Origin of the sequence: Burkholderia sp. BKH01 (genome assembly GCF_025685725.1) — a bacterium.
GTDB classification, from domain to species: Bacteria; Pseudomonadota; Gammaproteobacteria; order Burkholderiales; family Burkholderiaceae; genus Burkholderia; species Burkholderia pyrrocinia_C.
The window spans coordinates 111,734-166,895 of record NZ_JAOTQT010000005.1 but is presented as its reverse complement, the minus strand read 5'-3'; the positions used below and the strand labels follow the sequence as shown (position 1 = coordinate 166,895).

The 55,162-nt window shown below is 66.7% G+C and carries 56 protein-coding genes, 1 tRNA gene and 1 pseudogene (2 of these 58 cut by a window edge); 30 read left to right on the top strand and 28 right to left on the bottom strand.

The genetic code is table 11. From position 1 onward, the window contains the following. The 4 genes from OEJ37_RS10680 to OEJ37_RS10665 all read left to right on the top strand — a co-directional run. Positions 1–59, top strand: partial view of an SDR family NAD(P)-dependent oxidoreductase gene (locus OEJ37_RS10680; RefSeq protein ID WP_263344237.1) — the final stretch only. 817 nt of this gene lie to the left of the window's left edge; only the last 59 of its 876 coding nucleotides appear in the window; its start codon lies off the left edge, out of view; it ends in the stop codon at positions 57–59. A gap of 18 nt (positions 60–77) precedes the next feature. Further along, a complete protein-coding gene (locus OEJ37_RS10675) occupies positions 78–959 on the top strand; it encodes a 3-keto-5-aminohexanoate cleavage protein (protein WP_175918437.1) in 882 nt (293 codons plus the stop codon). A 101-nt stretch (positions 960–1,060) separates the two neighbouring features. After that, positions 1,061–2,038, top strand: coding sequence for a zinc-binding alcohol dehydrogenase family protein (locus tag OEJ37_RS10670; RefSeq protein WP_174417517.1), 978 nt, complete (start codon positions 1,061–1,063; stop codon positions 2,036–2,038). Then, positions 2,035–2,385: a cupin domain-containing protein gene (locus OEJ37_RS10665; protein ID WP_174417516.1), complete on the top strand. Its 351-nt coding sequence runs from the start codon at positions 2,035–2,037 to the stop codon at positions 2,383–2,385. The genes OEJ37_RS10670 and OEJ37_RS10665 overlap by 4 nt, the downstream gene beginning before the upstream one ends. Positions 2,386–2,583: 198 nt before the next feature. Here OEJ37_RS10665 and OEJ37_RS10660 read toward each other — a convergent pair whose 3' ends face one another. After that, positions 2,584–3,648 (bottom strand): LacI family DNA-binding transcriptional regulator, encoded by a 1,065-nt coding sequence (locus OEJ37_RS10660; RefSeq protein ID WP_174417515.1) that lies wholly within the window; start codon positions 3,646–3,648, stop codon positions 2,584–2,586. Between the two features lie 380 nt (positions 3,649–4,028). Between OEJ37_RS10660 and OEJ37_RS10655 the strand changes: the two genes are divergently transcribed. The 10 genes from OEJ37_RS10655 (at position 4,029) to OEJ37_RS10610 (ending at position 15,587) form a co-directional block, all read left to right on the top strand. Beyond that, positions 4,029–5,039 (top strand): sugar ABC transporter substrate-binding protein, encoded by a 1,011-nt coding sequence (locus OEJ37_RS10655; RefSeq protein WP_263344236.1) that lies wholly within the window; start codon positions 4,029–4,031, stop codon positions 5,037–5,039. A gap of 90 nt (positions 5,040–5,129) precedes the next feature. Then, on the top strand, positions 5,130–6,635 hold the full coding sequence (locus tag OEJ37_RS10650) for a sugar ABC transporter ATP-binding protein (protein ID WP_208457646.1): 1,506 nt from the start codon (positions 5,130–5,132) through the stop codon (positions 6,633–6,635). A gap of 2 nt (positions 6,636–6,637) precedes the next feature. After that, a complete protein-coding gene (locus OEJ37_RS10645; RefSeq protein WP_263344234.1) occupies positions 6,638–7,618 on the top strand; it encodes an ABC transporter permease in 981 nt (326 codons plus the stop codon). Then, complete coding sequence (locus tag OEJ37_RS10640) at positions 7,615–8,622, top strand: ABC transporter permease (protein ID WP_263344233.1); 1,008 nt, start codon at positions 7,615–7,617, stop codon at positions 8,620–8,622. Before OEJ37_RS10645 ends, OEJ37_RS10640 begins: the two co-directional genes overlap by 4 nt. Positions 8,623–8,898: 276 nt before the next feature. Further along, positions 8,899–10,002 carry a porin gene (locus OEJ37_RS10635; RefSeq protein ID WP_175944168.1) on the top strand — a complete coding sequence of 368 codons (1,104 nt, stop codon included), beginning with the start codon at positions 8,899–8,901 and terminating at the stop codon, positions 10,000–10,002. Positions 10,003–10,104: 102 nt separating this feature from the next. Next, complete coding sequence (locus OEJ37_RS10630) at positions 10,105–11,235, top strand: YncE family protein (RefSeq protein WP_263344231.1); 1,131 nt, start codon at positions 10,105–10,107, stop codon at positions 11,233–11,235. Positions 11,236–11,421: 186 nt separating this feature from the next. Then, on the top strand, positions 11,422–11,973 hold the full coding sequence (locus OEJ37_RS10625; RefSeq protein ID WP_263344230.1) for a GlcG/HbpS family heme-binding protein: 552 nt from the start codon (positions 11,422–11,424) through the stop codon (positions 11,971–11,973). Between the two features lie 48 nt (positions 11,974–12,021). Then, entirely contained in the window at positions 12,022–13,209 is a 1,188-nt protein-coding gene (locus OEJ37_RS10620) for an acetamidase/formamidase family protein (protein ID WP_263344229.1), read from the top strand. Positions 13,210–13,343: 134 nt separating this feature from the next. Continuing rightward, the gene (locus OEJ37_RS10615) at positions 13,344–14,606 is read left to right on the top strand and encodes an MFS transporter (protein ID WP_317891531.1); all 1,263 of its coding nucleotides are present in this window, start codon (positions 13,344–13,346) and stop codon (positions 14,604–14,606) included. 48 nt (positions 14,607–14,654) lie between these two features. Continuing rightward, the gene (locus OEJ37_RS10610) at positions 14,655–15,587 is read left to right on the top strand and encodes a fumarylacetoacetate hydrolase family protein (protein WP_174417506.1); all 933 of its coding nucleotides are present in this window, start codon (positions 14,655–14,657) and stop codon (positions 15,585–15,587) included. A 51-nt stretch (positions 15,588–15,638) separates the two neighbouring features. Here the strand turns inward: OEJ37_RS10610 and OEJ37_RS10605 are convergent, their stop codons facing one another. Then, entirely contained in the window at positions 15,639–16,508 is an 870-nt protein-coding gene (locus OEJ37_RS10605) for a helix-turn-helix domain-containing protein (RefSeq protein WP_174417505.1), read from the bottom strand. 290 nt (positions 16,509–16,798) lie between these two features. On the opposite strand from OEJ37_RS10605, the gene OEJ37_RS10600 reads away from it, so the two are divergent. The 3 genes from OEJ37_RS10600 to OEJ37_RS10590 all read left to right on the top strand — a co-directional run bounded on the left by OEJ37_RS10600 (position 16,799) and on the right by OEJ37_RS10590 (position 19,252). Beyond that, entirely contained in the window at positions 16,799–17,590 is a 792-nt protein-coding gene (locus OEJ37_RS10600) for an alpha/beta fold hydrolase (protein ID WP_263344227.1), read from the top strand. Between the two features lie 79 nt (positions 17,591–17,669). After that, the gene (opgC, locus tag OEJ37_RS10595) at positions 17,670–18,800 is read left to right on the top strand and encodes an OpgC domain-containing protein (RefSeq protein WP_263344226.1); all 1,131 of its coding nucleotides are present in this window, start codon (positions 17,670–17,672) and stop codon (positions 18,798–18,800) included. Positions 18,801–18,970: 170 nt separating this feature from the next. Continuing rightward, entirely contained in the window at positions 18,971–19,252 is a 282-nt protein-coding gene (locus OEJ37_RS10590) for a YciI family protein (RefSeq protein WP_263344224.1), read from the top strand. Between the two features lie 207 nt (positions 19,253–19,459). On the opposite strand, the gene OEJ37_RS10585 is transcribed toward OEJ37_RS10590, so the two are convergent. After that, a tRNA-Leu gene (locus tag OEJ37_RS10585) sits at positions 19,460–19,544 on the bottom strand. Positions 19,545–19,690: 146 nt separating this feature from the next. Here OEJ37_RS10585 and OEJ37_RS10580 point away from each other — a divergent pair. Continuing rightward, positions 19,691–21,016: a protein kinase gene (locus tag OEJ37_RS10580; RefSeq protein WP_263344223.1), complete on the top strand. Its 1,326-nt coding sequence runs from the start codon at positions 19,691–19,693 to the stop codon at positions 21,014–21,016. 48 nt (positions 21,017–21,064) lie between these two features. Here the strand turns inward: OEJ37_RS10580 and OEJ37_RS10575 are convergent, their stop codons facing one another. The 8 genes from OEJ37_RS10575 to OEJ37_RS10540 all read right to left on the bottom strand — a co-directional run bounded on the left by OEJ37_RS10575 (position 21,065) and on the right by OEJ37_RS10540 (position 25,926). Further along, positions 21,065–21,550, bottom strand: coding sequence for a LysE family translocator (locus OEJ37_RS10575; protein ID WP_263344221.1), 486 nt, complete (start codon positions 21,548–21,550; stop codon positions 21,065–21,067). A 92-nt stretch (positions 21,551–21,642) separates the two neighbouring features. Continuing rightward, positions 21,643–21,816, bottom strand: coding sequence for a hypothetical protein (locus OEJ37_RS10570; RefSeq protein ID WP_175944190.1), 174 nt, complete (start codon positions 21,814–21,816; stop codon positions 21,643–21,645). Between the two features lie 39 nt (positions 21,817–21,855). Beyond that, positions 21,856–22,302, bottom strand: a complete 447-nt coding sequence (locus OEJ37_RS10565) for a copper chaperone PCu(A)C (RefSeq protein WP_174417498.1) — start codon at positions 22,300–22,302, stop codon at positions 21,856–21,858. Between the two features lie 83 nt (positions 22,303–22,385). After that, complete coding sequence (locus OEJ37_RS10560; RefSeq protein ID WP_174417497.1) at positions 22,386–22,751, bottom strand: copper resistance protein CopC; 366 nt, start codon at positions 22,749–22,751, stop codon at positions 22,386–22,388. Next, positions 22,748–22,963, bottom strand: coding sequence for a hypothetical protein (locus tag OEJ37_RS10555; RefSeq protein WP_263344220.1), 216 nt, complete (start codon positions 22,961–22,963; stop codon positions 22,748–22,750). Before OEJ37_RS10555 ends, OEJ37_RS10560 begins: the two co-directional genes overlap by 4 nt. A gap of 90 nt (positions 22,964–23,053) precedes the next feature. After that, the gene (locus OEJ37_RS10550) at positions 23,054–23,431 is read right to left on the bottom strand and encodes a DUF2946 domain-containing protein (protein WP_175918427.1); all 378 of its coding nucleotides are present in this window, start codon (positions 23,429–23,431) and stop codon (positions 23,054–23,056) included. Between the two features lie 205 nt (positions 23,432–23,636). Continuing rightward, positions 23,637–23,939 carry a 2Fe-2S iron-sulfur cluster-binding protein gene (locus tag OEJ37_RS10545; RefSeq protein ID WP_152856787.1) on the bottom strand — a complete coding sequence of 101 codons (303 nt, stop codon included), beginning with the start codon at positions 23,937–23,939 and terminating at the stop codon, positions 23,637–23,639. A gap of 82 nt (positions 23,940–24,021) precedes the next feature. Next, positions 24,022–25,926 (bottom strand): sigma-54-dependent Fis family transcriptional regulator, encoded by a 1,905-nt coding sequence (locus tag OEJ37_RS10540; protein WP_175944196.1) that lies wholly within the window; start codon positions 25,924–25,926, stop codon positions 24,022–24,024. A 347-nt stretch (positions 25,927–26,273) separates the two neighbouring features. On the opposite strand from OEJ37_RS10540, the gene OEJ37_RS10535 reads away from it, so the two are divergent. Beyond that, positions 26,274–26,549, top strand: a complete 276-nt coding sequence (locus OEJ37_RS10535; RefSeq protein ID WP_317891528.1) for a DUF2964 domain-containing protein — start codon at positions 26,274–26,276, stop codon at positions 26,547–26,549. A 239-nt stretch (positions 26,550–26,788) separates the two neighbouring features. After that, the gene (locus OEJ37_RS10530; protein ID WP_034180648.1) at positions 26,789–27,076 is read left to right on the top strand and encodes a DUF1488 domain-containing protein; all 288 of its coding nucleotides are present in this window, start codon (positions 26,789–26,791) and stop codon (positions 27,074–27,076) included. A gap of 152 nt (positions 27,077–27,228) precedes the next feature. On the opposite strand, the gene OEJ37_RS10525 is transcribed toward OEJ37_RS10530, so the two are convergent. Genes OEJ37_RS10525 through OEJ37_RS10515 form a run of 3 tightly spaced genes read right to left on the bottom strand, consistent with a single transcriptional unit; the run spans position 27,229 to position 28,975 of the window. Beyond that, the gene (locus OEJ37_RS10525) at positions 27,229–28,092 is read right to left on the bottom strand and encodes an MBL fold metallo-hydrolase (protein ID WP_174417494.1); all 864 of its coding nucleotides are present in this window, start codon (positions 28,090–28,092) and stop codon (positions 27,229–27,231) included. 3 nt (positions 28,093–28,095) lie between these two features. Then, positions 28,096–28,422, bottom strand: coding sequence for a hypothetical protein (locus tag OEJ37_RS10520; protein WP_175918424.1), 327 nt, complete (start codon positions 28,420–28,422; stop codon positions 28,096–28,098). Positions 28,423–28,435: 13 nt separating this feature from the next. Further along, on the bottom strand, positions 28,436–28,975 hold the full coding sequence (locus OEJ37_RS10515) for a sugar ABC transporter (RefSeq protein WP_174417492.1): 540 nt from the start codon (positions 28,973–28,975) through the stop codon (positions 28,436–28,438). 200 nt (positions 28,976–29,175) lie between these two features. Here OEJ37_RS10515 and OEJ37_RS10510 point away from each other — a divergent pair, with 200 nt between their 5' ends. Then, positions 29,176–30,027: a LysR substrate-binding domain-containing protein gene (locus OEJ37_RS10510; RefSeq protein ID WP_263344219.1), complete on the top strand. Its 852-nt coding sequence runs from the start codon at positions 29,176–29,178 to the stop codon at positions 30,025–30,027. 90 nt (positions 30,028–30,117) lie between these two features. Here the strand turns inward: OEJ37_RS10510 and OEJ37_RS10505 are convergent, their stop codons facing one another. After that, positions 30,118–31,419, bottom strand: a complete 1,302-nt coding sequence (locus OEJ37_RS10505) for an NCS2 family permease (RefSeq protein WP_105392207.1) — start codon at positions 31,417–31,419, stop codon at positions 30,118–30,120. A 764-nt stretch (positions 31,420–32,183) separates the two neighbouring features. Between OEJ37_RS10505 and OEJ37_RS10500 the strand changes: the two genes are divergently transcribed. After that, positions 32,184–32,462 carry a hypothetical protein gene (locus tag OEJ37_RS10500; RefSeq protein ID WP_072441829.1) on the top strand — a complete coding sequence of 93 codons (279 nt, stop codon included), beginning with the start codon at positions 32,184–32,186 and terminating at the stop codon, positions 32,460–32,462. A gap of 160 nt (positions 32,463–32,622) precedes the next feature. Here OEJ37_RS10500 and OEJ37_RS10495 read toward each other — a convergent pair whose 3' ends face one another. From OEJ37_RS10495 to OEJ37_RS10475, 5 genes are all read right to left on the bottom strand, one after another. Then, a complete protein-coding gene (locus OEJ37_RS10495) occupies positions 32,623–32,997 on the bottom strand; it encodes a DUF2917 domain-containing protein (RefSeq protein ID WP_263344218.1) in 375 nt (124 codons plus the stop codon). 250 nt (positions 32,998–33,247) lie between these two features. Further along, positions 33,248–33,535, bottom strand: coding sequence for a hypothetical protein (locus tag OEJ37_RS10490; RefSeq protein ID WP_174417490.1), 288 nt, complete (start codon positions 33,533–33,535; stop codon positions 33,248–33,250). A 78-nt stretch (positions 33,536–33,613) separates the two neighbouring features. Next, positions 33,614–34,519 carry a metal-dependent hydrolase gene (locus OEJ37_RS10485; RefSeq protein WP_174417489.1) on the bottom strand — a complete coding sequence of 302 codons (906 nt, stop codon included), beginning with the start codon at positions 34,517–34,519 and terminating at the stop codon, positions 33,614–33,616. Between the two features lie 30 nt (positions 34,520–34,549). Then, entirely contained in the window at positions 34,550–36,337 is a 1,788-nt protein-coding gene (locus OEJ37_RS10480) for an SDR family oxidoreductase (RefSeq protein ID WP_263344217.1), read from the bottom strand. Positions 36,338–36,382: 45 nt separating this feature from the next. After that, entirely contained in the window at positions 36,383–37,282 is a 900-nt protein-coding gene (locus OEJ37_RS10475) for a M24 family metallopeptidase (RefSeq protein ID WP_174417487.1), read from the bottom strand. Between the two features lie 613 nt (positions 37,283–37,895). On the opposite strand from OEJ37_RS10475, the gene OEJ37_RS10470 reads away from it, so the two are divergent. Continuing rightward, positions 37,896–39,173, top strand: a complete 1,278-nt coding sequence (locus OEJ37_RS10470) for an HAD family hydrolase (RefSeq protein WP_175944206.1) — start codon at positions 37,896–37,898, stop codon at positions 39,171–39,173. Between the two features lie 88 nt (positions 39,174–39,261). On the opposite strand, the gene OEJ37_RS10465 is transcribed toward OEJ37_RS10470, so the two are convergent. From OEJ37_RS10465 to OEJ37_RS10455, 3 genes are all read right to left on the bottom strand, one after another. Then, on the bottom strand, positions 39,262–40,035 hold the full coding sequence (locus OEJ37_RS10465) for a slipin family protein (RefSeq protein WP_175918417.1): 774 nt from the start codon (positions 40,033–40,035) through the stop codon (positions 39,262–39,264). Further along, positions 40,032–41,597 carry an NfeD family protein gene (locus OEJ37_RS10460; RefSeq protein ID WP_263344216.1) on the bottom strand — a complete coding sequence of 522 codons (1,566 nt, stop codon included), beginning with the start codon at positions 41,595–41,597 and terminating at the stop codon, positions 40,032–40,034. Before OEJ37_RS10460 ends, OEJ37_RS10465 begins: the two co-directional genes overlap by 4 nt. Before the next feature lie 121 nt (positions 41,598–41,718). Continuing rightward, positions 41,719–42,756 carry an AraC family transcriptional regulator gene (locus tag OEJ37_RS10455; protein WP_244136903.1) on the bottom strand — a complete coding sequence of 346 codons (1,038 nt, stop codon included), beginning with the start codon at positions 42,754–42,756 and terminating at the stop codon, positions 41,719–41,721. Positions 42,757–42,892: 136 nt separating this feature from the next. Here OEJ37_RS10455 and OEJ37_RS10450 point away from each other — a divergent pair, with 136 nt between their 5' ends. From OEJ37_RS10450 to OEJ37_RS10425, 6 genes are all read left to right on the top strand, one after another. Beyond that, positions 42,893–44,026 carry an acyl-CoA dehydrogenase family protein gene (locus tag OEJ37_RS10450; RefSeq protein ID WP_174417482.1) on the top strand — a complete coding sequence of 378 codons (1,134 nt, stop codon included), beginning with the start codon at positions 42,893–42,895 and terminating at the stop codon, positions 44,024–44,026. Positions 44,027–44,186: 160 nt separating this feature from the next. Beyond that, complete coding sequence (locus OEJ37_RS10445) at positions 44,187–45,893, top strand: AMP-binding protein (RefSeq protein ID WP_263344215.1); 1,707 nt, start codon at positions 44,187–44,189, stop codon at positions 45,891–45,893. A 114-nt stretch (positions 45,894–46,007) separates the two neighbouring features. Next, positions 46,008–47,537, top strand: coding sequence for a CoA-acylating methylmalonate-semialdehyde dehydrogenase (locus tag OEJ37_RS10440; RefSeq protein ID WP_263344214.1), 1,530 nt, complete (start codon positions 46,008–46,010; stop codon positions 47,535–47,537). A gap of 18 nt (positions 47,538–47,555) precedes the next feature. After that, positions 47,556–48,455 (top strand): 3-hydroxyisobutyrate dehydrogenase, encoded by a 900-nt coding sequence (mmsB, locus tag OEJ37_RS10435; protein ID WP_096473716.1) that lies wholly within the window; start codon positions 47,556–47,558, stop codon positions 48,453–48,455. Continuing rightward, the gene (locus tag OEJ37_RS10430) at positions 48,455–49,246 is read left to right on the top strand and encodes an enoyl-CoA hydratase (RefSeq protein WP_263344389.1); all 792 of its coding nucleotides are present in this window, start codon (positions 48,455–48,457) and stop codon (positions 49,244–49,246) included. Before mmsB ends, OEJ37_RS10430 begins: the two co-directional genes overlap by 1 nt. After that, entirely contained in the window at positions 49,243–50,382 is a 1,140-nt protein-coding gene (locus OEJ37_RS10425) for an enoyl-CoA hydratase/isomerase family protein (protein ID WP_174417479.1), read from the top strand. The genes OEJ37_RS10430 and OEJ37_RS10425 overlap by 4 nt, the downstream gene beginning before the upstream one ends. A gap of 30 nt (positions 50,383–50,412) precedes the next feature. On the opposite strand, the gene OEJ37_RS10420 is transcribed toward OEJ37_RS10425, so the two are convergent. Beyond that, entirely contained in the window at positions 50,413–51,342 is a 930-nt protein-coding gene (locus OEJ37_RS10420) for a LysR family transcriptional regulator (protein WP_263344213.1), read from the bottom strand. A gap of 178 nt (positions 51,343–51,520) precedes the next feature. Between OEJ37_RS10420 and OEJ37_RS10415 the strand changes: the two genes are divergently transcribed. Beyond that, on the top strand, positions 51,521–53,059 hold the full coding sequence (locus OEJ37_RS10415) for an MFS transporter (protein ID WP_263344212.1): 1,539 nt from the start codon (positions 51,521–51,523) through the stop codon (positions 53,057–53,059). 87 nt (positions 53,060–53,146) lie between these two features. Here the strand turns inward: OEJ37_RS10415 and OEJ37_RS34915 are convergent. The 4 genes and pseudogenes from OEJ37_RS34915 to OEJ37_RS10395 form a co-directional block, all read right to left on the bottom strand. Next, a pseudogene (locus OEJ37_RS34915) lies at positions 53,147–53,317 on the bottom strand (efflux transporter periplasmic adaptor subunit); the annotation flags it as partial. Further along, positions 53,296–53,991 (bottom strand): HD domain-containing protein, encoded by a 696-nt coding sequence (locus OEJ37_RS10405; protein ID WP_411859254.1) that lies wholly within the window; start codon positions 53,989–53,991, stop codon positions 53,296–53,298. The pseudogene OEJ37_RS34915 and the gene OEJ37_RS10405, both read right to left, overlap by 22 nt. A 79-nt stretch (positions 53,992–54,070) precedes the next feature. Beyond that, complete coding sequence (locus OEJ37_RS10400; protein ID WP_175918411.1) at positions 54,071–54,628, bottom strand: helix-turn-helix domain-containing protein; 558 nt, start codon at positions 54,626–54,628, stop codon at positions 54,071–54,073. A gap of 83 nt (positions 54,629–54,711) precedes the next feature. Beyond that, positions 54,712–55,162, bottom strand: partial view of a hypothetical protein gene (locus OEJ37_RS10395; RefSeq protein WP_175918410.1) — the 3' portion only. It continues 188 nt past the right edge of the window; 451 of the gene's 639 nt are visible here — the last part of the coding sequence; its start codon lies beyond the right edge, outside the window; its stop codon occupies positions 54,712–54,714.

Sequence of the window (55,162 nt, the reverse complement as noted above, 5' to 3'; positions counted from 1 at the left end):
CGCTGACGTTCAGTACCGGCGCAACGATCGTCGTCGATGGTGGCCGCCGGCTGAACTGATTGCCTGGAGACCTTTCGATGCATGCTCGCAAGACCATCATTACGTGCGCCGTCACGGGCAACATCACGCGACCCGACCAGCATCCGGGCCTGCCGGTCACGCCCGCGCAGATAGCGAATGCTTCGCTCGAAGCCGCGCAGGCCGGCGCCGCCGTCGTACACATCCACGTTCGCGACCCGGCCACGGGCAGACCCTCGATGGACGTCGATCTCTATCGCGACGTCATGGCCCGGATTCGCGCGGTCGATCGCGAGTTGATCATCAACCTGACGACTGGTCCGGGCGGACGTTTCATTCCGAGCGACGACGATCCCAGGGTGGCCGCGCCGGGCACCACGCTTCTGCCGCCCGAAAAGCGTGTGGAACACATACTCGCGCTTAAACCGGACATCTGCAGCCTCGACCTGAACACGATGAATTCGGGAGGCGAGGTCGTGATCAACACCCCGAAGAACGTCACGCGGATGGCCGAGGTGATACGCCGGGCCGGCGTCAAGCCGGAGCTCGAGATCTTCGACTCCGGCGATATCCATCTGGCGCGGGACCTCATCGCGAGCGGCGTGCTCGACGGCCCCGGGCTCTGGACGTTCGTCAGCGGCGTCAAGTATGGCTTCACGGCGTCGCCGGAAACGCTGCTGTATGCGCGCGGCCTGTTGCCGCCGGGGGCGATATGGTCTGCGTTCGGGATCGGGCGTTTCGAGTTTCCGATCGTCGCGCAGGCGTGGCTCGCGGGCGGGCACGTGCGTGTCGGCCTCGAAGACAACATCTACATCGAGAAAGGTGTGCTCGCCGAGAGCAATGCGGCGCTTGTCGCGCGGGCGCGCGAGATCGTCACGCTGCTCGGTGGCGAGATCGCGTCAAGCCGCGACGCACGCGAATGCCTCGGCCTTGCATCCTGAGCGGAACCCGACGAACGACATTCAGAGCGACGCATGGCGCGGTGGCCCGACGGTTGCCGCGCCATGCGTCCGAATCGACATTTTCCAGGAATCAATCGAGCATGAAATGCATTCGCGTCCAGCAGAAAAGCGCTGATATCAGCGCGCTCGCACTGAGCATCGACACGCAGCCTGTCCCGACAATCGATACGACCGACTGCCTGATCGAGATCGAGAGCGCGGGCGTCAACCCGAGCGACGTGAAGGCCGTGCTCGGCTTCATGCCGCACGCGGTGTGGCCGCGCACGCCGGGCCGGGATTACGCGGGGCGCGTGATCGACGGTCCGCCGAACCTGATCGGCAAGGAGGTGTGGGGCAGCAGCGGCGAGCTCGGCATCCGGCGCGACGGCACCCACGCCAGCCATCTCGTCGTGCCGGCGCACAGTGTGCGCGAGAAACCGGCAAACCTGACGATGGACGAGGCGGGCTCGATCGGCGTACCGTTCGTCACCGCTTTCGAGGGCTTGCATCGTGCCGGCGGCGTGCGGCGCGGCGACGTCGTGCTCGTTCTGGGCGCAAACGGCAAGGTCGGGCAAGCGACCGTCCAGCTGGCGACCATGGCGGGGGCGGAGGTGATCGGTGTCGTGCGCGACGATCCGTCATACGTCGGGCACGCCACCGGCGACGTGACGATGATCAACGCGTCCGCGGAGCCATTCGACGAGCTCGTGCTCGAGATGACGGCCGGCCGTGGCGCAAACATCGTCTACAACACGGTCGGGAGCCCGTACTTCGAGCGTGCGAATCGCGCGATGGCCGTGCGCGGCACGCAAATCCTCATCTCGACGATCGAGCGTGCGGTGCCGTTCGACATCTTCGCGTTCTATCGCGGGCAGCACACCTACGTCGGGATCGACACGCTCGCGCTCGACACGCGACACTGCGCCGACGTCCTCGACGCGTTGTTGCCGTCATTCGAGCAGGGTTCGTTGAAGCCGTTCCCGATCGATGCCGGCTTCGTGTTCGACCTTGCGGATGCGGCGCACGCGTATCGGACGGTATTCGGCGGTACCGCGAACCGGGTGCTGCTCAAGCCATGAACGTCACGCGCTTTCGCGATGCGCCCGAATATTTCCCGCCGAATCATTTCGGGATGCAATGCGTGCGCCTGCAAGGACGAGAGGCTGGCCCGGCCGAATCGCTCTGGCTCGGCGTGTCGACGATCGAGCCGGGCGGGCACACGACGATGGACGGATCGGGCGTCGAGAAGCATTACGTCGTGCTGGAAGGTCGGGTGTGCGTAGACGCGGACGGTGTCGAAGTCGAATTGCAGGTGTTCGATTCGTGCCGCCTCGCGCCGGGCGAACGGCGTTCGCTGCATAACCGATCGGACCGTCCTGTCAGGATCCTGCTCGCGATGCCGTTCGCGCGCCCTCCGCGCGACTAGAGGCGAACGCAGGCCGGGTGGCGCAACGCCGCCCGCGCCTGCTCGATGCTGCCGCGAAAATCGGATGATCCGGCAAGCCGCAAGCCGTTCCGGTCAGGTTTCCGCGGGCCCGCAACCTTATATTGGTCTCGCCCGATTCGCACGTATGCGCGCAGACGGCAACGACCGTTTCGGTGGCTGGTCGATCGGCGCGAGGCGTCAGTTCGCGCGTGCCCGGCCGCCTGCCGCCCGAGGCGCACCCGTCGATCCGCGCACGATCAGTTCGGGCGGCAGCGTGATGCGCATCGGTGCCTTGCCCGGCGTCGTGATCATGCCGAGCAACAGGCGTGCGGCCTGGCGGCCCATCTCGCGATGCTGGATTCGGAGTGTGGTCAGTGACGGATTCAGCATGTCGAGCAGCGGCATATCGTTGTGCCCGATCAGCGAGATGTCCTTCGGGCACACGATCCGCCGCTCGGCAAACACGTCATAGCAGCCGAGCGCGATCAAATCGTTCGCCGCGATGATGGCGGTCACGCTGCGATGCGTGTCGAGCAACTGCGCGCATGCGACGCGCCCGGCTTCGCGCGTGAACTCGGCTGCTTCGACGACGACGTTGGCCGCAAGATGGTGCTGCTGGGTGGCGATCTGGAAGCCCTGCAGTCGCGACAGGCCGGTCGCGAGCCGTTCCGGCCCGGACAGGTGCGCGATGCGCGTATGCCCGAGCCCGACCAGATGCTCGACCGCGAGCCGCATCGACAGGAAGTCGTCGTTGACGACTTCGGGCACGTGGCCGCCGTCCTCACCGCGATTGACGAGCACGACCGGCACGCCGTCGAGGATGCAGCGCCGCACGAGCGGGTCGTGCCGCGCGGCGGTCGCGAGAATCAGGCCGTCCACCTGGCGTTCGAGCATCTGCTCGAGCATCCGCTCCTGGTTCTTGGGCTTGCCGACGATGTTCGCGATCAGCACGCCATAGCCTTCGGCCGCGAGCTCCTCCTCGATCCCGCAGACCATCGGCGGGAACACCGGGTTCGAGATGTCGGGCAGGCACACGCCGATCACCTTCGATTGCCCGCCGCGCAGTGCAGAGGCAAGCCGGTTCTGTCGATAGCCGAGCGATTTGGCCACGGCGAGCACGCGGCGCACGACCTCATCGCCGATCAGGTGGCGTGTGGCCGGATTGAGCACGCGCGACACCGTCGACGCATTGACGGATGCCGCCGCGGCGACTTCGCGAATCGTGACGCGGCCGGTGCCGCGCGTTTCGGAGGATTGGCTCATGGAACCTGCTGGTGAATAGGGATCCGATTGTATCGATGCAATGGGTTGCGATCAATGTTGCAGGTGAAACCCTAATGTTTTCAGCACTAAACCTCATTGACAGGGTAATTCCCTTGGGTAGGATGTGCATACGTTTGCATAAAGTGAATCACGTGGACGATGCGACCGGTCAAAGCGTTTCCAGCGCCGAAGTTGCCACCGGCGGTCGGGCACGCAGAAACCCGGGAAAAGACGGGTCGATTCAAAGGTGCGACATGTAACGCCGATGCGTTACCTGGCCACCTTTTGCCTGAATTCGTGCAAACGGTTGCGCGCTGTTGCCCAGGATGCCATGCCGGAAGGCGGCGTGGCCAATGTGAACGACGTACAGGAGCCAGTGGATGGAGACGAACCCTAAACCCGAACGGCCGCCGGCACGCAGACGGGCCGCGATGTGCATCGTCGCCGCGTCTGCGGCGGCGATCGGCATCTTCCATGGCGCGAGCGCGCTTGCGGCAAGCGAGACGATCGCCGCTTTCTACAAGAACCAGGTCGATCCGCATTTCGCGCTCGTTCGCGCCGGCGTCAACGCCGAGGCGAAGCAGCTCGGCGTGTCGGTCACGCACTACGTGCCGACCCGCCCGAACGACCTCGGCGAGCAACTGAGCGAGCTGGAAGACGTTGGCGTGAAGAAGCCGAACGCCGTGCTGTTCATGGGCGTGAATCCGCACGGCGTCGTGCCCGCGATCCAGAAGATCAACACGATCGGCATTCCGGTCGTCAACTACAACGATCGCGTGGCGGGCGGCAAGTTTTCGTCGGTCGTCGTCGCGGACGACTACAACCTCGGTCTCGACGTTGCGCGGTATCTGTTCAAGAGCCTCGGCGGCAAGGGCAATGTCGTGATCCTCGAAGGCGTTAAAGGCTCGACGACGAGCGACGAGCGCGTGCGCGGGTTCAGGAAGGCCCTTCAGGAATTCCCGGACGTTCACCTGCTGGCGTCGCAGCCGGCGAATTATCAGCGGTTGCAGGCGCTTCAGGTGATGGAGAACCTGATCCAGTCGAATCCGAAGATCGACGGCGTGCTGGCGGCCGCCGACGTGATGGCGATGGGCGCGATCGAAGCCCTCGAGGCGGCGGGCCAGAAACAGGTGAAGGTCGTCGGCATCGGCGGCGTGCCGGAGTCGGTCAAGGCGATCAAGGAAGGGCGCTTGCTTGCGACCGCCGAATTCAACGGCTTCAAGATGGGCTGCATCGCGACGATGGCCGCGGTCCGCGCGCTGCGGAAAGAACCCGTGCCCGATACGGTGCTGATCAAGGGCATCGTGATCGACAAGACGAACTACGCACCGTTCGAGCTACCGGGCGATCAGCGTCAATGCCCGGCGTGGAGCGACGTGGCCAGCAAGTGACGTGCGCGGCCGGGCGGGCCGTAGCGCGGTACGGCGCCCGGCTGTCGCGTAACGCGCGGCTGTTTACCGAACAGCACCGTGGAGATGAGTATGGAAACTTCGACCGGGCGCGTTCCGCGTCTCGAATTGCGCAAGATCTGCAAGAATTTTCCTGGCGTGGCTGCGCTGACCGACGTCGACCTCACGTTGTATCCCGGCGAGGTACACATGTTGCTCGGCGAGAACGGTGCCGGGAAATCGTCGCTGATGAAGGTGTTGTTCGGCGCTTACCGTGCCGATAGCGGCGAGATCCGATACGACGGCATGCCGGTCGTGATCGAATCGCCGGCTGACGCGAAGCGCCTGGGCATCGCGGTGATATTCCAGGAATTCTCGCTCGTGCCGCATCTGTCGATCGCGCAGAATATCTATCTCGGCCGCGAGCCTCGCAACCGCTTCGGCCTCGTCGATCACCGGCGCATGCATTCGGACGCGGCCGCCGTGCTCGCGCAACTCGGGCTCGCGTACGACACGCGCGCCCATGCGGCGGACCTGGGCGTTGCGCAGCAGCAGATGGTCGAGATCGCGAAAGCGCTGTCGCACGACGCGCGCGTGCTCGTGATGGACGAGCCGACCGCGGCCATCTCGGACCGGGAAGCCGACGCGCTGTTCACGGTCGTGCATCGGTTGCGCGACGCAGGCGTTGCGATCGTCTACATCTCGCACCGGATGAAGGAAGTGTTCGATCTCGGCGATCGCGTGACCGTCCTGCGCGACGGCCGCCTCGTTACCTCGATGCCGGCAGGCGAAGCGACCCCCGATCAGTTGATCGCGCTGATGGTCGGGCGCAAGGTCGGCGTGGTCTATGAGCGCCGTTATTTCGGCGCATGCGGCGAGATCGCGCTCGACGTGCGCGATCTGACGACGTCGACCGGTGTGAACGGGGTCGACATGCAGGTGCGCTGCGGCGAGATCGTTGGGTTGTCGGGCCTGGTCGGCGCCGGGCGGACCGAGGTCGCACGCGCGGTGATCGGCGCGGACCCGATCCAGGGCGGCCGCATCGAGATTTTCGGCAAGACGGTGTCGGGCGGCCCGCACGAGGTGGTCAAACGCGGCGTCGGCCTGATTCCGGAAAACCGCAAGCAGGAAGGTCTCGCACTGCGCCGCTCGGTGCACGAGAACCTGCTCGTGTCGAGCCTGTGGCACCTGTTCCCGAAGGGCTGGTATCGCCCGGCCCGTGCAACGCGAGCGACGCGCGACTTGATCGACATGCTGCGGATCGCACCGGGCGACCCGGCGAAGCGGGCGCGCAACCTGAGCGGCGGCAACCAGCAGAAGATCGTGATCGGCAAGTGGCTCAGTGCCGAGTGTCGGCTGTACATCTTCGACGAGCCGACGCGCGGCATCGATATCGGTGCGAAGACCGAAATTTTCAACCTGATCGAGCGGCTGGTCGAGGAGGGCGCGGCCGTCCTGCTGATCAGCTCGGAGCTGTCTGAGATCGTGCATGTTTGCGACCGCGCATACGTGATGCGTGGCGGCGCGATTTCGGGCGAACTGCAGCGTGAACAGTTGAGCGAGCAAAGCATTCTGGGTCTGGCAATGCACGGAGGTTGACGATGTCGGTTGAAACGAAACGTAATGGCGGGGACCCGGCAGCGCGGCGCAAACGGCCGCTGCCTTCGATCGTGTGGGCCAGCGTCGCGTTGGTCGCGGCGGCGGCTTTCGGCGTACAGGGTTTCGCGTCGCGCGCGAATCTGGTCGACATCGGCCTTCAGGTCTCGATCCTCGTGATGATCGCGATGCCGATGACCCTGGTGATCCTGAGCGAGGGGCTCGACCTGTCGGTCGGTGCGCTGCTGAGCCTCTGCGGCGTCGTATTCGCGCAGTTGCTCGGCGCCGGCGCAGGAATCGGTGCCGCGCTCGGCGCGGCCGCGGCGGTCGGTATCGCGATCGGCTTGCTGAACGGTACGCTCGTCGCGCGACTGGGGCTGCCACCGTTCGTCGTGACCCTCGGCACGCTCGGCGTCGCGCACGGTGTCGCGCTCGTGATGACCGACGGCAACGCGGTTGTCGTCGCGAATCCTGTTGTCGGTGCGCTTTACGGGTCGTCGGTACTCGGTGTTCCGTTCCCGATTGCCTGCGCGCTCGCGGCATACGCCGTCACGCATCTGCTTCTCTACCACACCCGGTTCGGCGCATACGTGTTCGCGATCGGCGGCAACCGCGACGCGCTCACGTTAGCGGGGGTCCGCGCCAGCTTCTATCACGTCGCGATCTACGTGATGAGCGGTCTGTTCGCGGGCCTTGCTGCGCTCCTGCTCGTCGGACGGATGAACGCGGCGGAGCCGAATGCGGCGATCGGCATGGAATTCGACGCAATCGCCGCGGTCGTTCTCGGCGGTACGTCGTTCGAGCGCGGGGAAGGGTGGTTGCCCGGCACGGCGATCGGCGTGTTGACGATCGGCGTGCTTCGCAACGCACTCAACCTGGTCGGCATCGAATCGTCGCTGCAGGTCGTGACGATCGGCTTGCTGGTTCTCGCGGTCGTCGTCATCGATAGTGTCCGCAAATCCCGCGTCGCAGGAGCGCAAGCATGACTACCCGGAATCAATCTCCGTTTGCCGTGATGCGCGTCATGGGCCTCGAGCATCGTGGTCGCTTGTCCGAAGACGCGACCGCACTGATCTATCGAGCGGTGTTTGTCGGTGCACTTGCCATCGCGCTCGGGTTCGCATCGGACAGTTTCGCTACGTCAGGAAACCTGTTGAATGTGCTGCGGCAGGCCAGTCTGATGTTCCTGCTTGCGTCCGGCCTCACGATCGTGATCCTGTCGGGCGGGTTCGACCTGTCCATCGCTGCGAACCTCACCCTTTCCGCGTGTCTGGCCGCGGGCGCGATGAAAGCAGGTGTGTCCCCGTGGTTCGCCGTCGCGATTGCGTTGTCATGCGGTGCGTCGATCGGGCTTCTGAACGGATTGGCGGTCACGCTCTTGCGGCTACCGCCGTTCCTCGCGACCTACGGGATGCTCTGGGTCGTGCAGGGGCTCGCATTTCACTACATGGGCGGCAACGAGATCTTCGGCTTCCCGGCCGGCTTTCGTGCCCTCGGTACCGGCTTCTGGTGGGGCGTGCCGATTCCCGTCTACATGATGCTGCTCGTGCTCGTCGTCGGCTCGGTCGTCACCGCGCGCCTGAACATCGGCCGCGAGATCTATGCGATCGGCGCGAATCCGGAAGTTGCGAGGCTGTCCGGGATTCCGGTGCGCCGCCGCCGGATTGCGGTCTACACGATCAGCGGCCTGATGGCAGGGATCACCGCGGTCGTCTATCTCGCACGCGTGAATGCGGCCGATTCGGCGATGGGCGATCCGATCCTGCTGCCTGCGATCGCGGCGATCCTGATCGGCGGTGCTTCGCTTTTCGGCGGAACTGGCACCTTGCTCGGCACGCTGCTTGGCTGCCTGACACTGGCGCTCGTCATCGACGGGATGAACCTGCTGAATCTCAATGCGAACCTGCAGCCGCTGGTCGTCGGCGTCGTGCTCCTGATCGCGGTGCTCACCGACGCGCTCGGGCGCCGGCATGCCGAGCGGGTCGGCTGACGGCCCGCAAGCAAGGTCTGCCCGACGAAAACAAAGAGACGATTTGACAAGCGGCGGGACTCTTCGGCGACGGTCACCGACCGAAGTGTCCTTAACATGAACTCCAGGTGATCGGCATCGCGCGATCCGGTTCAGGCGGGAAATCAAATCGGCTCTCGCTACCTTTCACTTCCGAAATGGCCATTGGAATGATTAGTTATACAGATTGAATAAGACATTCCGTTCGAAGGCATCCGGTATCGAAACACTGAAATGGAGGGGAAGACAGTGGTGGAGATGAAAAAAACAGCGATCGCGGCAGTGATCGGCGTGGTGTTGAGCGGATCGGCTTTCGCACAGAGCAGCATCACGCTCTCCGGGAAGATCGACAACGGCCTGACTTACGTGACGAACGAAGGCGGGCATCACAACTTCAAGATGGACAGCGGCGTGTTGTTCCCGAACCTCTGGATCATGTCGGGTGCGGAGGAACTGGGCGGCGGTTACCGGGCGGTGTTCAAGCTGTCGTCGCTGTACAACCTGAACAACGGGCAGTTGAATCAGCCCAATACGTTGTTCGGGCAACAGGCGTATGTCGGCGTACAGACACCCTACGGCGTGATCACGCTGGGCAAGCAGTTCGACTTCACCGCCGAATTCCTCGCGCCGCTCAACGTCAGTTCTGCCGGCAGCGGCTATGCGATTCACCTCGGCGATTTCGACCGCACGAACAACGATCGGCTGACGAACTCGATCAAGTACATGAGCCCGACGTGGGGTGGATTCCAGTTCGGTGCGATGTACGGGTTCAGCAATACCCCCGGCAGCTTCCACGACGGCAGCGGCTGGAGCGCCGGTTTGCAGTACACGAACGGGCCGCTGACGCTCGCGACGATGTACACGTTCGTCGCAACGCCGACGATCGATCCATACGCGCAGATCGGTGTGCATTCGTTCTTCGGCCTTCCCGTTGCGACCGGGTCGGGCGACAGCGTCACCGACACGGCGCCGTCTTTCCAGATCCGCTCGCTCGGCACGCTCGGTGTCGGCGGTTCGTACGCGATCGGCAACGTCACGCTGTACGCGGACTACACCAATACGGTGTTGAAGTTCCAGGACGCGAAGTCGGTCATGAACGTCTACGAAGGCGGTGCGACGTGGCAGGTGACCCCCGCGTTCCAGCTCGTCGGCGGCTATCAGCACACGAGCTTCGAAGCGCACGCGTGGAATCAGGTCACCGCCGCGGCGTTGTATTCGCTGTCGAAGCGCACGACGGTCTACTTGTCGTCCGATTACCTGAAGGCATCCGCGGGCGTGGATGCGGTGATCGGCGCGAGCTTCGCGCCGGCGCCGACCGGCCATCAGGCGGACATCCGGGTCGGCCTCGCACACACGTTCTGACCATATCGAGCGGCGGTTCGCCGACAGGGTGCCGGCAAACCGCGAAAGCTTCGCGTCCCGGTTCGTACCGGGTCTATCGATGAGTACCAGGAGGAGTCAAAGATGAAACAAGCCTATGTCGCATTCGCAATGATGAGCCTGACGGCCGCCGCTGCCGTTGCGTGGGGAGCCGATGCCGCTGGTGGCGGCCCGAAGTTGATTACGACCATTCCGGTCACGAGCGAAAAGCCGTTCGGTTTCGATATCAGCGCAGCGTCGGACGGCAACTACTACCTCGCTGACGGTGCGAACGGGACACTCGACGTATTCGACGCGACCACGATGAAGCTCCGCGATCGGATCAAGGCCGATTTCGCGGGTATCGGTCCGACGCACGAAAAGTCGGGCCCGTCAGGCGTGCTGCCGATTCCCGGCACGTCGTTGGTGTATGTGGGCGACGTGAACGCCGTCAAGGTGATCGACGTCGCGTCGAAGCAACTCGTCAAGCGCATCGAGGTCAGCTCGTCGGGCATTCGTGCGGACGAGGGCTGCCTCGCCCCCAAGCATCATGTCGCGATGTTCTCGAGCGGTGCCGAGCAGCCCCCGTTCGTGACCTTCATCAATACCGACACGCATTCGGTGATCGCGAAGATGCCGCTCGCGGATTCGACCGGCCTCGAGGCGTGCGAGTTCGACCCGAAGAACGACAACTTCGTGCTGAACAACGACGGGACGAAGGCCAACCCCAAGGGCGAGGTCGACCTGATTCCGGTGAAGTCGGTGCTCGAGGGCAAGCCGACCGTTCAGGCCGCGTTCAAGCTCAAGGGCTGCGAAAGCCCGAGCGGTCTCGCGCTCGGGCCGGGCAACGATGCGCTGATCGGCTGCGATCCCGACGAAGGCGGCAAGCAGACGACGCTGATCATCGACCGGACGAACGGCACGCCGCTCGCGCAAATCCCGTTCGGCGGCGCCGACGAGGTGGCCTACGACATGGTTTCGAATCGCTACTTCCTGGCCGGCGGCCACCACTCGGCGGACAACGTATCGCGGGTTGGTGCGAAGGACGCGAAGTTCGACCCGTCCCTCGGGATCATCGACGCAAGCACCCGCAGCCTCGTCGCGATCGTTCCGACCGGCAAGTTCTCGCATTCGGTCGCAGTCGACAGTGCGTCGCATCACGTTTTCGTTCCGTACGGTGCCGGCTCGTCCGCGCAGTTCCCGGGAACCGGTGTCGCGGTGTTCGCGACGGAGTAAGGGCTCCAGTGCGGTGATTTTCCGCGGGAGATGGGCTCCCGCGGATTTTTTGAGCATCGCTCCCTACCGCTGCGTGACACCGAATATCGGACGCGAAGGTAGATCGCGAGGCCGGATGGCCGAGCCATACAGCTTGGCCGGACAGATGCCGGGACTCGGGCGTACGCGGTGAAGTGGAGTCAGGAGATGGAAGTGACATTCAGGTTACGGGTTCGGTGGTTGCTGAAGCTGGTGGGCGTTTGGGCCGGATTCGCCGGCGCGATGCACGCTTCGTTCGCCGAAGACACACACGGCAACGTCGCGATGCCGGCCTATGTTCTGAGCTATGCACAAACGCAGGCACTGCTCTCGCTCGCAATCGCCGAGGCCAACGCACGGCACCTTGCGATGGGCTTCGCCGTCGTCGATCCCGGCGGTCATCTGCTCGCCGCGGTGCGGATGGACGGTGCGTCGTTTTCGAGTATCGACTTCGCACGCGGCAAGGCATTCGCGTCCGTCGCGCTCGGCGGCCAATCCGGCGTCACGCTCGAACATCGCTACCGCGACGATCCGTCCGAGTACAGCAACATGTCCGGCGCCGGTTATTACGCGCCGTTCCTGCCCGGCCGCGGCACGTTCCCCGTGTTCATGAACGGTCATCTGCTCGGCGCGATCGGCGCCGCCGGCGCGCCGTCCGAGACCGACGATCAGGTGGTGCTGAAGGCGATCGCCGGGCTCGGCGCTCAATCCGCGCGTTGAACGCGCATTGTCCTTAAAACCAGGTCTGGAAGACGTATGAGACACAACATGAAAATGGAACACTCGGGCGACACCCCGGCAAGTGACATGGAGACGAGCGGTGCGGTAACGATGGACGGAACCGCGCAATGCCGCCGCACCATGCTGAAGCTCGGCTTCGGCGCGATCGCCGCAGGTTTCGTCGGCGTCGCACGCGCGCAAACGGCGGCCCCGAAGGCGCACGCAGCCACGATGCGTGTGTTGCCGGGCGGTAAAACGGTGAAGCTCGTGCCGTCGTGGAAAACAGTGCAGGTCGGTCAAATGACACCGGATGCCGAGGCGGCGGCGTCGATCCGGTCCGGTGACACGGTCTGGTACGACGGCACGTGGACCAACTGGGGCAATGAAGCGAAGTACGGGATGGGATTCAAGGAGCGCGAGCCTATCCGCAAGAAATATCCGAACGGCGCCTTCTCGTTGATCGGACCCGTGGAGATCGAGGGCGCTGAACCCGGTGACGTTGTCGAATGCCGCATGCTGAAGATGCGACCGATCGACTGGGGCTGGAACTCCGCGCCTCCGGGCGTCGGCGCACTGCCCGGCGATTTCGGTCCGTATCTTCGTTACCTGAAGTTCGACGACGCGCGCACTTACGCGTCGTACGTACCGGGCGTGCAGATTCCGCTGAAGCCGTTTCAGGCGTATCTCGGCACCCAGCCGCCCGGTGACCGCGTGACAAGCGCGAACTTCGCCGGTAGCTACGGCGGCAATCTCGACTGCGCCGTGCTCGGCGTCGGGACGTCGGTATTCCTGCCCGTGCAGGTCGCCGGCGCACGCGTGTGGACGGGCGGTTCGATGGGCGCATCGGGCGAGGGCAATGTCGATCAGACGTCGATCGAATCCGCATTCGAGGAGATGCGGATCCAGTTCCTGCTCCACAAGCGATCGTCGCTCAACGGCCCGATGGCCGAGACCCCGGAGCACTGGATCGGCTTCGGTTTCGCCAATAGCCTCGACGACGCACTCGTTTCGTGCATTCGTCAAACGATCGGCTGGATGTCGTCGGCCACCGGGATTGCGGCGGTCGATTGCTACGGCATCCTGAGTGTAGCCGGGAGCTTCCGGATCACGCAGTATGCGCGCCAGACCGGCACCGTCTACAAGACGGAACCGCCGAAAGGCGTGCACTGCATGGTGCCGAAGAAAATTTTCTCCGCCGAGATGCTGCGGCGCCTGTCGGATTCCGTGCGCGCGTAGGCGCACGTTTTTTTCGGCTTTGGAACGGGCGGCCGCACGGGCCGGGTTCGCGCTTCGCGGCGAACCGGACCGCGTGCGCCGCAGGAGGTTGCGTAGTGAAACTGAATGATCAAAATACCGCAGTCGACGCCGGCATGCCGACGGTCGGCGGAATGAGCCGGGCAGTCGCGCTGCTCGTTTGCTTTCTCGTCGTCGTGCTCGACGGCTTCAACACGACGTCGATATCGTTCGTCGTTCCGACGCTGGCTCGGGACTGGCATCTCGCACCGGCTGCATTCACGCCGGTTTTCGTCGCAACGAATGTCGGCGCGGCGATCGGCTTCATCGTCACGGGCTCGCTCGCCAATCGCTTCGGACATCGTGCGGTCGGGCTGGCCAGCGTCGCGCTGTTCGGCGGCTGTACGCTGCTGACGACGTCGGCAAGCAGCGTGGCGCTGCTGTCGGCGCTGCGTGTCCTGGCGGCGATCGGCCTGGGTGCGGCGCTGCCGATCGCGATCACCGCGTCGGCGACGATCATCGGCGCGAAGCACAAGGTGGCCGCGTCGGTGCTGGTGACGACCGGGATGTCGGTCGGCGCCGTGACCGGGGGGCTGATCGGCGGCCCGCTGATGCACCGCTTCGGCTGGCAGTCGGTGTTCCTGATCGGCGGCGTATTGCCGTTCGCGGTCGCGCCGGCGTTTTTCCGGATCCTGCCCGCGCCCGCATCCACGGCAACGGATACACAGCATCCGGAGCAGCCGGTGGCGAGCCCGGTGCGTGCGCTGTTCGCTGACGGACGCGCGGGCTATACCGGCGTGCTGTGGCTGTTTTCGTTCCTGATCTTCATGGACGTCTATGCACTGTTGTTCTGGCTTCCGACCATGCTCCTCTCGTTCGGCTTTTCGCTCGATCGAGCACCGGCCGGCATGGCCGCGTTCAGTGTCGGCGGATTGAGCGGCAACCTGCTGATGACGGCTGTGGTGACGGCGATGACGGTTTCGGGGAGGTTGCGCGTTAAGTCGGCGCTGGCGGTGGGGATCGTCGGCGTGATCGCCGGCATTGCGGCGCTGAGTCAGGCCGCGTTGTCGCCGTCGACCGTGCTGCTGTCGATCGGCGTGATCGGCGCGGGGCTTGTGAACGGAATCATGGGGCAGACGGCGCTTGCGGTCGCGTTTTATCCGCCGGGTATCCGCGCGACCGGAGTCGGCTGGGGGCATGCAATCGGGCGGATCGGTTCGTTCGTCGGCCCTGCGATCGGCGGGGCGCTGCTCGCGACAGGCTGGAATTCGCGCGACATCGTGCTCGTCGCCGTGGTGCCGGCAATCGCCGCGATCGCTGCGCTCGGCGTGCTGGCGATCGTCGGCCGCCGTGCGGCCAGTCGCGAACCGGCCGCCGGCGGCGCGCCGGCCGCGCACTGAATCGTTATCGACACGTCTTCCTGGAAACTTGCGGAATCACGCTCAATCATGAAAATCATTGCTTACTCGGACGCGGGCCATCAAGCGCTCGGCGTCGTCACCAGCGATACGCATTTCGTCCCCGTCGCGGAAATCGCACCGGATCTGCCGACGAATCTGATCGAGATTCTCGAGATGAACGGCGGGCTCGAACGCCTGCGCGAATCGGCCACCGGCAAGACCGGCAATCGACTGCTCGCGTCCGTGACGCTGAAGCCGTTCCTCGGCAGGCCGAACGCGATGTGGGCGCTCGCGCTGAACTTCAAGAGCCATATCGCCGAGACGGGCCTGCAAACGAATCCCGACTATCCGCATCTGTTCCTGCGCACGGCCGCGTCGTACGTCGGCGCGGGTGAGCCGATCGTCGCGCCGCCCGAAGCGGTCGCACGCGCATTCGACTACGAGGGCGAGCTTGGCGTGATCATCGGCAAGCCGGGGCGCTACATCCCCGTCGAGCGCGCGCTCGAATACGTCGCCGGCTACACGTGCCTCAATGAGGGCTCGGTGCGCGAGTACCAGGTGCACAACCGGCAATTCGGCCTCGGGAAATGTTTCGAAGCGTCGGGGTCTTACGGCCCATGGCTGATGACGTCGGACGAGTTCGGCGACCCGGCGAAGCACACGGTGCTCACGCGTATCAATGGCGTCGTCCGGCAGCGCGCGCCCCTCGACGACATGCTGATCGACGTCGCGCGCACGGTCAGCTACCTGAGCCGCGGCTATCGGTTGCGACCCGGCGACCTGATCGCGATGGGGACGCCGGGCGCGCTGAAGCCGGAGCCGGACGACGTGGAAGGGAATGACCTGTCGCGACAGTACGGGCCGTTTCCGACGCCGGGTCTCGTGCACATGCGCCCGGGCGACTGGGTCGAAATCGAGATCGACGGGCTGGGCGTGCTGGCAAATCCGGTGATTGCCGATCCGTCCGACCTGTTGGCCTGACCTGCGCCGCATGTGCGCATCCGCGCGCTTGCGGCAGACCGACCGCGCCGGTCAGTCGAGACGCTCGAGATCGAGCTTGACCGAATGCCGGCGAAAATCGCTCGGCGGCACGCCCATGTGCTGCGCGAAGAAGCGAGTGAAGTGGCTATGCTCTTCGAAGCCGAGCTCGTCCGCGATGTCGGCGAGCGGCCGGTCACTCTCCGCGAGCAGCCGGATGGCGTGCGACATTCGAACCCAGTCGATGAAGTGTTGCGGCGAGATGCCCATGCAGCGCCGGAATTGCTCGAAGAAACGCGACCTCGACAGCCCGACTTCGGAGGCGACCTGCGTGACCGTCATGTTCTCGGACGGCGTGCGCTTGATGAAGTCGAGCGCCTTCCGGATTCTGAAGTCGACCGGCCGTGTCGACGGTGCGATGCGTGTCGTCAGCTCCGGATCGGCAAAATCGCGCCCGAGCGCCGTGACGAGATCCTCGAGGATCGGCAGGCAGCCGGCATCCTGCGCAACGAGATGATTCGTGATGGCGGCCGCCAAACGGTCGACGTGATGCTGCACGTCGGGCGTCACGACAACCATCCTGCGCGGGAAGATGTCGGCCGGGCCGCCGTCCGCCAGGCCGAGCCGTTTGCGCAACCAGGGCGTTTCGATCACGAGCGACAGGATCAGCGAGGGCGTGTCCTTGTTCGCGCACTTTGCGTGTTCGACCCACGGATTCAGGCAGATGGCGGAGTCCGCACTGAGCGTGCATTCCTCGGCACCCATCCGGAAATCGCAGTCGCTCCCGCCGAGCTTGAACAGGAACTGGTACTGCGAGTGCGCATGCGCGACAAGCGGCCGGCTGATGAAGTTCACCGTGGCACGGCCGAATTCGCCTTGCAGTATCCATACCGGCTTTTCCGATTCCATTGCTGCTAGCACCATTTCAACCTTCTCCGGTATCGCCGCGGCTGGAGCGCTATCGCGATAATGAGGCGTCGCTTGAACGTCCGCATAAGCCGTCTACTTAATCAAATGCCCGGCGGCACGTCAATCCGGGGAAGATCGCAGATGTTGCTTGCGCAACGCTCGACACGCATCGCCACAAAAAACCGGACGATCGGGTAAGTGGCCGCTTCAACCGACCATCGCCGATGCAACGCGCACGATAGAGTGTGACGCGAGCGGGCTGCATGGCGCAGCCCCGATTGGTCTGAGCTGACGAGAGGCTGAGGATGAAGGCATGGTTTGAACGCGAAGCTATCCGTTTCGCCTATGAGGAATCGGGTCCGCAAGAAGCACCGGTGGTCGTTTTCAGTCATGGCTTTCTGATGGATAGCGAAATGTTTCGCCCCAACGTCGATGCGCTGAACGACACATTTCGTTGTGTCGTCTGGGATCAACGCGGCTTCGGCTCGACGGGGCCGATCGACCGGGCGTTCAGCTACTGGGATTCGGCACGCGACCTGATCGCGCTGCTCGATCACCTTGAAATTGCATCGGCTTCGCTGGTAGGGATGTCGCAGGGCGGTTTCGTGTCGATGCGCGCGGCGATGCTCGAACCCGCCAGGTTCCGCGCGCTCGCGCTTATCGCGACGCGGAGCGATCTCGACGACGCATCGGTGACCGGCTCGTTCGAGGAACTCAAGACGGAGTGGGCGCGTAACGGGGCAGCGAATGTCGCCGCGCACCTCGCCGGGTTCTTGCTCGGTGCCGACTATCCCGCGTCGGCGTGGATCGAGAAGTGGCTGAGAATGCCGCGCGAAAACTTCGAATACCCGGTCGATGCGCTGACGGCGCGCGACGATGTTACGCCGCGGCTCGGCGAGATCACTCATGCGTCGATCGTATTCCATGGCGATGCCGATGCAGCCATCCCGCTCCGTTGCGGCGAGGCACTTGCCGAAAGGCTGCCGAACTCAAAAGGACTGGTCAGTGTGGCCGGTGCCGGACACACGCCGAACCTGACCCACGCTCACGATGTCAATCCGAAGCTGAGGGATTTCCTGTTGCGCTACGGGCGCTGATCGCATCGATTCCTTCCCGCTGACGACGCGGCTCTACTCGCGTATTCGTCAGATGTCAGGCTTAAACAGAGGAATCCGAATGAGATCAGGCGTTTGTCGATCCATCGAGGTCGATTTTATTCGCGGGGTCGTGCTGATCGTGATCGCCATCGATCACGTGTCGGGCAGTGCATTGGCGAAGTTCACGTTGCATGGTTATGCCTTCTGCGATGCGGCGGAAGTATTCGTGTTCCTGGCAGGTTACGCGTCCGCCGCCGGCTACGGCGCCATTGAGGCGAAGCATGGCCACGATGCGGCGCGGGTCAGGTTTGTCAGGCGCAGCGAACAGATCTACCGGGCCTATCTCGTCACGGCCGGTCTGATGCTCGGATGTGGAGCGCTGATGACGACACTCCATCTTCACACGCCGATGATCGCGCAAACCGAATGGCCGCTCTTTGCGAGGCAGCCGTTGGCGATGGCCGGCGAAATCGCGATCTTCCGGCATCAGCCGTATCTCGCCGCGGTATTGCCGATGTATGCATTGTTTGCGTTATGCGTGAGTATCGTCGCGCCTTACGCGCGGGGCATGCCTGTCGTCACATCGCTTGTCAGTCTCGCAACATGGCTCCTCGCGCCGCTGCTTGGCCCGATGCTGCCCAGTGCGAGTGGAAACGGCTGGGGATTCAATCCGTTTGCATGGCAGTTGATGTTCGTATCCGGGATGCTCGTGCGATTGCATCCGGTGCCTGCGGCTTTCCATGCGTCCCGGACGGGAGCGTGGCTGACACGTATCTCGATCTGTATTGCCTTGGCTTTTGCGGTGACGAAGCTCGCGCTTCAGCCGCAGCCGATGCCTGGCGTCATGAAACAGAATCTCGCGTCGATACGTGTCATCGGTTTTGCCGTGATCGCGTGGCCGGTTGCGGTCATGATGCATCGTGGCTGGTTGCGTGGTGTTGCGCATCGCTCGCGTTTCATCGTGAACGTCGGCCAGCAGGGAGTCGCCTGCTTTGTCGTGGGTGCGGTCGCCTCGCTCCTGATCGACACCGCGTTGAGAGCGAGCGAACCCCATCGCGTTCCGTTCTTCATGGGACTGGCAGGCGACGTGCTCGTATTCGCGGTACTGGTCGGCACTGCCGCGGTGGCGCGCAGGTGCAGGCGTCGCGCCGCGGTTTCCCGCACTGCCGGGACGATGGGCGCGGACGACGAAATGCGGACGATCTGGTAAGCGGGCGCATCCTTCGGTCAACGCCCCCTGAGATGCGAGCCGTATAGTCCTGTGAACGAGAATCTGGACACGTCATCCGATGTGCGCCATTCGACGGAGGCGGGTGGAGCGGGCCTCCCTGATTTCCGGGGGCACTGCCGTCGGTGGCTCGCGTCCCTTAAGGAAGGAACATGCTCTTCATCGTATATTGCGTCGATCACCCGGGTATGGCGGAGCGTCGACAGACTCATTTTGCAGCGCATAAGGCGCGGTTGCTGGCTTCACCGTTGAAGGCGCGGATTGCCGGGCCGCTCATCGATCCGGACGGCTCGGTGGGCGGGAGCCTGTTTCTCTATGAAGCGGACGATATCGACGCAGTGAGGCGACTCGTACATGAAGACCCGTTCAACACGGAACGCATCTGGAAGACGGTCGACATCCGGCTTTTCCTGAACAGGGCAGACGAGCATTGATGCGTTGTCGCGCGGTCCATCGGATCCGGGTTACGCCGCCGTGAGCGGGCACAGGCAGATGCGGGCCGTCTCTTGCGCAGTATTGCCGGCCCGGTCCGTTGCAGTTGTTCCACTGCGGGACATGGAACATGACGAGAACAAAAAACCCGCGAGGGCATGCGCTGTCGCGGGTTTTTGAAAATGCTCGAAACGCGGAGAAACCGCATCTGGTGCCGACGGCGAGACTCGAACTCGCACAGCTTTCGCCACTACCCCCTCAAGATAGCGTGTCTACCAATTTCACCACGTCGGCACTGCACTACAAGGGGCGCAATTCTAGCGTCACATTGCGCGTTTGTGAAGGGGGTATGACACGATTGCGGTGCGCGCGAAGGCGATCCCGGTAGAATTCGGTCGACCGGTCCGACGACCATCGCAACCGCAACCCGCTTTCTCCCAGTGACCACCACTCTCGAACAACTGCAGGCCGGACAACTGTCGGGCGCCCGGCAACTCAAGCTCGCGTGCGGGCTGACCGAATTTCCGCGCGAGATTTTCGATCTGGCCGACACGCTCGAAGTGCTCGACCTGTCCGGCAATGCGCTCACCGCGCTGCCGGACGACCTGTCGCGGCTGCATCGCCTGCGCATCCTGTTCGCGTCCGGCAACCGCTTCACCACCTTCCCCGACGTGCTCGGCGCGTGTGCGCAACTCGACATGATCGGCTTCAAGGCGAACCGGATCCGCACGGTGCCGCGCGGATCGCTGCCGCGCGCGCTGCGCTGGCTGATTCTTACCGACAACGAAATCGATGCGCTGCCCGCCGAGATCGGCGACTGCTCGCGATTGCAGAAGCTGATGCTCGCCGGCAACCGGCTGCGCGCGCTGCCGGCCGAAATGGCCGCGTGCCGTGCGCTCGAACTGGTGCGCCTGTCGGCGAATCGGCTGGACGAATTGCCCGACTGGTTAACGCGCCTGCCGCGCCTCGCGTGGCTTGCATACTCCGGCAATCCGTTCAGCGCCGCGCCGGAAGTCGCGGCGTCGGCCGGGCCGGAGGTCGCGGACGTCGACTGGGCGTCGCTCTCGTGCGAGCAGAAGCTGGGCGAAGGCGCGTCGGGCGTCATTTACCGCGCGCAATGGCAGGCGGACGGTCATGCGCCGCGCGCGGTCGCGGTCAAGCTGTTCAAGGGCACGGTGACGAGCGACGGGCTGCCCGACTGTGAAATGGCCGCATGCCTGCACGCCGGCCGCCACCCGAACGTGATCCCGGTGATCGGCAAGGTGCGCGGTCATCCGGACGGCACGCACGGCCTCGTGATGGAACTGGTCGACCCGGCGCTCGCGAACCTTGCCGGGCCGCCGAGCTTCGCAACCTGCACGCGCGACGTGTATGCGGCCGATGCGCGATTCGAGCCGGAAGAGGCCGTGCGGATCGCGCACGGCATCGCGTCGGCCGCATGCCATCTGCACGCGCGCGGCATCATGCATGGCGACCTGTATGCGCACAACATCCTGCACGACGGTGAAGGCGGCGCGCTGCTGGGCGATTTCGGTGCGGCATCGTTCTACGACACGAGCGACGCGCAGCATGGCGCCCGGCTCGAACGGCTGGAAGTCCGCGCGTTCGGCCATCTGCTCGGCGAACTGCTCGCGCACTGCGCGCCGCACACATGGGGCAGGGCGCGTGACCTGGAAGCGCTCGCGATGGCTTGCGTGAGCGAGGACATCGACACCCGGCCGTCGTTCGACGGGATCGTCGACGCGCTGGCCGCGTGGAAGGTCTGACGGGGAAGGGTTGCCCGCCGGGGCGTCCGTTGCCCGGCGTGCGTACGCTTAAGCCTGCCGCGCAGTCAGCAGCTTGATCCCGAGCCCGACGAACAGCAGCCCGCTGGCGCGCTTGAGCGTGCGCACCGCGCGGCTCATGCCGAAGCCGCGATGAAATCGGCGCACGCCGGCCGAATACACGCTGTGAACGACCACGACGGTGCATGCGATCGTCGCGTACATCACGACGAACTGCAGCGCGAGCGGGCGGTCGTGCACGACGAACTGCGGCATGAACGCCGACAGGAAGATCATCGTCTTCGGATTGCTGCCCGACACGAACAGCGGTGGCATCGCGGCGAGCACGGCGCCGACGCCGAGCGCGACGAGCAGCACGACCACGCCCTGCGCGACGAGGTTGCCCGCGATGGTCGCGGCGGTGCCGTGCGAGCCGTAGCGCACCGTGTTGCGGATGACGAGCAGCACGTTGGGCCCCGGCGACAGCGTCGTGGCGAGATAGGCTGCGGCAAACAAGATCCAGGTCTGAATGGACATGCGTCGCTCCGAGAGGCGGTTCCGGCGGTCGGGGTGAAGCGATGATGCCACGCCAAAATGGCGCAAGCACCCGTCGGAACCGGCGCGGTGCGTCAGCGCGCGTCGCGCATGCAGTACGCGGGGATCGACGGCGGCGTATCGATCGCGGCGGGCCGCGTCATCCACGCGATCCACGCGGCCCATAACCCGCAGGCGATCAGCACGGCGACATTCAGTGGCGTCCGGTAGCGGACGATCAGGTCGGCCAGCGACAGGCGGTTCTTCATGTTCGTCTCCATCGGTGGTTGCGCATGCAACGTTACTGATTACTGGCCGGTATACGACGGCGCCTTCGCGTCGCAGGTCACGGACACCGTCGAGCCGTCCGCGAAATGCAGCCGGAACGGCACCTTCGCGCCGGGCGCGACGGGCTGGCGCGGTTGCTCCAGCATCACGTGATAGCTCTTCGGCTTGAACGTCACGGTGCCGTGCGCGGGCACCTCGACCGCGTCGACGTGAACCATCTTCGCGGTGCTGCCGTTCGTCTGCGTTTCATGCACCATCGCCATCCCGTACGCGGGGGTGTCGATGCCTGTCAGCGTGGCGGGCGCATCGCCGTTGTTCTTCAGTGTGAAGTAACCGGACGACGGCACCGTCGCCGGCATCGCGCGGATCCAGCAGTTGTCGGCCTGCACGGCCGGTGCGGCGAACGTGGCAGGGGCTTGCAGCGCCAGCAGCGCGAAGAGCAGGCTGGTCGGAATCGAGCGTTTCATCGTTTGTTCTCCTTATCGGGTGTGCTGCGTGGGGCGTCGAGGGCAATGCGATCGGTGCGGCATGCCGATGCGCATCGCGTGCATCACTTCAGCGTGAACGTGTAGCCGCCTTTCGTGCGATGACCGTCGCGGGCTGCCGCGACCCACGCGACCGTGTACGTGCCGGCCGTCAGGTTGGCCAGCGCGACGTGCATCCGCTTCCGGTTGCCGGCGTCGACGGCCGATTTCCCGTCGGCGACCGACTGCCCGTGGCTGTCGGTGACGGCGATCGAGCTGAAGGCCGGCTCGAGCGCTTCGCTGAAATCGATCGTGACCGCGTGCGGCGCGCTCGAAAGCGTGGCGTTGGCGGCTGGTTCCTGCGTCTTCGGGAGCGCGTGGGCGTGGGCGGCCTGGATGGCGACGAAGCCGAGTGCGGCGAGTGCGCCGCGAACGAAAGTGGCGGTTTTCATGGCTGGTTGTGCGAGTGGCGAATCGGATGGAGATACACGGATTCGACGGACGGATGCGCGAGCCGAATCGCAGCGGCACCGATGCCGGCTGCGGTCGGCACGAACGCGTGCGGCCGGACGTTCGCATGCGAGCGAAGATCGGCGCAGCAGTACGAACCGGAAGCGGCCAGCCGCACGCGCGGCACGACGCCGCGCGCAACACGGTGACACATGATCGTCCTTCGAAACGTGACACGTCACGCACGCCGGTGGCGCGCGCGGATCGCGCGATGCGCTACGGCATCACGCGTGACGACGACGGTTCAGGACGCGAACGGAGGGGCGCGCGGCTGCGCGGCCGTGAGCGGCAGCGCGCGGCGCAGGCTGTCGAAGCGGGTTGCTTCGCGGTGCTGGATGACGCGCACGTTGGCCGCGAACGTCAGTTCGGGCGCGGGCAGTGCGGGCGTATGGGCAAGCAGGCTGCAGTAGCCGCATGCCTGGAGATGGGCCTGCAGGCTCTTCGACGACGAATCGGCGGAGCGCTCGCCGGTGGCCGGCGCGGCCGTGCAGTAGCCGGCCAGCAATGCATCGACGCGGCCTTGCGTCGTCAGCGCCTGCGAGATCGTCGGCGCGAGCGCCGTCATCAGGATGGCGAGCATCCCGATCAGACTGCCGATCTTCCGGAGACGACGACTCAGCATGCGATGCGCGGCGGCGTATGGGCGACGATGGTGCGGATTATGCCACGCACGTCGATCCGCATGTCGGCAGCGGCGTGCGGCATCGCGGCACGCTGTGCGTGCTTCGCCGGACATTTCGTGATCGGCATCATCTGCGCAGCCAGGCCCTGATCGCTCGTGTCACACGATCACCCGTTGCAGGACGGTGTGCGGCCGCACGCCGCGTCTAGTCGAGCATGACCGCGTCGGGTACGTCGAGCACGAGGTCCGACGTCGCGACGGCCACGCACGGCAGCGTATAGCCGTCGGCCTTCTCCTCGCGACTCAGCCCCGGCCATTCGATCGTGTAGCGTACGCTGCCGCTGACGATCCGGCAAAGGCAGCTTCGGCACGTGCCGTTGCGGCACGAGCGCGGCAGCGACACGCGCGCGAACGCGGCGGCCTCGAGCACCGTCAGCGAATCGGGCGCATCGAAGGTCGCGCCGAGCGGCTCGATGCGTACGAGGGGAGGGTGTTCGGGATCGGTCATGGTTGAAACAGGCGGCGGTTCGGCGGCAACGCGCCAAGCATACCCGAAGCCGCTTGCGGCCGGCGCCCGCCGGCCGTGGGTGTCAGTGCCGGCGCAGGTACCGGTACACGGTATTGCGTGCGAGGCCGAGCTCGCGCGCGGCCGCCGACACGTTGCCGCCGTGCCGCGCGAGCACCGCGTCGATCACCGCGGCCTGATGGCTTTGCAGCGTCGTTCCTTCGCGCGGGTCGGCCGGAGCTGTCGCGGCCGCTGCAGCGGGTGCCGCCGGCGCATCGTCGCAGTCGAGCCAGAAATCGTCGGGCAGATGCGCGAGCGTGATTTCGGCTTCGTCCTCGGCGAGCATGCCGGCGGTGCGCAGCACGTTGGTCATCTGCCGCAGGTTGCCGGGCCAGCGATGGCGCGTGAACGCGTCGAGCACGTCGGCCGCGATGCGGCGCGGCATCGGCTCGCTGCGGGCGAGCCGCGAGAGAATCCGGTCCACTAGCGCGGGCAGGTCGGTACGCGCGGCGAGCGCCGGCAGCGTGACCGCGAGCCCGTTGATCCGATAGAACAGGTCTTCGCGGAACGTGCCTTCCGCGATCATCGCGCGCAGGTCGCGATGGGTTGCGCAGACCACGCGCACGTCGACCGGCACCGCGCGTGCGCCGCCGAGCGGCATCACCGCGCGTTCCTGCAGCACGCGCATCAGCCTGACCTGCTGTGCGAGCGGCATGTCGCCGATTTCGTCGAGAAACAGCGTGCCGCCGTCGGCCTGCGCGATCTTGCCGGGGCTGCCGCGCTTGCGCGCGCCCGTGAACGCGCCGTCCTCATAACCGAACAGTTCGGCCTCGATCAGCGAATCGGGCAGCGCCGCGCAGTTGACCGCGACGAACGGGCCGTCCGCGCGAGGCGACGCGTGGTGCAGCGCGCGGGCGAGCCATTCCTTGCCGGTGCCGGTCTGGCCGAGGATCAGCAGCGGCAGGTCGCGCCCGCGGATCTTCGCGACGCGTTCGAGCACGGCGGCCATGCGCGTGTCGCCGGTGTCGAGCGTCGCGAACGTGATCGCGTCGGGGTCCGGCGCACGCATGCGCGCTGCCGGTGCGGGCGGCGTGACGGCGACGGCTGTGCGCTGCGCGTCCGCGAATTCGCAGCGCGCGAGTACGCGTACGCCGGTCGACAGCGTGAGACGGAACGTCGCGCCGGGCGCGCGCGCCGCCTGCTGCGCGAGCTGGCCGAAACGCATGCCGAACAGCGCGTCGCAGCCTTGATGCTGCAATGCATCGAACGGTGCGCCGAGCTGGAATTGTGCGCTGCGGTTCGCGGCGATCAGCCCGCCGTCGGGGCCGAACGCGACGAGCCCCGCGAACAGCGAGTCGACGCAATCCTCGTGCGCGTGAAAGCGCAGCCGCAGTGCTTCCGCACACTGGTTCGCGAACAGGTGGTTCTCGATCAGCTGCGCGGACATCCGCACGAGCGCGAGCGTATGCGGGCTCGAGCCGTGCGGGTCGCCGCTGACGTCGAGCGTGCCGAGCGTGCGGCCGAACGGATCGAAGATCGGCGCGCACGAGCAGGTGAGGATGTGATTGGCGCGCAGGAAGTGTTCCGAGCCGTGCACCGCGACGGCCTGGCCCGATGCGAGCGCGGTGCCGATCGCGTTGGTGCCGCGCGCGCCTTCGGCCCACGAGACGCCGGTGCACAGCGCGACGCGGTTGGCTTTCTCGATGAAGTCCGCGTCGCCGATGCTGTGCAGGATCACGCCGTCGGCGTCGGTCAGCAGCACGAGGCTTTGCGTATCGGCGATTTGCGCGTGGAGGTTCTCCATCACCGGGCGGGCGTGCGAGAACAGTGCGTGATTCGTATCGAGCAGTTCGCGCAGCGCGATGCGCGACAGCGGCGAGAAATCGGGGCGCTCGTCTGCGCGCAGGCCGACCGCGGTCGAACGCGCATGCGCCTGCGCGAGCAGGTCGGTGCGACCCGCGGTGGCGGGCAGCACGAAGGGTTGCGGCATGACTTGTCTCCTGTCGGTCCCAGTTAGCGCTTCAGCGCTTACTGGGACCCCATGCTTCGCGGTCGGTCCCAGTTAGCGCTTCAGCACTTACTGTGGTCCCATGCTTCGCGGTCGGCCTCGGTCAGCGCTTCAGCGCTTACTCGGGCCCCATGCTCCTCGATCGGCCAATCCCGTGCCTCGGTACTTGCCGAATCCTTATCGCCGAAACCCCTGACGAATTCCACATTCCGCTTGCGGCGCACCATCGGGCACGAAGGCCGACCATCCGGGTACGCATCATCATACAAGCGCCACGTGCGATGCGCGACTGCGGACAAAATCCACTTGCTTTTAAATGCCCGCATGCAATGATGGAAACGGAGCACGCACGCGCCGTGTTCCGCATTGCAACATGCATGCGACGTGACATGCATCCGTTCGGGAGACGCATCATGGTTCGGACGGAACTGAGAGTCGTGCTGGCGGCCATCGCCACCTTCATCATGCTGGGCGGCATTGCCGTGGCGATCCACGGGCTGCTGTTCGATCTGAACGATGCGGTGCGATACGGGGCGGCCGCGATTGCGGTGGGCGTCACGACGGCCGCGATCGCGCTCAACGTCTGGCCCACCGATCCGCACTGACGTCCGTTTCCGAAACGGTGCCGGATGCCGCGCTGATCTGATGAAATGCGCGTCGGAACGACGCACGCCGGAAAATTTGTCTCCTGCGCGAAACCGTCTAAAGTGGAAAGCAACCGGCATGCATTGTCCGCGCCATACCCCGCGGACGGTGCCGCTGCTGGCGAGCCCGCGTAGATTTCGTCCGGCCGGTAGCGGACGACGGACGCGGTCATTCGTGTTCTACCGGTCGAGGCGGCTTCATGCAGATCCATTTCACGAACGAGAAGCCTGAATATTCGGGGCGTGACCTGATGCTTGGGTTCACGGCGCTGGTCAATGGCGAGCGCGTCCAATGTCAGATCACCGCCGAGGCGCTGGAAGACCACTTCGGCGCGGCATCGCCGCGCTTCGAGGACATGGTCGGCGCATTCGACCAGCACCGCGATCGCATCGAGGCGGCCGCACGGCGCCTGCTGTCGGAGACGCGCGCGCAATGCGTGACGCTGCGCAGCGGTTACGTTCGCTTCTACGAGGCGAACTGGCGCTGAACCGGACGACCGGACAGCGACGGAGCGGGCGCCGAATACCGGCGCCCGTGTCGTATCGGCGCATGCTCGTTCGACCGCACGCTGACGCCGCCTGATGCGCGGCCGATCCGATCGTCGTGCGGCGCGATGGCGTGCCCGTTGTTCCGTTTCGCTCAGTCCGCCGCGGTGAGCGCATATGCGCCCCCTGTTTCGCCGTTCGTTCGCGCGATGCGTGCGAAGCCGGTTTCGGCGAGGTGCATTCCCGCAATCAGCAGGTTGTCCGAAGCGGCCTCGGCGAGTGTTGCCGCGCGCGTCGCAAACGCCTGCGACGGATCGTGATCGAACGCGATCGAGACGTCCGGGCGAGCCACCTGAATCGGCGCGAAATGCACGAGATCGCCCCAGATCAGCAGGCACTCGCCACGCGATTCGACGCGATAGCCGGTGTGACCGGGCGTATGCCCCGGCAGCGGCACGGCTGCGATGCCGGGCAGCACGCCGCCTGCTTCGATGGTGCGCAGCTTCGCCCGATAGACGTCGAAAGTGTGCCGCGCGATCCGGAAATTGACGCGAGCTCGCTCATTCGCTCGATCGTACGATTCATCGTCCAGCCAGAACGCGCGTTCCCGTTCGTGAATGACCACCTCCGCATCCGGAAAGGTCGGCTGCCCGCTCGCGTCGAGCAGGCCGCCGATGTGGTCCGGATGCGCGTGCGTCAGCAGGATCGTGTCGATGTCGCGCGTATCGACGCCGGCTCGCGACAGCGATGGAATCAAATGGCCGCCCCAGTTCCGGATGCCGCCGGCGCCGGCATCGACAAGCACGGTGCGGCCGTTCCCGCGTATCACATAACAGTTGATGTTCACGCTGGACGGCGTGTGGATGCCCGTCTGGTGCATGATGCCGGTCGCGTCGTCGAGCGCGATGTTCGAAAGCAGGTCGAGGCCGACCGTCAGCGTGCCGTCGCTGATCGCGGTGACCGTGAAATCGCCGATCCGGCGGCACGGGAACGGGAAGCAGGGAAGAGGTTCGCTCATGGTTCAATGTCGGGCGTGAAGGTGGGCCGTGTCGTAGCCGAAGCAGCGGATGCGTGCGACGAATCCGGTATGGCGGAGAATTTCGCGATCCAGCGCGGTCGTGAATCGACCCATTAACTCAGTGGTGCGAAACGATTCGAGACGGTAGCGGATTTCGGCGCTGACGGGATGTCCGCAGCCGTGCCTGATCGGGACATGAACGACATGGACCGTGCCGGGTGCGGCCCGCAACACGTCGGTGCAGAGGGTCGCGCAGGCCGACGAGAGCGCGTCGAGTGCGGCGTGCGACGGCATGCTTGCCTCGGGGAAGAAAATGATGATGCTGGGCATGGCCGGGCTCCCGTCAGCGTGCGAACGCCGGTGCCGACGCGCTGACGAGTTGGTCGCCCATCGGCGCGTAGAGCCGGATGGCGGCGTCGGACGGCTCGGACGCGAGCCGCGCCTGATCGTGCGTCAGGACGGCCAGCCAGCGACAGGCCGGCTGGCGGTCCAGCGAGATCGCGTGAAGTGCGCTGGCTGTTATGCCCGATCGCACGAACGGGGCAGCGTTGTCGCAAACGGCCAGCCACTGATGGCCCGACACGGTTGGCGCGGGGGCTGCGCTGTCGTACACGTTGCGTCTCCACTCGACGATATGCGGCTGCCAGCGCGCGAAATTGCCGCCGCCCTTGTCGCGATACTCGGCCGACGTCAGCACGTCGGGGCTGTCGATCGTGTGAAGCGCGAGGTAGACGGGGCCGTCGCCGCCGACGGCGCGAAAGCGTTGCGACGTGCGGAAGCCGGACACGGAGATCAGCGCCGGAAGCTTGATCCGGCTGTAGAAATCGTTCCACTCGGCTTCGGTGGCAAGGTCGGCGAAGCTGCATTCAACGGCATAGATCATCACGCCTCCACGGGGAGCCGGCGGCGGTCGGGATTGAACGCCGCTCGACTGGTTGAGTTTTTGTCATGATAATCAGGCGATGCAGCGGTGAAAAACGATAGTTCGTCACCCTTCATTGATATTTGATCAAGCTTAGACCGACGACCATCGGACCGGGAGCAAACGTGACGCGACGCAGGATTCCGAGCAATTCGGCATTGATGGCATTCGAGGCCGCGGCGCGGCACGGCAGCTTCGCGCGCGCCGCCGACGAACTGGCGTTGACGGAAGGGGCGATCAGCCGGCAGATCGGCCGGCTGGAGACGTTTCTCGGCGTGGCGCTGTTCGAGCGTGTCGGCAACCGCGTTCGGGTTGCACCGAACGGCGCGCGCTATGCAGCGCAGGTTCGCGAAGTGCTGGACCGGCTCGAGCGCGACAGCCAGTACATGATGGGGCAGCCCGACGATGGCGGCAGCGTCGATATCGCGGTGACGCCGACGTTTGCGACGCGCTGGCTGATTCCGCGGCTCAAGCGGTTCCAGGCGCAGCATCCGAACATCACCGTGCATTTCGCGGATCGCGCCGATCCGTTTGTGCTGGCTGGCAGCGGATTCGATGCGGCGATTCACTTCGAGCATCCGGCCTGGGCCGGCATGCATACGTACCGGTTGTGCGAGGAGGTCCTGGTGCCGGTCTGCCATCCGTCGCTGCTCGCGGGCGGGCATCCGGACGCGTTGCTGGGCAGGCTACCGCGCCTTCACAAGCGCCAGACGCCCGACGCGTGGTCGGCGTACGTGCAGGAGACGGGGTTGCCGGTGAGCAATCCGGCCGCCGGCGCGCGCTACGATCTTTACTCGATGCTGATCGCGGCGGCTCTGGCCGGGCTCGGCGTCGCGCTGGTGCCGCGGCTGTATGTCGACACCGAGATTGCGCAAGGGTTGCTCGCCGCGCCCTGGCCGGACGGTCGGGGCGTAGTCAAGCGCTTCTGTCTCGTGCTGCCCGAAGCGCTGGATCTTGGCGACGGGCCGCTGCAGACCTTTGCGCGCTGGGTGCTCGGGGAGGCGGATGCATGATGCGGCGTCGTCCGCGCCGAGCGCATGCCCGAACGAAAACGCCGCCCGAAGGCGGCGTTTCTCAATGAGCATCGCGCCGAAGCGCATCCGTCATTCGCTGCCGAGATAGAAGTAGCGGAACAGGAACACGGCCGCGATGATCCACACGATCGGCTTGACCGTGCGGGCCTGGCCCGTCAGCAGCTTGAGGCCGCCGTACGCGATGAAGCCGAACGCGACGCCGTTCGCGATCGAGTACGTGAACGGCATCAGCAGCGCGGTCAGCGCGGCCGGCACGGCTTCCGTCGCATCGTCCCAGGGCACGTCGACCATCTCGCGCAGCATCAGGCACGACACGTACAGCAGCGCCGGAGCGGTTGCGTAGCCCGGCACGACGCCGGCGAGCGGCGCGATGAACAGGCACGCGAGGAACAGCACCGCGACGGTGATCGCGGTCATGCCCGTGCGGCCGCCGGCCTGCACGCCCGATGCGCTCTCGATATACGCGGTGGTCGACGACGTGCCGAGCACCGAGCCCGCGACGATCGCCGTGCTGTCGGCGAGCAGCGCCTTGTTCAGGCGGTTCATCTTGCCTTCGACGAGCAGGCCCGCGCGGTTCGCGACGCCCATCAGCGTGCCGGTCGCGTCGAACAGCTCGACGAGGAAGAACACCAGGATCACGTTGATGATGCCGGTCGACAGCGCGGCGCGGATGTCGAGCTTGAACAGCGTCGCGTCGATCGACGGCGGCGCGGAGAACACGCCGTGGAACTGGTTGTCGCCGAAGAAGAACGACAGGATCGTGACGCCGATGATGCCGATCAGGATCGCGCCGCGCACGCGCAGGTGGTCGAGCGTGACGATCGTGAAGAAGCCGACGATCGCGAGGATCGTGTCGTGCTTGTGCAGGTCGCCGAGCGTGACGAGCGTGGCCGGGCTGCCGACGATCACGCCCGACGTCTTCAGCGAGATGATGCCGAGGAACAGGCCGATGCCGGCGGTGATCGAGATCCGCAGCGATTTCGGAATGCCGTTGACGATCGCCTCGCGCACGCGGAACAGCGTGACGAGCAGGAACAGGCAGCCGGAGATGAACACCGCGCCGAGCGCGGCCTGCCACGTGAAGCCCATGCCCTTGACGACCGTGTACGCGAAATACGCGTTCAGGCCCATGCCGGGCGCGCACGCGATCGGGTAGTTCGCGTACAGCCCCATGATGATCGAAGCCAGTGCCGCGACGAGGCAGGTCGCGACGAACACGGATTCCTTCGGCATGCCGGCGTCGCCGAGGATCGCGGGGTTGACGAAGATGATGTAAGCCATCGTCAGGAACGTGGTGACGCCCGCGAGTATTTCGGTGCGGAAGTCGGTGCCGGCTTCAGCGAAGCCGAAATACCGCTTGATGGATTCCATTAGGGCGTTTCTCCGGTCGGGTTGTCGTGTTGCTTGTTGTGCCGAATTGTTGTAAAGGCAGCGGCCGGCTTAATGTAACCAGCCACTATTGCCCGGCTATCGGCGGATTGTAATAGCGCGGATAGCTCGGACGATATAGTTGGAGGGCACGATCGGCTGCCTGCGCGCGAACGGTCTGGCAGCCCGGTCGCGCGATGAAGGCGCGCATTTTACCGGTTCGGGCGGAACGGGCAGGCGGAAAGGGTAAAAACGGGAGCGTGACGAACCGGCTGGGGCTGGCCGATGCGTGCGCAACGGCTCGCCGGCCGCATTGCGCGCGGCCGGTACGCGATGACATTCGACTGAGACCGGGCGGAGCGCCCGCATGCTGCACGAACACGGTGCAGGCATGACGTGCGCGCGAACGCGCGTGCATGGCCGGTGCGAGAGCGCTGCGGCATGCAGCAGCCATTCGTCAGTCCGGGCAGTTGCAGATAACGAGCTATCCTGCGCCGAAGCCGTGCCGCCGGCAACTGTCATTTCGCGATGCGTGGGCGACTGTGGTTTCTGTGTAAAAGATTGCAAGACCCCATCGCATAAACCGGCAAGTCTTTCTAGGATAGATACACCGCGCATGCACACGCCGGCCGGTAATTGCCGACGCGGGGGAGTCGCAGTCCGTGCAGGCCAGGCGGTGGATGGCGGTCAAGGCCGTTGCGCGTTTGGGCAGGCACGGCCGATTGCGATTGCCCGATGCGGGTTCGTCCGTAATCACGGAGGTCAGCATGTTGAACTGGATCAGCCGTTGGGCGATGCGACACGCCCCCACGCCGGAAAAAACCGCTGCGTCGATGCTCGTGACGGCGCGCATGGAACTGTTCACTGCGGAACAGCGCGTCATCGATGCGAAATTACAGGCGGATTACTGGCGTACACGTGTGTCATTCCTCGAAGAGGTGCAGAAGCAGGGCATCGATCCGTGGGTGACCTCGCAGGCTGCGCTACGACCCGAGCTCGATTCGACTCCCCGAAGCACGGGCCCGCGTCTCGCCGCCAGCACCTGATGCACCTGCTGCATCAGGTCGCTGCGCACGGCGCGCGATCGCTCGCGGCACGCAGTGGCGTGCCGCGTCATTCGATGCGCACCTGCGGCGGTTAGCGCCGCAGGTGCGTCTGTTTCCGGTCACGGCCGTTCCGCGTCTCGCGTGCATGACGGCGCGTCAATCATCCACTCCTTCTCCATACCCCGGCGAGCAAACGTTGCACTTGCGCGAGCATGCGTCTGAAGCGCTCGCCGCGCCGCACGTAGGCGGTCGTGATCGACGCTTCGGCCGATCGGTCGGCATCGGTGCCGAGCCAGATGCGGTCGCCGCGTGCGATGCGCAGCACGTCGCCGGGCTGCACCCAGTAGTCGTCGACGCTCGGCGGGCGCGTGATCCACAGCGCCGCGCCGTGTGCGCGGATCTCCGCATCTTGCGGCGCGCGCCAGGTCATCGTCGTGCGCGGCGCGACCGCGAAACGAATCACGACGGTCGGTAACGCGATCGTGCCGGCGCGGCGCCGGTCGGGACGGTCAAACAGCTGGCTTGCCTGGTCCATCGTCTTCTCCATTCAGTGAGCCGGACGGATGACGCGCACCAGAACAAAAAGGCCTCATCCGTTTCCGGCGAGGCCTTGTGTGACATGCGGTACTGCTCGATTGCTAACGCACAAGCGCCTCCCGTGATCCATTCTTTCGAATGTTCACCGGGCAATGATTCGCGATGGCGATGAGCTTGAACGTAGGCATGCGAACGAGTTTGTCGTGACAGCGCGGCGCTGTCAACGACATTTTCGAGAGGCGTGGCGGTTACGCGTCGCGTTGCGCGAGCCCGTTCACGAGCAATTCGGACAGCAGGCCCGTCATCCCGTCCGGATGCGTGGCCGCGCGCGCCTTCAACTGCTCGACGAGTTCGGCGTTGAGCTTGCATGCGAACGGCACGAGCCCTTGTTCCTGGTCGAGCTTGCGCTGCGCGCGGCGGTCGAGCTTTGCCGCGTCTTCGGCGCCCTTGCCGAAACGGGCGGCGCCCGATTGCTTCATCGCGTGCGTCAGCTTGAGCGCCTTGTTCTTTTCTAGATCGGTTTTCTTCATGGCCATCGCGGCACCTCCGGGAAATGAAGCCGCGATTGTACGCATTTCGGCGGGCGCCGCCCGCCGCGCCCGCCGGAAACCCGGTTACGCACCCTTCGTGGTGCCCCAGTTGCCGCCGTGCGCGGCCGCCTGCGCGGCCGGCGAGCGTGCGAGGTATTCGAGCGCCTGCTCGGTCGAGCCTTCGTGGTGCGGCGTATAGCCCGGCTTGAAATAACGCAGCGCCGCGCCGATCACCTTCCAGAACGACGGCAGGTGCCCGCGCCGCGAACCCTGCCACCACGCGAGCACGAAGCCCGGGTAGCGGCCGGCGTCCGGGTCGCGCCTGTACATGAACTTCGCGCCGGTCGTGATGTAGTAGAGCAGCAACAGGATCACGAACGCCATGTGCACGCAGCGTTCCGGATAGGTGCCGCCCAGGTGCCGGTAGATGTCGAACGCGACGGTGCGGTGCTCGACTTCCTCGGCGCCGTGCCAGCGCAGCAGGTCGACCATCGTCGGGTCTGCCTTGCCTTCGTCGAGCCCGTGCGCGTTGAGCACCCAGTTGCCGAGATAGCCGAAGAAATGCTCGAGCGACGCGATCACCGCGAGCTGCTGCCGCAGCCAGAAGCGCGTATGGCCGATCTTCAGCCCGAGCGGCTGTTCGCCGAGCACGCGCGTGAACAGCCGGTTGAGCTTCTGCGTGAACGGCTTCGTGTCGATCCCGTGCCGGTCGTAGTAGTGCTTGAGCACGCCGCCGTGCGAACGCGAGTGCACGGCTTCCTGCCGCAGGAAGCCTTCGGCCTCGTCGCGCAGGCGCGCGTCGGTGATCAGCGGTAGCGCCTTGTTGTACACGCGGCAGAACCACAGCTCGCCTTCCGGGAACAGCAGGTTCAGCGTGTTGATGATGTGGGTGCTGCCCGGATCGTTCGGCACCCAGGTGATCGGCGTGTCGCTGAAGTCGAACTTCACGTGCCGGGCCTTGATCTTGTGGTAGTCGGCGGGTTCGGTCATCTGTGTCTCCGTGTGCGGCGTCATGCGCCGTCAATGCGATGCCATGCTGACGCGGGCGATCATCCGGCCGAGCCACGGCATGAAGCGGCCGACGAAGCGCATCGCGTGCGCCTCGCCGCCGATCGCGACGACAGGGCGGTTGCGCAGCACGCCGTCGACCATCGCCTGCGCGACGGTTTCGGGTTTCAGGCCGCGCATCTGATACAGCTTCGTCGCGCGCTTGCGCAGCCGCGCCTCGTCCTGCGCGTTGGCGCCCGCGTATTGCGTCGACGCCATGATTCCGGTTTCCGCGAAACCGGGGCACACGGCCGTCACGCCGATGCCCTTTTCCGCGAGTTCCGCGCGCATGCATTCGCTGAGCATCAGCACGGCGGCCTTGGTCGTCGCATACGCGGGCAGGTCGCGCGACGGCCCGAACGCGGCGGCCGACGCGGTGTTGACGATGTGGCCGCCGGTGCCGCGCGCGGCCATCTGCTGCGCGAACAGCCGCGAGCCGTGGATCACGCCCCACAGGTTCACGTGCAGGATGCGCTCCCAGTGCCGCGTGCTCGTGTCGAGGATGCCGCCGGCCATGCCGATGCCCGCGTTGTTGATCACGACGTCCGCGCCGCCGAGTTCGCTGCCGACCCATGCCGCGAGCGCTTCCATCTCGTCGGCGGACCCGACGTCGACGCGTTTCGCATGTGCTCGCGCACCGGTCAGCCCGATCAGCAGCGCGGTGCGCTCGGCGCTCGCGACATCGATGTCGCAGGCGACGACCGTCGCGCCTTCGCGGGCGAACGCGAGGGCCGCGCAGCGGCCGATGCCGCTGCCCGCGCCGGTGACGACCGCGACCTTGCCGCTGAAGCGGCCGCTGGTTGCGCGGCGGCGCGCGTTCGCGAGCGCAGGCGGCTCGTTGCCCGATTCGACCGCGTCGATCAGTTGCCCGGCGAGATCCGCGAAGCGCGCGGGATCGGCGAGCGGCAGCCAGTGGCCGGCCGCGACCTCGCGGCGGTAGTACTGCGGCACCCAGCGCGACAGGTTCTCGGATAGCGCGGGGCTCACGTACTTGTCGCCGAGCGGCACGATCGTCTGCACGGGCGCATGCGCGTAGCGTTCGCGCGGCGCGAACAGGCAGCGGATGAAGTTCGCGCGATAGAGGCGCACGCCGCGCGCGCCGTCGTCGGCCTGCGTCGCGCGCGGCGCGACGGGCGTCTTCTCGAGCCGGCGCAGCAGGCGCGGCCATGCTCGGCCGAGCCACAGCCGCCAGCCGAGCTCGGGGATGAACGGCAGGTGGAACAGGTACACGTACCACGACCGCGCGAGCTGGCCGCCTAGCTTGGCCAATGACGCGGGCGTCGGGCGCAGCACGCGTTCGCGCAGCCAGAAGCCGACGTGGTCGAGGCACGGCCCCGAGCATGACGTGTACGACGCGATGCGGCCGGAAAGGCGCGGATCGGTGACGAATTCCCAGCCCTGGATCGAGCCCCAGTCGTGCGCGATCAGGTGTACCGCGCGGCCGGGGCAGAGCGCATCGATCACCGCGATGAAATCGTCGGTCAGCTTCGCGAGGTGATAGTCGGCCGTGCGCTTCGGCACGCCGGACAGGCCCGCGCCGCGCACGTCGTACGCGATCACGTAGTGCTTGCGCGCGAGCAGCGGCGCGACGTGCCGCCAGACGCTGCTGTCGTCGGGATAGCCGTGCACGAGCACGACCGGCGAACGGGCCGGGTCGCCCCAGGTCCTGACCGCGAGCGTCAGGTCGCCGGAGGCGACCGCCGTCTCGTGATGAACCGATTCGAACAGGGCCAGCGGTGCTTCGTCGGAAAGAGGCTGCATCGTGAGTCCGTCGTTCAGGGATTCGGGAGGGAAGGCGCGGGCGCGTCAGGCGGCGGCCGGCACGGTCGCGGCGGCCTGCGCGCGTTCGGCCTGGCGGCGCTGCCGGCGGCGCACGTGCGGCAGGTCGTCGTCGAGCCAGTACGCGTCGTCGTCGGTGATCACGAGCAGCTCTTCGAATTTGGCGCCGACGCCGGCGAAGCCGAGATGCGGCTCGACGGCCCACAGGCCCGGCACGGGCGCATGCTCGGAGCGGCGGTCGATCGACCACAACGGCGACCAGCCCTGCTGCTTCGCGGCGCGGCCCTGGTCGAGCAGCAGGTTGCGCGTCGCGTTCAGCCCGAAACGCGCGACGAAGCGCGGCTTCGACAGCTTGTGGATCTTCGCGACGCGATGCGCGAGCACCTTGAACGGATAGGCCTTGTGGCGCGGTTCGACGCCCTGGCGGCGGCACAGCGCGTCGACTTCCTGCGCGACCTCGGCCATCGGCCGGCGCGCCTTCACGAGCCGCACGATCATGTCGCGGTGGTCCATCAGGTCGTCCTGCAACTGCTCGAGGATCGGGTTCTCGCCGAGGCAGTGCGCGTAGCCGACGTCGGCCACGATGCCGTCGAGCACGGGCGCGACGTCGAGGATCACCGGCATGTCGGTTTCGAGCTGCCGGTTGCTCGGGAAGAACGCGAGATTGAAGCCGCCCATGTGCTTGAGGCCCGAGAAACCCTCGAACGCGGTGCGGTCGCCAAACCACGCGAACGGCTTGTGCAGCCAGTCGTGCACGCCGTTGTCCTGCAGCCATTCGGTCAGCAGCCGCGCGGCTTCCTTCTCGGTGATGCCGGGGTAGAGCATCGCGCCGACGGTTTCGACGCAGCGGTAGGCCAGTTGCTGGACCGCGCGGAATTGCGGCAGCTCGTCGAGGTGGACTTCCGGCAGCGGGTGGTGGTCGGCCATGATGCGTCTCCATATGTCGGCCAGAGCGGGCGCTTCAGCGCTTGTCGACCGGTGTTGGTGCTTCGGCACTGACTCCGGTCCCACGCAAAGCGCGCTCCGGTCCTGTGCAAAGCGGGGTGCTGATCCGGAATGCATCCGCCGGTGTTCCCGTCGCGAATTATTCAGCCAGCATTTAATGTGCCATTGTTCAATGTAACGATGATAGCCGGTTCGGCGTGGCGCGCCAGCCCCCGGGGGTGAGGATTTGTCCTAATGAAGGGCCGAAATGGAGGGGAGACTCTAGGTTTCCGAAGGTTGGGGCCGGATGGCCGCTGGCGCGCACGCGGACGGATCGGGGCGCCGGCCGGAGTTTGTCACGAGCGGCTGCGGCGCCGGCGCGGATGGCCGCGCGTGCTGCCGCCTTGGCGACGGCCCGGCATGTGACGGCCCGGCATGTCGCGCCGGATCAAGTCCCCGTCGCGTCGCGACGCGACGCTGTCAAATTGCCGCAATAATTTCGTCACATCATTCGCCCCCAGTTCGGAGCCGTCCCGGCTTCGCTGCGTCGATGAGCCGCCGGTGCGCCGCGCGGGATAGCGACCGAAACCGATTCGACACCCCACGGAGAGAGACCATGCAACGCCGCAAGTTCATGAATACCCTTGCCGCGGCGACCGCCGCGACGTCGCTGCTGCTCAAGGCCGGCACGGCCGACGCGAAGAGCGCCACCGCGCCGGATGCGCTGGACCCGGGCCGCTGGTCGCCGTTCAACGCCGCGCGCCTGCAGGCGGTGCTCGACCGGCATGGCGTCGCGAGCGCGCGCTACGACGAAAAGCGCCGCCCGTACGCGGTGTTCGACTGGGACAACACGTGCATCATGAACGACTGCGAAGAGGCGCTGCTGATGTACCAGATCAACCATCTGCAGTACAAGCTGACGCCGGACGAATTCGTCGACGTGATGTGGAAGGACGTGCCGAAGGGCGCGTTCGTGAAGGACTACACGACGATCGACGGCAAGCCGGTGACGATGGAAGACCTCGCCGCCGACGTCGAATCCGACTATCGCTGGCTCTACGCGAACTACCAGGGATTCGGCGGCAGCAAGAGCCTCGACGAGATTCGCGAGACCGATCAGTTCAAGGATTTCCGCGCGAAGCTGTACTTCATGTACGACGCGATCTGCGACACGCACCCGCTCGAGATCGGCTACAAGTGGATCATCTACTTCTACAAGAACATGACGACCGCCGAGTTGCAGGCGATGGCGGAAGCGTCGAACAACCACGGCATCGGCGACGCGCTGCGCAAGGTCCGCTACGAAAGCCCGAAGACGCTGCCGGGCAAGGCCGGCGTGGTGGCCGACACGCATTTCCACGGCATCCGCATTCATGAGGAAATCCGCGCGGTGATGCACACGCTGCGCGCGAACGGCATCGACGTGTACGTGAGCACGGCGTCGCTCGACGATGTCGTGCGCGTGTTCGCCGGCAATCCGAACTATGGCTACGGCGTGCCGCCCGGGAACGTGATCGGCCTGCGCCTCGATATGCGGGACGGCAAGTATGAAAGCCGCTACCCGGAAGGCTGGCACTTCAACTACGGCCCCGGCAAGACGGTCGGCATCCGCAACGTCCTCGAATCGAAGAAGGGCTATGGCCCGCTGCTGGTGTTCGGCGACAGCGACGGCGACGCGTGGATGCTGCGCGACTTCAAGGACACCGCGGCCGGCGTGATCGTCAACCGGATGAAGAAGGGCGAGATCGGTGCGGACAGCAAGCTCGCGGCCGAGCAGATCGGCAAGCCGGACGCGCGCTTCCTGCTGCAGGGCCGCGACGAGCACACGGGCCTGATGATCCCGGACGAGAAGTCGATCAAGTACGGCAAGACCGAGCGCAAGCTGCTGGCTTGACGTGCGCGGGGCGCCGGGTGCCGGGCCGTCGCGGCCCGGCGTCCGGCTGGATCGACGGCGGCGTTGCGCGGGCCTGGAAACGCGCGTCTCAGCGCGCGCGCGGCGGGCCCAAGCGGTCCAGCAGCGCCCCCAGCAGATCGATCGGCAGCGGAAACACGATCGTCGAGTTCTTGTCCGCCGCGATCGTCGTCAGCGTCTGCAGATAGCGCAGCTGCATCGCCTGCGGCTCCTGCGCGAGCCGCTGCGCGGCCTGCAGCAGCTTCTCGGACGCCTGCAATTCGCCTTCCGCATGAATCACCTTCGCGCGCCGCTCGCGCTCGGCCTCGGCCTGCCGCGCGATTGCACGGATCATCGTTTCGTTCAGGTCGACGTGCTTGATCTCGACCGTCGACACCTTGATCCCCCACGCATCGGTCTGCGCGTCGAGCGTCTTCTGGATGTCGGCGTTCAACTGCTCGCGCTCGGCCAGCAGCGCATCGAGCTCGTGCTTGCCCAGCACCGAGCGCAGCGTCGTCTGCGAGAGCTGGCTCGTCGCATCGAAGAAGCGCGCGACCTGGATCACGGCCTTCTCCGGATCGACGACGCGGAAATACACCACCGCATTCACCTTCACCGACACGTTGTCGCGCGTGATCACGTCTTGCGGCGGCACGTCGAACACGACGGTGCGCAGGTCGATCCGCACGACCTGCTGGACGATCGGGATGATCAGCACGAGCCCCGGGCCCTTCACTTTCCAGAACCGGCCGAGCATGAATACCACGCCGCGCTCGTACTCGCGGAAGATGCGGATCGACGACGCGACGAGCACCACGACGAAGACGATCAGGACGCTGCTGAAGCCGAAGGTGTAGCCCATCATGTTGGTTCTCCGTGGTGTTGTTGTTCGTGTGCCGGCACGTCGTACAGCGGTGCGACGGTGAGCAGCAATCCCTGGCGGCCGGTGACGCGCACGCGGCAGCCCGCGGCGAGCGGCACGCTGCTCGCGACGCGCCAGCGCTCGCCATGCACGCGCGCCCAGCCCGCGGCCGATGGCGCGGGGCCGGCCGCGCCGCGCGGCTGGTCGGTGCACAGGCCGTCGTCGAGCACTTCGCCGATGCTGCCGACCATCGCTTCGGCGCCCGTCACGACCGGCCGCCGTCGCGCGCGCAGCGCAACGCTCGACACGCCCGCGACGAGCAGCCCGCCGCCGAGCGCGAGGCTCGCGATCACGGGCCACGGAATCCCGTAGCCGGGGACTTCGGTATCGATCAGCATCAGCGCGCCGATCGTGAACGACACGATCCCGCCGAAACCGAGCACGCCGAAGGTCGGCAGGAACGCCTCCGCGACCAGGCAACCGAGACCGAGCAGCACGAGGCCGAGGCCCGCATAGCTGATCGGCAGCAACTGCATCGCGAACAGCCCGATCAGCAGGCAGATCGTGCCGGCGACGCCCGGCAGCACGAAGCCAGGGTTCGCGAATTCGAAGAAGAGGCCGTAGATGCCGATCGTCAGCAGGATCAGCGCGACATTCGGATCGGTGATGATCGACAGGAAGCGGCTGCGCCAGTCGGGTAGGACCACGACGAGCGGCGCATGCGCGGTTGCGAGCCGCAGCGTGCCGGCGGTGGTCGTCGCGCTGCGGCCGTCGAGCTGGCGCGCGAGGTCGGCCGGATCCTGTGCGATCAGGTCGACGACGTGCTGCGCGCGCGCCTCGGTCGCCGACAGGCTGACGGCTTCGCGCACCGCGCGCTCGGCCCATTCGGCATTGCGCCCGCGCAACTGCGCGAGGCCGCGGATGTAGGCGGCGGAGTCCTGCATCGCCTTGCGGATCTCGGTCGATTGCGTGTCGGTCGGCAGCGTGGCGGGTGACGTGCCGGAGGCTTCCGATGCACCCGACGTCCCGGCCGGCGGTGCTCGCGGCGCAGCGGGGTTGGTGCCCGGCGCCGGCGCGGCGCCGCCGATGCCGAACTGCACGGGCGATGCCGCGCCGAGATTGGTGCCGGGCGCCATCGCCGCGAAGTGGCTCGCATAGACGATGTAGGTGCCCGCGCTCGCGGCCCGCGCGCCGCCTGGCGCGACGAACGCGGCGACCGGCACCGGCGAGCCGAGGATGGCCTTGATGATCTGCCGCATCGACGTGTCGAGGCCGCCGGGCGTGTCGAGCTGCAGGATCGCGAGCGGCGCGTGGTCGCGTGCGGCGCGATCGAGCGAGCGAACGATGAAGTCGGCGCTGGCCGGCCCGATCGCACCGTTGATGGGGATCACGACGACCGGGCGCGCGGTGATGGGCGCGACGGGTGGCGCCGCGGCGACGGCCGCGCATACGACGAGCAGCGCCGCGAACAGCGCAGCGCGCGCGACCCGCGCGGACAGCGGGTGACGGGGGGGGGCGTCGGGTGCGGCAAGCGCCGGCGGCGGCTCGTGACGGTGAAAGCGCATCGGGGTGTCCGGGCGGCGCGCGGCCGCGCGCCGCCTGGCTCGCGGAAAGGGCGTTAGCCCGATGCTTAAAGATTAGGCGGTTTCCGCGGAAAGCGCGAAGGCGCGGCCGCGCCGGCCGGATTCAACCCGCGCTGCCGCCGCCGCGCGCGAGCACCTCGTCGCGATAGTCGGCCGGGCTGCGCCCGCTCCATTTGCGAAACGCACGATAGAACGCGCTCGGCTCCGCGAAGCCGGTCGCGGCCGCGACGTCGGCGATCGTGCGCGCGGGGTCGGCCAGCGCCTCGAACGCGAGATCGCGCCGCAGCGCATCCTTGATCGACTGGTACGCGTGGCCTTCCTGGTGCAGCTTGCGGCGCAGCGTGGCCTCGGCCACGTGCAGCCGCGCGGCCATCCCGCCCGCGCCCGGCCACGCGGCGGGCGGCATCCCGCGCAGCACCGCGCGCACCCGCTGCGCGAGCGCGTTCGGGTTGCGGTACTTGACGATGAAGCTCGCCGGCGCGTTGCGCAGGAACGTCTTCAGCGTCTTCGCGTTCTGCACGACCGGCAGCGTCGCGAATTCGGGATCGAAATCGACATACGAATCGGGTTCGTTGAAACGCATGTCGTCGCAGAACATCGACGGGTATTCGTGGTCGGCGGGCGGCGTGTCGCAGCGGAAGCTCGCATGCAGCAGCGGGATGCGCCGCCCGATCAGCCAGCAGGTCAGCCCGTAGACGATGATGAAATAGGTCGCGTACGTGAACATCGCGGGCGTCGCGCCGTTGTTGCGGTGCACGAAGCGCAGCCGCACGCGCTGCGGGTTCGCGTCGAGCTCCGCGTGCAGGTCGTCGAGCACGCAGTGCATGAAATTCACCGCGCGCGCCATCGCGTGCAGCCCGTCGCGCGCGGACAGCGCGGCCTGGCTCATCGCGATGAAGCTGCCGCTTCGCATCGGGTGGCGATCCTGCCCGAAAAACTCGTCGTCGAGCGCGCGTGCGATCGCGTTCCACAGCGCGCCGTATTGCTGCGCGGACACGCGTGCGCGCGGCTGCCCGAGCAGCGCGGGCGCGATGCCGGCCTGCGCGAGCAGCGGCTCGGCCGCGACGCCGCGGCGGGTGGCGAGCGCGACGCTGTAAGCGACGAGGCTGATCGCGACGGTTCCCTTGTCTTCCTGCTTCATCGTGCCGCCGGTGTGGCAAAAACGCTCAGTGTAAATGAGCGACGCGAGCATCGAACAGTCGCGCGCGCTTGCCTACACTTGTTGCATCGAAACGCAAGGACGGTCGCGCCCGGCGGCCGCGGGAGACAGCAGCACCATGGACGAGCTTTACACCGAAGACCAGCGAATGATCCGCGACGCCGCGCGCGCCTTTGCCACCGAGATGCTGGCGCCGAACGCCGCGCAGTGGGACCACGATGCGCAGTTGCCCGACGCCATCGTCGCGCAGCTCGGCGAACTCGGCCTGCTCGGGATGATCGTGCCGCAGGAGCTGGGCGGCTCGTATACGGACTACGTCGCGTATGCGCTGGCGATGGAGGAAATCGCCGCCGGCGACGCCGCGTGCGCGACGCTGATGAGCGTGCACAACTCGGTCGGCTGCGGGCCGATCCTCGGCTTCGGCACGCCGGCGCAGAAAGAGCGCTGGCTGGCCGACATGGCGTCCGGCCGCGTGATCGGCGCGTTCTGCCTGACCGAGCCGCAAGCCGGTTCCGAGGCGAACAACCTGCGCACGCGCGCGGAGCTGCGCGACGGTAAATGGGTGCTGAACGGCGCGAAACAGTTCGTGACCAACGGCCGGCGCGCCGGTGTCGCGATCGTTTTTGCCATGACCGACCCGGAAGCCGGCAAGCGCGGCATTTCCGCGTTCCTGGTGCCGACCGACACGCCGGGCTTCATCGTCGGCAAGCCGGAGAAGAAGATGGGCATCCGCGCATCGGATACGTGCCCGATCACGTTCGAGAATTGCGCGATTCCGGAAGAAAACCTGCTCGGCAATCGCGGCGAAGGGCTGAAGATCGCGCTGTCGAATCTCGAGGGCGGCCGGATCGGCATCGCCGCGCAGGCGCTCGGCATCGCGCGCGCCGCGTTCGACAAGGCGCGCCGTTATGCGGGCGAGCGCGTGCAGTTCGGCAAGCCGATCGCCGAGCATCAGGCGATCCAGCAGAAGCTCGCCGACATGGCCACGCAGATCAACGCCGCGCGCCTGCTCGTGCATCACGCGGCGAAGCTGCGCACTGCCGGGCTGCCGTGCCTGTCTGAAGCGTCGCAGGCGAAGCTGTTCGCATCCGAGATGGCCGAGCGCGTGTGCTCGGATGCGATCCAGATCCACGGCGGCTACGGCTACCTGGTCGATTACGAAGTGGAGCGTCACTACCGCGACGCGCGCATCACGCAGATTTACGAAGGCACCAGCGAAGTGCAGCGGATGGTGATCGCGCGGCAGCTTTGAGCTGCGGCGGTCGCGCCGACAGAAACATCACGCAGGGCACGAGGGCAGCGCGGTGAACGCGGCACGCAACGACGTGACCGTGCGTCGCGCAACAGGGAATCGGGCATGCGCTGCAGCGTGTGCGCCGGTTGACCGCGAGGCATGGAGACTGGAGGAAACGATGACGGTACAGGCATTCCTGGACGCACGCGACTTTCTGCTGCGCCATCGCACCGACTACGAAACCGCGTACCGCGATTTCGAGTGGCCGGTGCTCGATGCGTTCAACTGGGCGCTCGACTACTTCGACCCGATGGCGCGCGGCAACGACCGGCCCGCGCTGTGGATCGTCGACGCGGCGACCGGCACGGGCGATCCGTATTCGTTCGCGCAGATGTCCGAGCGTTCGTCGCGGATCGCGAACTGGCTGCGCTCGATCGGCGTCGTGCGCGGCGATCGCATCCTGCTGATGCTGCCGAACCGTGTCGAACTGTGGGACGCGATGCTCGCCGCGATGAAGCTCGGCGCGATCGTGCTGCCCGCCACCACGCAACTGTCGGCCGACGACGTGCGCGACCGCGTGCAGATCGGCGGCGCGAAATACGCGATCGTCGACGAGAACGAAACCGCGAAATTCGAACAGCCCGACCTCGGCCTCGCGCGGAAGATCGTCGCCGGCGCGCCGCGTGCGGGCTGGCTCGCGATGAACGACGGCTACGCGGCGAGCGCCGCGTTCGAGCCGGACGCCGTCACGCACGCGGGCGATCCGATGCTGCTGTATTTCACGTCGGGTACGACGTCGAAGCCGAAGCTCGTCGAGCATACGCACCGCACCTATCCGGTCGGCCATCTGTCGACGATGTACTGGGTCGGCCTGCAGCCGGGCGACATCCACTGGAACATCAGCTCGCCGGGCTGGGCGAAGCACGCGTGGAGCTGCTTCTTCGCGCCGTGGAACGCGCAGGCGTGCGTGTTCGCGTTCAACTACGCGCGCTTCGAGCCGAAGGTCGTGCTCGACGCGATCGTCAAATACCAGGTGACGACGCTGTGCGCGCCGCCGACCGTATGGCGCATGCTCGTGCAGCAGCCGCTCGCGTCGTTCGACGTGAAGCTGCGCGAGATCGTCGGCGCGGGCGAGCCGCTGAATCCCGAGATCATCGAGCGCGTGAAGAAGGCGTGGGGCATCACGATCCGCGACGGCTACGGCCAGACCGAGACGACCTGCCTGATCGGCAACTCGCCCGGCCAGCCGGTCGTCGCGGGCTCGATGGGCCGGCCGCTGCCCGGCTACCGGATCGCGTTGCTCGATCCGGACGGCGCGCCCGTGACCGAAGGCGAGGTCGCGCTGCCGATCGGCCCGGACGTCGCGCGCCCGGTCGGGCTGATGAACGGCTATGCGAACAACCCCGACGCGACCGCCTACGCGATGCGCGACGGCCATTACCGCACGTCGGACATCGCGATGCGCGGCGACGACGGTTATTACGTGTATATCGGCCGCGCGGACGACGTGTTCAAGTCGTCCGACTACCGGTTGAGCCCGTTCGAACTCGAGAGCGTGCTGATCGAGCATCCTGCGATCGCCGAGGCGGCCGTCGTGCCGAGCCCCGACCCCGTGCGGCTGTCGGTGCCGAAGACCTTTATCACACTGCGGCAGGGCTACGAGGAAAGCCCCGCGCTCGCGCTGGAGATCTTCCGTTTCTCGCGCGACAAGCTCGCGCCGTACAAGCGCATTCGCCGCCTGCAGTTCGCGGAGCTGCCGAAGACGATCTCGGGGAAGATCCGCCGCGTCGAGCTGCGCCGCCGCGAGATCGAGCGCGGCGACGACGCGGCCGCGCGGATGCCCGGCGAATACTGGGAAGAAGATTTCGCCGCTGAACTGAAATGAAATGACCGACCGCGGGCCGCGCGCGCCGCATTCCGCGGCCGCCGCCCGCAGCCGAATTGAACCGGCCGCGCGGCGGGATTGCGCTTTGCGGCCCTCTGCAAGGAGAAACGATCGATGAACGCGAATCCGACGCCCCAGAAGGGGCAAGACGTGCCGACGGTCAAGCTGCTGATCGACGGCGCCTTCGTCGAGTCCGCCACGAACGAGTGGCGCGACATCGTCAACCCGGCCACTCAGCAGGTGCTCGCGCGCGTGCCGTTCGCGACCGTCGCGGAAGTCGACGCGGCCGTGCAGGCCGCGCACGCCGCGTATGCGACGTGGAAGAACACGCCGATCGCCACGCGCATGCGCATCATGCTGAAGTTCCAGGATCTCGTGCGCACGAACCAGCAGCGCATCGCGAAGACGCTGACGGCCGAGCAGGGCAAGACGATTCCCGATGCCGAAGGCGACATCTTCCGCGGCCTCGAAGTGGTCGAGCATGCCTGCTCGATCGGTTCGCTGCAGCTCGGCGAATTCGCGGAGAACGTCGCGGGCGGCGTCGACACCTACACGCTGCGCCAGCCGCTCGGCGTGTGCGCGGGCATCACGCCGTTCAACTTCCCCGCGATGATTCCGCTGTGGATGTTCCCGATGGCGATCGTGTGCGGCAACACGTTCGTGCTGAAGCCGTCCGAGCAGGACCCGATGTCGACGATGGAGCTCGTCCAGCTCGCGCTCGAGGCCGGCGTACCGAAAGGTGTACTGAACGTCGTGCACGGCGGCAAGGAAGTCGTCGACGCGATCTGCACGCATCCGCTCGTGAAAGCGATCTCGTTCGTCGGCTCGACCACGGTCGGCACGCACGTGTACAAGCTCGGCAGCGCGCACGGCAAGCGCGTGCAGTCGATGATGGGCGCGAAGAACCACGCGGTGGTGTTGCCCGATGCGAACCGCGAGCAGACGATCAACGCGCTCGTCGGCGCCGGCTTCGGCGCGGCGGGGCAGCGCTGCATGGCGACGTCGGTCGCGGTGCTCGTCGGCCAGGCGCGCGACTGGCTGCCCGATCTCGTCGCAAAGGCGAAGCTTCTGAAGGTGAATGCGGGCGCGGAAGCCGGCACCGACGTCGGCCCGGTCGTGTCGAAGGCCGCGAAGGAGCGCATCCTGTCGCTGATCGAAGAAGGCGTGAACGAAGGCGCGAAGCTCGAGCTCGACGGCCGCGACGTGAAGGTGGCCGGCTACGAAAGCGGCAACTTCATCGGCCCGACGATCTTCTCGGGCGTGAATACCGACATGTCGATCTACACGCATGAAATCTTCGGCCCGGTGCTCGTCGTGCTCGAAGCCGATACGCTCGACGACGCGATCGCGCTCGTCAACGCGAACCCGTTCGGCAACGGCGTCGGGCTGTTCACGCAAAGCGGCGCGGCCGCGCGCAAGTTCCAGAGCGAGATCGACATCGGCCAGGTCGGCATCAACATCCCGATTCCGGTGCCGGTGCCGTTCTTCAGCTTCACCGGTTCGCGCGGCTCGAAGCTCGGCGACCTCGGCCCGTACGGCAAGCAGGTCGTGCAGTTCTACACGCAGACGAAGACGGTCACCGCGCGCTGGTTCGACGACGACACGACGGCCGGCCCTGTGAATACGACGATTCGGCTGCATTGAGCGGCGGAGGACACGACCATGAAAATCGGATTTATCGGCCTGGGCCACATGGGTGCGCCGATGGCGCTGAACCTGTTGAAGGCCGGCCATGAAGTGCACGCGTTCGACCTGAGCGCCGATGCATTGCGCGCGCTGCAGGATGCAGGCGCGCAGGTTGCCGCGTCGCCGCGCGACGCCGCGTCGGGCGCGACGTTCGTGATCACGATGCTGCCGGCCGCGCCGCACGTGCGCTCGGTGCTCTCCGGCGAGAACGGCGTGCTGGCCGGCCTCGACGCGGGCGCGACCGTGATCGATTCGAGCACGATCGACCCGGCGAGCGCGCAGGCATTCGGCGCGCTGGTGCGCGAGCACGGCGGCGCGTTCGTCGATGCGCCGGTATCGGGCGGCACCGGCGGCGCGGCGGCCGGCACGCTGACCTTCATGGTCGGCGGCAGCGATGCCGATTTCGAGCGCGTGAAACCCGTGCTCGCCGGCATGGGCAAGAACATCGTCCACTGCGGCGCGACGGGCATGGGGCAGGTCGCGAAGGTCTGCAACAACCTCGTGCTCGGCATCTCGATGGCGGCCGTGTCGGAAGCGATGTCGCTCGGCGTCGCGCTCGGCATCGACCCGAAGGTGCTGGCCGGCATCGTCAACACGTCGACCGGCCGCTGCTGGAGCTCGGACACGTACAACCCGTACCCGGGCGTGATCGACACCGCGCCGTCGTCGCGCGGCTACTCGGGCGGCTTCGGCACCGACCTGATGCTGAAGGATCTCGGCCTCGCGAACGACGCGGCGAAGCAGGCGCGCCAGCCCGTCTATCTCGGCGCGCTCGCGCAGCAGCTGTACCAGACGATGAGCAGCCGCGGCGACGGGCAGCTCGATTTCTCGGCGGTGATCCGCCTGTATCAACCGGCAACGAAGAAGGACGCGTGATGATCGAACTGGACTACGTCGACGACGGCGCGATCGCGTGCGCGACGCTCAAGCGTCCGCCCGCGAACGCCTTTACCGCCGACGGGCTGCAGCAACTGCAGGAAACCGTCGCCGAACTGAATGCGAACCCGCGCGTGCGCGCGCTGGTGATCACGGGCGACGGCCCGAAGTTCTTCAGCGCGGGCGCCGACCTCAACACGTTCGCCGACGGCGACCGCGCCATCGCGCGCGCGATGGCGTCGCGCTTCGGCGCGGCGTTCGAGGCGCTGCACGATGCGCGCGTCGTGACGATCGCGGCGATCAACGGTTACGCGATGGGTGGCGGCCTCGAATGCGCGCTCGCGTGCGACCTGCGGATCGCCGAGACGCATGCGCAGATGGCGCTGCCCGAGCCGTCGGTCGGCCTGCTGCCGTGCGGGCTCGGCACGCAGACGCTGCCCTGGCTCGTCGGCGAGGGCTGGGCGAAGAAGATCATCCTGACCGGCGCGCGCGTCGACGCGGCGACGGCGCTCAGGATCGGCCTCGTCGAAGACGTGGTCGAGAGCGGGGCCGCACGCGACGCGGCGCTGGCGCTCGCGCGCAACGTCGCGCGGCAGAGCCCGCACGCGGTTGCATACAGCAAGGAGCTGATCGGCCTCGCGCGCCGTGGCGTGCCGCGCAGCGCGGCGCTCGCGGTCGAGCGAGAACGCTTCGTCGACCTGTTCGACACGAACGATCCGCGCGAAGGCGTGGCCGCGTTTCTCGGCAAGCGCGCGCCGCAATGGAATACCGACGGAGAGCAGCAACGATGAGCACACCGGTCACCCATCACGACGCGTTCGCGGAGGCCGCGCCCGAGGTGCTGTTCCGCGTGGTGAACCGCGTGGCGCTGATCACGCTGAACCGTCCGGCCGCGCTCAACGCGCTGTCGTACGCGATGATCGGCGAGCTGGCCGCGCTCTTCGAGCGCTGCCGTCACGACGACCAGATCGTCGCGATCGTGCTGCGCGGCGCGGGCGAGAAGGGCTTCTGCGCGGGCGGCGACGTGCGCGCGCTGTACCGGATGGTCGCGCAGCGCGACACCTGGCTGCCGTTCTTCGTCGACGAATACCGGCTCGACCATGCGATCCACACGTTCCCGAAGCCGGTGGTCGCGCTGATGGACGGCGTGACGATGGGCGGCGGCATGGGCCTCGCGCAAGGCGCGGCGCTGCGCGTCGCGACCGAGCGCAGCAAGATCGCGATGCCGGAAACGCGCATCGGCCTCGTGCCCGACGTCGGCGCGACGCATTTTCTGTCGCGCATGCCGGTCGAACTCGAGCTGTACGTGGGGCTGACCGGCGCGATGCTGTCGGGCGCCGACGCGCTGACCGCGAAGCTCGCGGACCTGTGCGTGCCGTCCGCGTGGCTCGACACGTTCGAGACGCGCATCGAAAGCGTCAAGTGGGACGGCGACGTGCTGCCGGCGCTGCGCAAGGTGTTCGAACCGCCGTGCAACGTCGTGCCGCATGCGGCGCTCGACAGCCAGATGCCGTGGATCGTTCGTCACTTCGACAAGCGTTCGACCGTCGAGCGGATCGTCGCGACGCTGACGCACGAGCTCGCACGCGACGAGCTGACGCGCGAGCACCGTCAATGGCTGCAGGCGACGCTCGATGCGCTCGCCGGCCATTCGCCGACGATGCTGCAGGTGACGCGCGAGGCGCTGCTGCGCGGCCGGCAGATGACGCTTGCCGAATCGTTCCGGATGGAGCTCGGCATCGTCGCGCGCGCGATCGAGGACGGCGATTTCTGCGAAGGCGTGCGCGCGCATCTCGTCGACAAGGATCGCAAGCCGCGCTGGGCGCCCGCATCGCTCGTCGAGGTGCGTGCCGAACGCGTGCGGCATTTCCTGACGTCGCCGTGGAAGCTGTTCGCGCATCCGCTCGCCGATCTCGGCGCCGCGTGACGGCCCGACGCGCCGTGCGGCGCGTCGGTGTCATTTCATTTCGTTGAACTCATCGCGGCGCTCGATCATCGGCGGAATCGCCTGCACGAGCGCGTCGATCACGCAGCGGGTCTTGCGCGGCAGGTAGTGTGTCTTCGGCCAGATCGCGTGAATGTCGCCTTCGCACACGAAGCAGCGGTCGAGCACGACCGCCATTTCGCCGCGCTGCACGTAGTAATCCAGCAGCCAGCTCGGCAGCCACGCGATCCCGAACCCCGACGCACCGGCCGCCGCGATCGCCTGCACGTCGTCGAAACTCAACTGGTGCTGCATGTCGACGCGCATCGTCGAGCCGTCCGGCGCGCGCAGGTCCCACGGCTGCGGCACGCCCGAGCGTGAATACGCGATGGTCCGGTGGTGCTTCAGATCGTCGAGCGACTTCGGCATCCCGTAGCGCGCGAGATACGACGGCGCCGCGCCGAGGCTGCCGTATTGCGTGCCGAGCCGGCGCACCGCGAGGCTCGTGCTGTCCGCGAGCGTGCCGATCCGCACCGCGAGATCGATGCCTTCCTCGACGAGATCGACGAAACGATCGGTGATCGACACGTCGATCCGCAGATGCGGATAGGTGCGCGCGAGGTCGAGCACGATCGGCGTCACGCAGTGATGCCCGAACGCGAGCGGCACGCTCAGCCGCAGCTTGCCGCGCGCCTCGTTGCGGCCGCAGTCGAGATCGGCTTCCGCCGCTTCCAGTTCCGCGAGCGCGCGCACGCAGCGGTCGTAGTACGCCTGGCCATCGTCGGTCAGGCTCTGGCTGCGCGTCGTGCGCTGCAACAGCCGCGCGCCGAGCCGCTTCTCGAGCCGCGCGACCGCCTTGCCGACGGCCGAGCGCGTCATGTCGAGCCGCTCCGCGGCGAGCGCGAAACTGCCCGATTCCACCACCTGGACGAAGGTCGTCACGCCGTCGAGTCTGTCGGTCATGGCTGGTTGTGCTGATTGAGTCCTGCAATTCCCCAGTTTGGAGAAAAGCGTGCGTCAATGGGGAGGGAAATTCTCACTATAGTACCGATTCCCGTTCAGCGTGCGTCGCCGGCCGCGCGCGGCGAACCCTTCTCACCTGGAGGCGCGCGGCCTGTTGCCGGGCCGCGGCGCAATACGCATGACGCTATCCGACTCCCGCAGGAATGCGGTCGCGCTCGCGGCCGTCTGTCTCACGTCGCTGATGTTCGGCCTCGAAATCTCGAGCGTGCCGGTGATCCTGCCGACGCTCGAACACGTGCTGCGTGGCGATTTCAACGGCATGCAGTGGATCATGAACGCGTACACGATCGCGTGTACGACGGTGCTGATGGCGGCCGGCACGCTCGCGGACCGGTTCGGCCGCAAGCGCGTGTACGTGATCGGCACCGTGCTGTTCGGCGCGACGTCGCTGCTGTGCGGGCTTGCGCCGAACGTGCCGGTGCTCGTCGCGGGCCGGCTGCTGCAGGGCGCCAGCGGCGGCGCGATGCTGATCTGCCAGATCGCCGTGCTGTCGCATCAGTTCCGCGAGGGCCGCGAGCGCGGCCGTGCGTTCGGGATCTGGGGGATCGTGTTTGGCATCGGGCTCGGCTTCGGGCCGATCGTCGGCGGCGCGATCGTCGCGCTGGCGAGCTGGCCGTGGGTGTTCCTCGTCCATGCGCCGCTCGCGGCCGTCGCGCTCGTGTTGATCGGCGGCGCGGTGCGGGAGTCGCGCGATCCGCATGCGGGCACGCTCGACGTCGCGGGCATCGTCACGCTGTCGCTCGCGGTGCTTGGCCTCGCGTTCTACATCACGCAGAGCGCGGAGCTCGGGCTGACGAGTGCGGCCGGCCTCGGCGTGCTCGGCGCGACCGTGCTGGCGCTCGCGGGCTTCTTCGTCGCGGAACGCGCCAGCGCGCGGCCGATGTTCGATTTCTCGGTGTTCCGGATCCGCGCGTTCACCGGCGCGATCTTCGGCTCGATGGGGATGAACTTCAGCTTCTGGCCGTTCATGATCTACCTGCCGATCTGGTTCCAGGTCGCGCTCGGCTACGACAGCGTGACGGCCGGCGTCGCATTGCTTGCGTACACGCTGCCGACGCTGGTCGCGCCGCCGTTCGGCGAACGGCTCGCGCTGCGCTACGGGCCGGGCGTCGTGATTCCGGGCGGCCTGTTCACGATCGCGGCCGGTTTCGTGCTGATGTGGCTCGGCAGCGCGGCCGACCATGCGAGCTGGCTCACGATGTTGCCCGGCTGCGTGATCGCCGGCATCGGGCTCGGGCTCACTAACACGCCGGTCACCAACACGACGACGGGCGCGGTGCCGAGTTCGCGGGCCGGGATGGCGTCGGGCATCGACATGAGCGCGCGGATGATCTCGCTCGCGCTGAACATCGCGGCGATGGGCTTCGTGCTGGTCGCTGGGATCGTCGCGAGCCTGAAGGGCGGCGCTTCGGGCGCGATCGGCGATGCGGCGCTGCGCCGGCTCGCGCAGGAGATCGCGTCGGGCCGCACCGACGGGCTGCAGCAGATCGCACCGGCGCTCGCGCAGGCCGACTCGAGCGGCGCGGCGCTGCACGCGGCGCTCGTGCACGGGTTCGGCTGGGTGATGGTGTACGGCGCGGCGGGCGTGGCCGTGCTCGCGACCGCGAGCGCGGTGGCGTTCGCGCCGGCGCGGCGCAGGGCGCCCGTGTGCGAGTGACACGGCCGGCCCGTTGCGTCGGCACGCGGGTCAGGACGTGCCGCCGCCGAGCGCGCGATACAGCGTCATCTGGTTGTTGAGGCGGTTCAGGCGTGTCAGCTCGTCGGCGCTTTGCGCGCCAACGTCGACCTGCTTGAACGCCTGCAGCGCGCCGGTCGCGAGCACCGCGTTCTCGAGATCGCCACGCGTGACGGGCGCGGACAGGTACTGCGGATGCTTGTCGGGCGCGCAGGCCTTCAGCGCGACGCCGGCGGCGATGTGTCTTCCGAGTCATGAGAATGCGGCGAGGATGAAGCGGGTGCCGGCGATGCGTGCGGCCGGGCGGTGTCCTTGTTGCGATATGTGAAAGCGGCGAGCGAAGGCCCGCCCGCGTCGATCCGGCGTTGCGTATCGGCGTCGACGATATCGCGGATCGCGCTGAACAGCGGCGCGGCGTCGGTATAGCGCCGACCGTAGCCGAGATTGAACGCGTAGTCGAAATCGGGCGGATTGCTGCCCTGGTTGTGCTGCAGGATCGTCTCGAGCTTGTCGAGCGCCTTTGCCGCGCGTGCTTCCGGCGTCGCGGCTGCCTCGTATTCATCCCACAGCGCGACGATCTCGTCGCGCAGCGTGCGATCGAGCGACGCCGTCAGCGTCAGCAGGTCGTCGCGTTCGTGCGCGCTTTTGTCCGGGTGCGCGGCCTGTTCGATCGCGGGAATGTCGCCGTGCAGCGCCTCGCCGAGATCGTGGACGACGCACAGTTTCAGCAGCTTCAGCGTATCGATGCCGGGCAGCGCGTCGGCGAACACGAGCGCCATCAGGCACAGCCGCCAGCTATGCTCGGCCGTGCTTTCCGCGCGCCCGGCCGACGTGTGGCCGCTGCGCAGCACGTCCTTCAGGCGTTCGGCTTCGCGCAGGAAATCGAGTCGTGCGTGGATCGTGTCGGGGTTCATGGTCGGAGTCCTTGCGATGAGCCGCCAAGCGTAAGGCGGCCGCGCGCGATTCGTCCACGCATGAAATATGCGCGATGCGCTAGAGCGTTTCGACGAGCCGCGCGGCCGAACCGTCCGACAGCGTCATCCGCGTCCACCGGCACGTGCTGCCACGGATCGGCACGACGCGCGACGCATTCGCGCCGGTGTCGAATTCGACGCTCGGCGGCCCCGCGCGGTCGTGCCAGCCGAGCGTGTCGAGCGCGGCTTCCATGCGGACGATCTCCGGCGTCGCGTAGCGCCACAGCGACGTGCCGAGCAGCATCGAAAGCGGCTGCGAGAACTCGGCCGCGCGCGCCGGCGAACTGGCGAGCAGGCGGTGCGTGAGGTCGCACACGAGATGCATGCGGCCCGCGCTGCCCGCGATGAGCCGCGCGAGCGCGTGGTCGCCCGCGGAATCGAGGCGCGCGGCGAGCAGCCGCTCGGCCGTCGCGCGCTCGTCGGGCGACATCTGCTGGATGCCGGCCTCCCAGCGCGAGATCGTCGATTGCGCGACGCCGAACAGTTCCGCGGCGTGGCTTTGCTTCACGCGGTGCAGTGCGCGCCAGCGCTTGAGTTGCGGGCCGAGCGGTGGCGTGTGTAGTGGCGAGGCGATCATGGCGATGCTCCGGTTGCGGTCGTTGTGTGCGCTCGCGTGTCGCGGGCTGCTGCCACCCGCCTGCAGGGGCGCCGCGCGCGCCTTTACATGATCCGGATGCCGCCGCTTGCCTGGATTGCGATGGCCGCGAACGGCACGAGCACGATGCCGCCCAGCACAAGCACGCCGTCGGCGGCAACCGTGATCGGCGTGGCGAGAATCCGCAGACCCATGCCGACAACGGATGGCGACTCCTTGATGTAAACCGAGTACGGCCGGTTGAACGGCTGCGCGGCCGCCTTGTCCTGCGCGGCGAAGCCTTCCGTCGAATAGCGCTTGCCGTCGATGTCGCCTTCGAGCACGAGACCGGCCGGCGCGGCGGCGAATCCGTCGGCGGCGGCTGCCTGTCGATCGTCTTCCGACGCGTCCTTCGGCAACACGATCCGGTAGTGGCCGGTGACGCTGCCGCCGCTCGCATGAAAGCCCGCAAACGTCGTGCGCAGCGATTTCCGGTAGCCGGACTGCAGTACCGGCCGCAATTGGGCCGGCAGATCG

Bases quoted from the DNA above. Each gene is read 5' to 3' on its own strand.
- OEJ37_RS10675 (WP_175918437.1), top strand. From the start codon at position 78: ATGCATGCTCGCAAGACCATCATTACGTGCGCCGTCACGGGCAACATC.
- OEJ37_RS10670 (WP_174417517.1), top strand. From the start codon at position 1,061: ATGAAATGCATTCGCGTCCAGCAGAAAAGCGCTGATATCAGCGCGCTC.
- OEJ37_RS10665 (WP_174417516.1), top strand. From the start codon at position 2,035: ATGAACGTCACGCGCTTTCGCGATGCGCCCGAATATTTCCCGCCGAAT.
- OEJ37_RS10660 (WP_174417515.1), bottom strand. From the start codon at position 3,648: ATGAGCCAATCCTCCGAAACGCGCGGCACCGGCCGCGTCACGATTCGC.
- OEJ37_RS10655 (WP_263344236.1), top strand. From the start codon at position 4,029: ATGGAGACGAACCCTAAACCCGAACGGCCGCCGGCACGCAGACGGGCC.
- OEJ37_RS10650 (WP_208457646.1), top strand. From the start codon at position 5,130: ATGGAAACTTCGACCGGGCGCGTTCCGCGTCTCGAATTGCGCAAGATC.
- OEJ37_RS10645 (WP_263344234.1), top strand. From the start codon at position 6,638: ATGTCGGTTGAAACGAAACGTAATGGCGGGGACCCGGCAGCGCGGCGC.
- OEJ37_RS10640 (WP_263344233.1), top strand. From the start codon at position 7,615: ATGACTACCCGGAATCAATCTCCGTTTGCCGTGATGCGCGTCATGGGC.
- OEJ37_RS10635 (WP_175944168.1), top strand. From the start codon at position 8,899: ATGAAAAAAACAGCGATCGCGGCAGTGATCGGCGTGGTGTTGAGCGGA.
- OEJ37_RS10630 (WP_263344231.1), top strand. From the start codon at position 10,105: ATGAAACAAGCCTATGTCGCATTCGCAATGATGAGCCTGACGGCCGCC.
- OEJ37_RS10625 (WP_263344230.1), top strand. From the start codon at position 11,422: ATGGAAGTGACATTCAGGTTACGGGTTCGGTGGTTGCTGAAGCTGGTG.
- OEJ37_RS10620 (WP_263344229.1), top strand. From the start codon at position 12,022: ATGAAAATGGAACACTCGGGCGACACCCCGGCAAGTGACATGGAGACG.
- OEJ37_RS10615 (WP_317891531.1), top strand. From the start codon at position 13,344: ATGCCGACGGTCGGCGGAATGAGCCGGGCAGTCGCGCTGCTCGTTTGC.
- OEJ37_RS10610 (WP_174417506.1), top strand. From the start codon at position 14,655: ATGAAAATCATTGCTTACTCGGACGCGGGCCATCAAGCGCTCGGCGTC.
- OEJ37_RS10605 (WP_174417505.1), bottom strand. From the start codon at position 16,508: ATGGTGCTAGCAGCAATGGAATCGGAAAAGCCGGTATGGATACTGCAA.
- OEJ37_RS10600 (WP_263344227.1), top strand. From the start codon at position 16,799: ATGAAGGCATGGTTTGAACGCGAAGCTATCCGTTTCGCCTATGAGGAA.
- opgC (WP_263344226.1), top strand. From the start codon at position 17,670: ATGAGATCAGGCGTTTGTCGATCCATCGAGGTCGATTTTATTCGCGGG.
- OEJ37_RS10590 (WP_263344224.1), top strand. From the start codon at position 18,971: ATGCTCTTCATCGTATATTGCGTCGATCACCCGGGTATGGCGGAGCGT.
- OEJ37_RS10575 (WP_263344221.1), bottom strand. From the start codon at position 21,550: ATGTCCATTCAGACCTGGATCTTGTTTGCCGCAGCCTATCTCGCCACG.
- OEJ37_RS10570 (WP_175944190.1), bottom strand. From the start codon at position 21,816: ATGAAGAACCGCCTGTCGCTGGCCGACCTGATCGTCCGCTACCGGACG.
- OEJ37_RS10565 (WP_174417498.1), bottom strand. From the start codon at position 22,302: ATGAAACGCTCGATTCCGACCAGCCTGCTCTTCGCGCTGCTGGCGCTG.
- OEJ37_RS10560 (WP_174417497.1), bottom strand. From the start codon at position 22,751: ATGAAAACCGCCACTTTCGTTCGCGGCGCACTCGCCGCACTCGGCTTC.
- OEJ37_RS10555 (WP_263344220.1), bottom strand. From the start codon at position 22,963: ATGTGTCACCGTGTTGCGCGCGGCGTCGTGCCGCGCGTGCGGCTGGCC.
- OEJ37_RS10550 (WP_175918427.1), bottom strand. From the start codon at position 23,431: ATGCTGAGTCGTCGTCTCCGGAAGATCGGCAGTCTGATCGGGATGCTC.
- OEJ37_RS10545 (WP_152856787.1), bottom strand. From the start codon at position 23,939: ATGACCGATCCCGAACACCCTCCCCTCGTACGCATCGAGCCGCTCGGC.
- OEJ37_RS10540 (WP_175944196.1), bottom strand. From the start codon at position 25,926: ATGCCGCAACCCTTCGTGCTGCCCGCCACCGCGGGTCGCACCGACCTG.
- OEJ37_RS10535 (WP_317891528.1), top strand. From the start codon at position 26,274: ATGATGGAAACGGAGCACGCACGCGCCGTGTTCCGCATTGCAACATGC.
- OEJ37_RS10530 (WP_034180648.1), top strand. From the start codon at position 26,789: ATGCAGATCCATTTCACGAACGAGAAGCCTGAATATTCGGGGCGTGAC.
- OEJ37_RS10525 (WP_174417494.1), bottom strand. From the start codon at position 28,092: ATGAGCGAACCTCTTCCCTGCTTCCCGTTCCCGTGCCGCCGGATCGGC.
- OEJ37_RS10520 (WP_175918424.1), bottom strand. From the start codon at position 28,422: ATGCCCAGCATCATCATTTTCTTCCCCGAGGCAAGCATGCCGTCGCAC.
- OEJ37_RS10515 (WP_174417492.1), bottom strand. From the start codon at position 28,975: ATGATCTATGCCGTTGAATGCAGCTTCGCCGACCTTGCCACCGAAGCC.
- OEJ37_RS10510 (WP_263344219.1), top strand. From the start codon at position 29,176: ATGGCATTCGAGGCCGCGGCGCGGCACGGCAGCTTCGCGCGCGCCGCC.
- OEJ37_RS10505 (WP_105392207.1), bottom strand. From the start codon at position 31,419: ATGGAATCCATCAAGCGGTATTTCGGCTTCGCTGAAGCCGGCACCGAC.
- OEJ37_RS10500 (WP_072441829.1), top strand. From the start codon at position 32,184: ATGTTGAACTGGATCAGCCGTTGGGCGATGCGACACGCCCCCACGCCG.
- OEJ37_RS10495 (WP_263344218.1), bottom strand. From the start codon at position 32,997: ATGGACCAGGCAAGCCAGCTGTTTGACCGTCCCGACCGGCGCCGCGCC.
- OEJ37_RS10490 (WP_174417490.1), bottom strand. From the start codon at position 33,535: ATGGCCATGAAGAAAACCGATCTAGAAAAGAACAAGGCGCTCAAGCTG.
- OEJ37_RS10485 (WP_174417489.1), bottom strand. From the start codon at position 34,519: ATGACCGAACCCGCCGACTACCACAAGATCAAGGCCCGGCACGTGAAG.
- OEJ37_RS10480 (WP_263344217.1), bottom strand. From the start codon at position 36,337: ATGCAGCCTCTTTCCGACGAAGCACCGCTGGCCCTGTTCGAATCGGTT.
- OEJ37_RS10475 (WP_174417487.1), bottom strand. From the start codon at position 37,282: ATGGCCGACCACCACCCGCTGCCGGAAGTCCACCTCGACGAGCTGCCG.
- OEJ37_RS10470 (WP_175944206.1), top strand. From the start codon at position 37,896: ATGCAACGCCGCAAGTTCATGAATACCCTTGCCGCGGCGACCGCCGCG.
- OEJ37_RS10465 (WP_175918417.1), bottom strand. From the start codon at position 40,035: ATGATGGGCTACACCTTCGGCTTCAGCAGCGTCCTGATCGTCTTCGTC.
- OEJ37_RS10460 (WP_263344216.1), bottom strand. From the start codon at position 41,597: ATGCGCTTTCACCGTCACGAGCCGCCGCCGGCGCTTGCCGCACCCGAC.
- OEJ37_RS10455 (WP_244136903.1), bottom strand. From the start codon at position 42,756: ATGAAGCAGGAAGACAAGGGAACCGTCGCGATCAGCCTCGTCGCTTAC.
- OEJ37_RS10450 (WP_174417482.1), top strand. From the start codon at position 42,893: ATGGACGAGCTTTACACCGAAGACCAGCGAATGATCCGCGACGCCGCG.
- OEJ37_RS10445 (WP_263344215.1), top strand. From the start codon at position 44,187: ATGACGGTACAGGCATTCCTGGACGCACGCGACTTTCTGCTGCGCCAT.
- OEJ37_RS10440 (WP_263344214.1), top strand. From the start codon at position 46,008: ATGAACGCGAATCCGACGCCCCAGAAGGGGCAAGACGTGCCGACGGTC.
- mmsB (WP_096473716.1), top strand. From the start codon at position 47,556: ATGAAAATCGGATTTATCGGCCTGGGCCACATGGGTGCGCCGATGGCG.
- OEJ37_RS10430 (WP_263344389.1), top strand. From the start codon at position 48,455: ATGATCGAACTGGACTACGTCGACGACGGCGCGATCGCGTGCGCGACG.
- OEJ37_RS10425 (WP_174417479.1), top strand. From the start codon at position 49,243: ATGAGCACACCGGTCACCCATCACGACGCGTTCGCGGAGGCCGCGCCC.
- OEJ37_RS10420 (WP_263344213.1), bottom strand. From the start codon at position 51,342: ATGACCGACAGACTCGACGGCGTGACGACCTTCGTCCAGGTGGTGGAA.
- OEJ37_RS10415 (WP_263344212.1), top strand. From the start codon at position 51,521: ATGACGCTATCCGACTCCCGCAGGAATGCGGTCGCGCTCGCGGCCGTC.
- OEJ37_RS10405 (WP_411859254.1), bottom strand. From the start codon at position 53,991: ATGAACCCCGACACGATCCACGCACGACTCGATTTCCTGCGCGAAGCC.
- OEJ37_RS10400 (WP_175918411.1), bottom strand. From the start codon at position 54,628: ATGATCGCCTCGCCACTACACACGCCACCGCTCGGCCCGCAACTCAAG.